The organism is Acidobacteriota bacterium (assembly GCA_009838525.1).
GTDB lineage: Bacteria > Acidobacteriota > Vicinamibacteria > Vicinamibacterales > UBA8438 > VXRJ01.
In genome coordinates, this window is record VXRJ01000032.1 from 1 (window position 1) to 56,178 (window position 56,178).

Below are 56,178 nucleotides of genomic sequence, written 5' to 3' on the forward strand. Positions count from 1 at the left end.
CCCCCCCCCCCCCGCGGGCGCCCCGCCGCCTGGTCCGGGGGCCGGGCTGTTGTCATAGAGGTTGAGGATCTTGTCGTAGAGGGGACCCTGGAACGAACGGCGCACCGCCAGCAGCGCGGATCCGCGGTGGTTGAAGAGCGGGGTCTCGTACACGCCGTTGAAGCTGAGCAATCCCGCCCCGACGCTTCCCGCCGCACGGTCGGTCCGGCCACTCTTGCCGGCGATCTGCATCACGCTCGAGAGCGCGCCGCCGTGCCGGGCTTCGAAGCCGCCCTTGCTCAGTTCCACCGTGTCGACCGCATCCATGTTGAAGGCGCTGAAGTAGCCGAACAGATGGTCCACGTGGTAGACCCGGAAACCGTCGTACTCGACGCGGTTCTGGTCCGGCGTGCCGCCGCGGACATACAGGCCGGACGACGCCTCGTTGCTGCCGGAAACGCCAGGCAGGAGCTGAAAGGCCCGGAAGAGATCGCGTTCGCCCAGGCTGGGCAGCACCGAGACCTGCTCCGGGGCCAGTTCGATCCGGCTGACATCGTCGGTGGCGTCGAGCATGGGGACCTCGGCAATGACCGTCACGTCGGATGCGAACTCCGGCGTCAGCGTGAAGTCGATGCTGGTGGTGAGCGGTCCCGTCACCTGCAGCGCGGCGTCGTCGGTGCGGAACCCGGACAGTTCCGCGAACAGGATGAACCGGCCCGACGCTCGCGTGAACGCGAGGACGTACGCTCCGTCACCGTCGGTGACGGCCCGGAACGGCGTGCCGAAGACCCGCACGGTGACGCCGGGCAGACGGGATCCGTCCGGCGTCTGCACGGTACCGGTGATCTGAACGTCGTGGGTCTCGGCGCCGCGCGTGTTCTGGGCGAGCGCTTCACCGCCCGCGCACACCGCGCACAGTACGAACAGAGTGACTACGAATCGGCGCATGGATCGGGTTCCTCCCGGCGCCGCCGGCCGTTGCGGCTCCGTTTCCCTTGGGGCCGGCCGGCGGGTTCAGCAGCAGGCGCTGGCAGGCAACCGCTTTGCTGATTGCGCTATGGAACAACAGACCCGGAACGGGTCGACTTTCTTCCGGGAAACCGCCAGATGGCGCCGAGCGGGGGATTCACGCGCGGGACCTTGCCGAGACCGCGGAGGCTACTTCAGGCGGGGAAGCAGAACTGCAACATCCCCGTGCAGGGTCGCGAATCCGGAATCGAGAGTGGCTACCCGCCCGCCGCGCCGACGGGCGAGCTCGGCAAGCCAGGCGTCCGTAACCTGCCGGTAGCCCTGCAGGTGCCGGTGCGGAACATCGAGATAGTCCAGCCGCTCGTTCCACCATTCGTGACGAGGATGCTCGGACACGGCTCGCAACGCTTCCCAGGCGGCGGCCGCAGTACCTTCCGTGGAGAAGCGCATGTGCGCGCGCAACAGCGTGCCCTGCGTGACGCTACAGGTGGCGAAACGGTCGTTCTTCAGTCCGGCGAGCCACTGATGCGCCCGCTCGTGATGGATGTGCGACCTCAACAGGAGGGCGACCAGCACATTGCCGTCCGCCAACCACGTCATGTCAAGTCGTCCTCGTCCTCGATCCGTTGGACCGTTTCAGCGGTAATCACTTCCCGGCCACCGCAGACCAGCAGGCCGTTGCGTCTTTCCATGCCATGGCGAGGCTCTCCAGAACTGGATGGCCCTCCCGGGAGCGAACGGCGCAGAAGCCGGTTGACGGCGGCGCTGATGCTGCAGTCCTCGGCCTTGGAGAGCGAAACAGCCACGGCGTAAAGGTCAGGTTCCAGGTTGATCGTGAGCCGCATGGGTCTATTCTGGTGCTGTGGTGCAGTGGTGTCAACGGAGTCTGCACTCGGCGCCCGGACCTTATGATTGGGTGTGCAAGCGAACGCAATATGGCCGACTTGACGATCTCGACGGCGGACATCACGACGCTCGCGGTCGATGCGATCGTGAACGCGGCGAACACGTCGCTTCTGGGCGGCGGAGGCGTCGACGGCGCGATTCATCGGGCGGCGGGACCGGGCCTGCTGGAAGAATGCCTGACGCTGGGCGGCTGCGAGACCGGGAACGCGAAGATCACGGGCGGCTACAACCTGCCGGCGCGGCACGTGATCCACGCCGTCGGGCCGCACTGGCAAGGCGGCGGGCGCGGCGAGCCGGAGCTGTTGGCCGGGTGCTACCGGCGCGCCATCGAACTGGCCCACGCGCACGGGCTGAAGTCAATCGCCTTCCCCGCCATCAGTTGCGGCATCTATGGCTACCCCGTCGCACTGGCCGCGCCGGTGGCCGTGGGGGCGGTTGTCCAGGCGCTGGAAGAAGCCCCCGGCGTCGAACAAGTCCTGTTCGTATGCTTCGGGGACGATGTGAAGCAGGCCTGCACGACCGCGCTCGCGGCGCACGGCGACAGCGCGTGATGGCCCGCTCGCGGATCGACGCGCGCGGCGTCCTGCTCGATCTCGACGGGACGGTCTACGAATCCGGCGCCGGGCCGTTCGTCGCGGCGCTGGAGTACGCGACCGGCCGAGACGCGATAATCGTCGGCAAGCCGAGCGCCGCCTTCTTCGACGGAGCGGCGGCATCCATGCGCCTGCCGGTCACCGACGTCGCAGTCGCCGGCGACGACATCAACAGCGACGTGCGGGGAGCGATGGCTGCCGGGGCGCGCGGGGTTCTGGTCCGCACCGGCAAGTTCCGGGCCGCCGACCTCGACGGGCCGGGCAGATCCCCGGATGCCGTGGTCGACTCGCTCGCGGACCTGTCGGTGCTGCTCGGAGCTACCTAGTTGTTTATATTAAAACATTATAGATAAATATTAATATAGAACCCAGAGTTGCGGCAATGTATTGATCTATAGCCGCTAATGTTAATTACGTCTAGGGCCAGTGCTGGACGTTGATCTCGGGCATAGGAAAGTCGTCAACGTTCGCAGTCGCCAGTGAGGCGCCTACGCCAACCGCCGCGGCGGCAATCAGGCAGTCCGCCTGATGCAACGTGATTCCGCGTCGTCCAAAAGACCGGCGCCACGCTCCCGCTCGTACGCCTTCTGCTACTCCGAGTGGGGCAAGTCGCAGGCCCCTGAACAGGCGGCGAGTGACCGCCTCCTCGCCCGGCCGCAAACCGCGCCAAATCTCCTCGATCGAGATCACGCAGACCCAAGGCTCCGTGCCCGTTCGTCTCAGGGCCGCGAGTCGAGCGGCGGCGGATCGGCCACGAAGCGCATCGATAAGCACGGTCGAATCAAGGAGCACGCGCGCCACGGTCAACCTGCGCGCCGCGGATCTGCGTAACGCTGCTGGCGAACCCACGCCGCGGGATCGTCATCCCACTCATGTCCGGTGTCGGGCAAGGCGCCGAGAGCGGCTTCGATGTCGTCCCAGCGCCGTTCGTCTTCAAGGCCGCGCTGGATGAGCTCGGTAATGAAAGCGCTACGACGCCGCGGACCGGCACGCCGGTCGATCTCCCGCACCAGATCGTGTTCCAGGACTATGTGTAGACGCATGGGCCTAAAACACTATTCTATGCACATATGCTCTCGCGCCGCACCCGACGATCCCGTCCTCGACCGCCATCGCGTTCTACGCAGGGCTCGCCAAGGCCAGCGCCCCAGGATCAGGACGCAGACGCCGACACGCGCCGCAAGGGCTGGCGGGCGCCGTAGGTGAGCGACCGCCACGCCCACTCCGCCGGGCCGAACCGGAACCGCTCCAGCCAGAGCGGAGACCAGACCAACTGCACCACCGAGACGGCCACGACGACGCCAAACTGCGCCAGGCGCCCGACCGACCCGAAGAGGCCGAAGCCGTGGCCGTAGAAGATGGTGGTGCAGATGACCGTCTGCAGCAGGTAGTTGCTTAGCGCCATCTGCCCCACCGCGGCGAACGGGCGGGTGGCGCCGCGCAGCGCCGCCGTCCGGGACGCCAGCATGACGAGGCCGATATAACCGAGGCTGACCCCGATGCTCGGCCAGTAGTTGAACAGCTCCCCCTGGAAGAACGACCAGGGCGCCCACCCGTACCGGAAGTCGAGCACCACCCCGTACGATTCCACCGGGATGGCGAGGAGGATCGCCACCGCGATGAGCGCGCCGTAGAAGCGCCCCGAACGCTGCGCGCTGAAGACGCCGAGCTTGAAGAGGGCCATCCCGATCAGCATCAGGCCGCCGGCCCGCCAGCCGCCCCACAGCAGGATGACGAAAGTCTCGAACGCGAGGGCCTGCGTCGACCGGGCGGGAACCTGCTCGATCCAGCCACCCCGGTACGCGGCCAGCTCGGCGTCGATGAACGGCTGGGTTGGCTGCCATTGCTCGTCGACGAAAGCTCTCAGCGCCTCCTCTGGCCAGTACGGCAGCGATACTCCGCCGAGGAAGTACACGGCCGACCCCACGGTAACGACCGCCGTACCCAACACGAGCAGCAGCCGCGGCGACTGCCGGCGGAGCGGATAGACGAGCATGCCGCACACCGCATAGAGGAACAGGATGTCGCCGGCCCACAGCAGGTGGGCGTGCGCCAGGCCGATGAGGAGCAGCCATCCCATGCGGCGGTAGTGGACGCGCGTGGCGTTCCCGCTCTGTTCCGCACGCCCCGCCATCAGGACGATGCCGGCCCCGAACAGCATCGAGAAGATGGTCATGAACTTCTGATCGGCGAGCAGCCGGCTGCCGAGCCAGACGGCGAAGTTCGCGCCGTTGAGGTCACCGTAGGCGATCGGGTTGAAGTAGGCCGCGGCCGGCATCGCGAACAACTGGATGTTCATGACGAGGATGCCGAGCAGGGCGAAGCCCCGCAGCACGTCGATCGAGTCGATGCGGGCCTTCTGGACGACAGGGCTGGCGACGGTGCTCTCGGTCGGCGTGTTCATGTCCATACCGCGAACCCCTCCCGCCCAGGCGACAATGGACGGCCAGCCATCATATCGCCACCGGACGTTGTAGGCTTGCCGAAACATGCGGGTCGGAATCCCCACCGAGATCAAGGACGACGAGCACCGCGTCGCCATCACTCCGGCCGGGGTCGCCGCCTTCGTCGCCCGCGGGCACGAGGTGCTGATTGAAGCGGGGGCCGGCGTCGGCAGCGCCATCCCGGACCGCGCCTACCGGGAGGCCGGCGCCCGACTGGCCGGCGGCCCCGACGATGTCTGGGAACAGGCCGACCTGATTCTGAAGGTCAAGGAACCGCTCGATCCGGAGTTCGACCGGATGCGGCCGGGCCAGATTCTCTTCACCTACCTGCATCTGGCGGCGTCGAGCGCGCTGACCGCCAGGTTGCTCGACCGGCGCATCGTGGGCATCGGCTACGAGACGGTGCAACTCGACGACGGCACGCTGCCCCTCCTGGTTCCGATGTCGGAGGTGGCGGGCCGCCTGTCGATCCAGGCCGGCGCGGCGTCGCTGGAGCGCCACGCGGGCGGCAAAGGCCTCCTGCTCCCGGGCGTCTCCGGCGTCCGGCGGGGGCGGGTCACCATTCTCGGGGCTGGCGTGGTCGGCATGAACGCCTGCGTCGTCGCGGCCGGCTTCGGCGCCGAGGTGACGATCATCGACATCAACCCGCTGCGTCTCGGCTACGTCCGCGACGTCCTGCAGGGCCACGTCAACACCCTGATGTCGAACGCCGCCAACATCGAGGGCGCGGTGGCGTCGGCGGACCTCGTGCTCTGTTCCGTGCTCATTCCGGGGGCGCGGACACCGCGGCTCGTAACCCGAGCGCACCTGAAGCAGATGGAGCCGGGCTCGGCTCTGGTCGACGTCGCGGTCGATCAGGGTGGCTGCGCGGAGACCAGCCGGCCGACGACGCACACCAACCCGCGCTACGTCGACGAGGGCGTCGTCCACTACTGCGTCTCCAACATGCCGGGGGCCGTCCCGCACACCTCCACCTACGCGCTGACGAACGCCACGATGACCTACGCGCTCGAAATCGCCGACCGAGGGTGGCGCGCGGCGGCCGAGCGCGACCCGGCCCTCGCGAGGGGCGTCAACCTCGTGGACGGGCAGGTGACGCACGCGGCGGTCGCCGCCGCGCACGACCTGGACGCGGCGCCGCTGAAGGGCCAGCGCGCCCGTCCGGCGCTCTAGCTCCTGGTCGTGCCGAGCGCTTCCAGGTCTACTGCGAGGAAAACGCGAAGGTCCTCAACTCAAGGGTCGTGTAGCCCGATTCGCCCTCGACGACGTGGATGGCCCGATCCACCGGGACATCGGTGAACGTCTGCGTGACGCCGGTTGCGGGCCAGAAGATGTCGAGCTGTTCGATGCGCGACGCCCCGCCCAGCCCGAGGGTCTGACGCAGCGGATTGCCCCCGAAGCTGCCGCCGCTGTTGACGTGGCGGTAGATGGAGCGCCGCCCGCCTCCGTCCCCGTCGACGACGACCGCCCGGATGCGGGCGCCGATCGCCGACCGGTTGGACCGGACGCCCTCGAGTTGCACGGTGAGCCAGTGGTTGTCGAAGCCCGGGTTCTCGTACAGGGCGTTGCCGAACGCATCGCCCGGGAAGGCCCCGCCCATCTGCTCGAAGACGTCCTGATCGCCGTCGTTGTCGAAATCGGCGAAGGCCACGCCGTGGCCCTTCTGGAGGTGGCCGAAACCTCCCGAGTACGTCACGTTGGAGAAGCCGCGCCCTTCCCGGTTCCGGTACATCAGGTTCGGCATGACGCTGTGGTACGGCGGATAGCCAGTGCCCAGGTAGAAGTCCGGATAGCCGTCGTTATCGAGGTCGCCGAAGTTGGAGCCCATGGCCGCGGTAGGCTCCGTGAGGCCGTAGGCGGCGGACACCTCCTCGAAGCGCTCGCCGTCGACACCCCGATAGAGGCGTGACATTTCCGTGCCGGCGGGCCGGCCGAGCGCGCTGGCCGCGAGATGCTCGATGCCCGCGGTGTAGGCCGAGACGTACAGGTCGAGCCGCCCGTCGTTGTCGAAATCCCAGAACCACGCCGGGAAGCTCCCCTGCGGGCCGGCGACGCCGAGCCGCTGCGCCTCGTCTATGAAGGACCCGCGGCCGGTGTTTCGATAGAGCCGGTTGGCGCCCCCGAAGTTGGATACGTACAGATCCTGCAGGCCGTCGCCGTTGTAGTCGCCCCAGACCGCCGCCTTGGCGTACCGGTAGTTGCTGACGGCGGCGTCCCCCGCCACGTCGGTGAACGTGCCGTCGCCGTCGTTGCGGAAGAGCTGGCTCGGGGCGACCAGGGCCGGAGTCGATTCGTTGCCGACGTAGAGGTCGAGATCGCCGTCGTTGTCGTAATCGCCCCAGGCCGCCGTATGGCTCGGGTAATGCACTTCGCCGAGTCCGGCATCGAACGTCACGTCGGTGAACGTGCCGTCCCCGTTGTTCCGCACCAGCGAGTTCGGATGCCGGCCGTCGGCCCGCAGCCACGCTCCGCGCAAGACGAGCAGATCCACGTCGCCGTCGTTGTCGTAGTCGGCCTGAACCATGTTGATGCCGCCGTACAGCCCGAGCAGGCCCGCTTCGGCGGTGCGCTCCATGAAGGCGCCGTTCTGGTCGTTTCGGAAGAAGCGAATCTGCCCGCGCGTGCCCCACGTCGAGACGACGATGTCCAGATAGCCGTCGTTGTCGAAGTCGTCGGCAATCGCCCCGCCGCACATGTCGAACGTGGCGAGGCCGAGGGCGGGCGCGACATTGGCGAAACGGGGAATCGTCTCCGCCGACTGGAACGTCTCGGGCGGCAGCCGATACGCCTCGGGAACCTCGTCGGGGTAGCCGTCCACCGTCATGTAGGCGATGTTGAGCAGCCAGAGCGCCGACAAATACTGCTGCGCCGCCCCGCCCCCGGCGGGGGGCGGTGTTCCCACGCTCCAGTTGCGGGCGCCCGCCCCGGCCGACAGGCCGCCCGACGCCTGGTCGGCCGTGTTCCGGAGCACCTCGGTGAAGGCGGCTATCGCCTGGCGCGACGGCGTCTGATCCGCGTGTATTCCGGGCCCGCGAAGCGGCAGGATGCACGCCTCCGCGTTCGGATGGAGGGCGCAGTTTCGCGTCTCCGCCAGCCGCAGGTAGGCCACCCCGAGGCTGTAGTTGTTCAACGTAATCCCCGGGCGGTTCTCGTCGGTGGTCGGAATCAGTTCAAGGGCGTCGGTAAGAAGACGGATCGCCTCGGCTTCGTTTCCGACGCGGAGTTCCTCTCCGGACAACTGGACCATCACGCGCCAGCGGTTGGGTCCGGTGTCCGTTGCGGGAAGCGCGTTCAGCTCCTCGCGCAACTGCCGGGCGCGCCAGTCGCCGATGTAGGGGTGCGTGTCGGGGGTCTCGTCCGCGATCTCTTCGAGCAGGGCCAGCATCCGCTGATGGCCATCGGAGAGAACCGGCTGGCCCGCTTCGGATGCCGGCTGGAACGTGGCCCCGAGCGGCCCTGCCGCGGCGAGCGCAACCGCCAACCCCACCGACAGGATGGAGGCGCGTGGAAGGTTGACGAACCCCACACGTGGCATTCTATGGGCCACTTCCCGTGACCGGCGCGCCACGGCCGCCGCGCCGCACTACTGCAGCCGGATCGTGACCTCGTCCTCCTCCTCGCCATCCCGGAGGATCGACACGGTTACTTCGTCGCCCGCCTGGTAGCGGTCGAGGACGGCGCGCAGCTCGCCCAGGGTGCGGATCGGTTCGCCTTCGACCGCCTGAATCACGTCACCGAGGGCGACGATGCGATTGCGCGAGACTTCGATCGGCAGCAGCCCCGCGTCCGCCGCGCCCGATCCGGACTCGATTGCCGCAATCAGCACCCCTTCGATGCCGAGCCGGCGGGTCAACCCCTGATCGACGGCCCGGATGCCGAGCCGGGGCGGGCTGTAGGTCCCGGTCTCGATCAACTCCGGCACCACGCGGCGCACGGTGCTGACGGGGACGGCGAAACCGACGCCGGCCGACGCGCCCGACGGACTGGAGATCTGCGTGTTGACGCCGATCACCCGGCCGGCGCTGTCGAGCAACGGCCCGCCCGAGTTGCCCACGTTGATCGCCGCGTCGGTCTGGATGACGTCCTCGATCGGCGTGCCGTCAAGCCCGTTGATCCGCCGGCCAAGCGCCGAAACAACCCCGGTGCTGAGGGTCGCGTTGTAGCCGAAGGGGTTGCCGATGGCATAGACGCTTTGGCCGACGAGCAGCGCGTCGCTGTTGCCCGGCGTGACCGGATGGAGCGCCTCCGGCGGAGCGTCGATGCGCAGCACGGCCAGGTCGTGCGACGCGGAACCTCCGACCCACTCGGCGTCGTAGGTGGACTGATCGTCGAGCACCACCTCGACCGAGCTCGCATCCGCCAGCACGTGGAAGTTGGTGATGATGTGTCCTTCGTCGTCCCAGACTAAGCCGGTGCCGGTCCCCTGCGGCACCTCCATCACGGTCCCCCGGAACCAGTCGGCGCGGCGGGCGAGCGTGTTGATGTAGACGACCGACGCGCGCGTCCGGTCGAACAGGTCGATCGTCGCCCGCTCTTCCGGCCGCAGCGGCGTCGGCGGCGGCTGGTCCAGGTCGGCCGCCCTCGCGGGCGTCGCACCCTGCACGGCGGCCGCGCCGAGAGCCGCCACGCCCCCGGCCGCGCCGTCCGTCGCCGGTCCGCCTGCCGTACACCCCAGCGCCGTGAGCAACGCGACCCCGACCGCAATCGCCACGATCCACCAGCCGCTCCGCCCGGCGCCGCAGCACATCCCTCGCATATCGCTATGATATTCGACGGATCGGGGCGCGAAATGGTTCTTCGTGTCCCCGCACCAACGACCACGGCACGGAGCCAGAACCATGCAGGAGACGAAGAAGACGCTCGCCATCGCCGGGGTGGCCATCCTCCTCGGCGTCGTCGCGTTCGCCAGCGCGCCGCGGCGCGCGGTGCCGGATCTCTTTTTCGACGTCGGTGAACCGTTCTTTCCGGAGTTCACGGATCCCGAAGCGGCCGCCACCCTCGACGTCGTCGAGTTCGACGAGGACACGGCGTCGGCGACCCCGTTCCAGGTGACCAACGAGGACGGCCTCTGGACGATCCCGTCGCATCACGGCTATCCCGCCGACGGTGCGGAGCGGCTGTCGAACATCGCGGCGGACATCATCAGCCTCACCAAGGAGGACTTCCGCTCCGACAACGTCGCCGACCATGAAGCGCTCGGCGTCATCGACCCGACCGACCTGACCGCCACCAGCCTGGTGGGCCGCGGCACCCGCGTCACCGTGAAGGACGCAACCGGCGAAACGCTCGCCGATCTCGTCGTCGGCCGCCCCGTCGAGGGCCGGCCGGGACTCCGCTTCGTCCGCTCGCCCGACCAGAAGCGCGTCTACTCGGCGCGGTTCGAGGCAGACATCTCCACCCGGTTCGAGGACTGGATCGAGCAAAACCTGTTGGAAGTCGAACGCGATCAGGTAGTTCACATGGTCCTGAACGAGTACCAGGTGGATGAAGTGACCCGCCGCGCGTCGCCGCCCCGCACCTTCACGGTCGACAAGGTGGACGACACCACCTGGACCGGCGACTCCGTGCCGGCCGGCCAGGAAGTGGACTACGTCCAGATGAACCTGCTGGTGGGCGCCGTCATGAACATGCAGATAGCCGGCGTCCGCCCGAAGCCGGAAGGGATGACCGGCAACCTGCGCGACGCCGCGATGGCGGGCCGCATCAGCCGCGAAGACATCACCGACCTGGTGAACAAGGGCTTCTACCCCACCGCCGACGGCGGCCTGCTGTCCAACGAGGGCGAGCTGCTCGTCCGCACGACCGAGGGCGTGCTCTACACCCTCCGCTTCGGCGAGATCGTCTACGGGAGGGGCGACGCCGTCCTTCTGGGAGACGAAACAAGCGACGACGCCGAGACCGGCCCCGGCGAGAACCGCTACGTCTTCATCGAGGCGGAGTTCGACGAGGCGGGGCTGGGCCCCGAACCGCCCGCCTCCGAGACCGACGCCCACGCCTCGTGGGAGCGCCGCGTCCGCGAGGGCCAGGAGAAGGCCGACCGCCTCGCCACCCGCTTTGCGCGGTGGTACTACGTCGTCGCCGCCGGCAGCTACGACCGCATTCACAAGCCGCGGGAAGAGTTCCTCAAGGACATCGAGCCCGAGGAAGGCGAGGCCGGATGACAACTGAGACAGCCACCCGGCCTTGATCACCGATCCCTGGTTCTACGTCGCGGCGTCCGTCGCGGTGCTCCTTGTCGGGCTGGCCAAGGGAGGCCTGGGCGGCGGCATCGGCGTCGTCGGCGTGCCGCTGATGGCGGTGGTAGTCGGTCCGTTTCAGGCCGCCGCCATCCTGCTCCCCATCCTGATGGTGATGGATGTGCTCGCCCTCCGCGTGTTCTGGAGGGAATGGGACATCGGCAACCTGCGCGCCATCCTCCCAGGCGCCTTCTTCGGCACCGTGCTCGGCTTCCTCACCGCGCGCCAGATCTCGCCCGACGGCCTCCGCATCATGGTGGGCGTCATCGCCCTCATCTACGCCGTGCAGTACTTCTGGCTCCGCCCCGGCCGCGGCGGCACGCCCAAACCGGCGCGTCCCCTGCTCGGCGTCCTATGGGGGACGACGGCCGGGTTCACCAGCTTCTCGATCCATGCCGGCGGCCCGCCGCTCCAGGCCTACCTGATACCGCAGCAGATGCATCGGACCAGGTTCCAGTCCACCAGCATCGTGTTCTTCTTCGTCGTCAACTGGCTGAAGGTCGCTCCCTACTACTGGCTGGGCCAATGGAACACCGAGAACCTCCTGACCTCCGCCATGCTGTTGCCCATCGCCCCCATCGGCGTCACTCTTGGCCGGTACATTCATGAGCGCATCAACGACGCGATCTTCTACGCCATCGTGCACGCCGGCCTGTTCGTCATCGGCGTGAAGCTGCTCTACGACGCGTCGGCAACGACGCTCCCCTGATCACGTTCCTCCAGCGTTCCGCTCCTGGCGCGCCCGCAGGTTCTTCGCTACAGCACCCGCTTCTTCCAACCTCCGCGCCGGAACGCGAGGACGCCCGCCACCGCCATCAGCGTCTGGCAGACCGCGACCGTCACGAACACCCCGTTCGGCCCCAGACCGACCGGGCCGGCGAGCGTCCAGGCGAGCGGAAGTTGTACCACCCAGTAGACGAAGAAGTTGATCCATGTCGGCGTGGTCGTGTCGCCCGCACCGTTGAACGCCAGCACCGTGACGAGGCCGAAACCCCAGAACACGTAGCTGCAGGCGACGATGCGCAGGCAGGCGGCGGCCAGTGCAACGACCTCCGGATCGGTCGCCAGGAGCCCGACGATGGGCCGGGCGAAGACCACGAAGATCACGCCCACGATGCCCAGTAACACCGTGTTCAGGCGGGCGGTGAACCAGACCGCGCTCTCGGCGCGATCCGGTCGGCCGGCGCCCAGGTTCTGCCCCACCAGGGTTGCGGCGGCGTTGCCGACGCCCCAGACCGGCAACAGCACGAAGATGATGATCCGCACCGCCACGGTGTAGCCCGCCAGCACCGTGTCGCCGAATGGGGCCAGGATTCGAATGAGACCGACGAAGCTCGCCGTCCCGACCAGGTACTGCAGGATGCCGATGCCGCTGACACGCATCAGGCGCAGCATGGTCTGCGTCTCGATGCGGGCCCGCCGCCAGTCAATGGTCACGCTGCCGTTGCCGCTCGTGAGCGCCCGAAGCTGGTAGGCGACGCCCAGGCCGCGCCCCACGGTCGTTGCGATCGCCGCCCCTTCGAGCCCGAACGCCGGAATGGGCCCGAAGCCGAAGATCAGGATCGGGTCCAGCACGATGTTGACGAGGTTGGCCAGCCAGAGCGCCCGCATCGCCAGCACCGGATCGCCCGCGCCGCGAAAGATGCCGTTGATCATGAACAGCAGCGTCACCGTGACGCAACCGCCCAGCATGATCGCCGTGAAGGTCCGGCCGCTCGTCGCCAGCTCCGGCGTGGCGCCCAGCAGCACCAGCAGATCGGAGGCCCAGACAACCCCCGCCACGCCGATCACGAACGACGCAGCGCAACCGCCGACGATGGCCTGCACGGCGGCGGACGACGCGCGCTCGGGCGAACCCTCGCCGACGCGCCGAGCCACCATCGCCGTGGCCCCCATGCTGAGGCCGATCGACACCGCGAACACCAGGGCGATGAGCGAATCCGACAGGCCGAGAACGGCCACCGCCTCCGGGCCGAGACGGCCGACGAAGTAGACGTCAACGACCGAGAAGACCGACTGCATCCCCATCTCGAGGACCATCGGCACGGCCAGCAGCAAGACGGCGCGCCCCAGGCTGCCGCTGGTGTAGTCGCGGGGCACGGCGCGGACGGCGTCGCGCAGGTCCGCACGAAGCTGCGCGTTGCGGGCCGCCAGCGTGCGGCGGCCGTTGGAAACCACGTCGACCAAAGACATCAGTGCACCACGAGAAGGCAGAGACGATGAAACAGGACGCCGCATTGGATGCAACGAACCCGCGGAACCGAACGAAGAAGGAAGTAGATCAGCCGCGCCGCACGGAAGGACCGAACCGAACGAACGACGAAACTGTCGTGAAGGAGCGGAGTCTAGCCGCGCATGCGGGGGGAACTATCCGCGCGTGCGGAGTGCGACGAAGATGGTGAGCGTGAACATCGGCAGGCTTCCTTTAGGCAAAGAAACAGTGTACATCATCCGTTTTGGTCTTGCTAGACATACATGCAGTATCCACAATGCATGCACTACTGGCAACGACGCTCTAGGGAAGAAGATCGGAACTGCAGGCGCTCACCGAGATGGCGCCTACGCCCGCCTACGCCAGCCTCAGGCCGGGCACATCGCTGAAGTCCTTCGGGTTCAGCGTCCAGAGCGTGGCTTCGTTCACGAGGGCGGAGGCGGCGATCGCGAGATCGAGATCCCGGCCGCGCGGGCGGGACAAACGAGCGTACAGCCCCGCCGCCTCCGCCGCCGCCTCGGTGTCGAACGGCACGGCCTGCTCGCGCGGAAAGAGAGCTTCCTGCACGCGAAGCTCGCTCACGGTTCGCGGCCCGCGCAACCACTCGTAGAGGACAATCGACGAGAGCCGCAACCGATGGCCCTGGTCTATGAAAGTGTACAGGCGGTCGGCGGCGGCGCCCGGCCCCGCCAGCGCGCCGACGAGCGCGGACGTATCAAGATGGATCGTCATCGGCCAAACGCCGCAGGGACGACTCGCGACGCGACACGCGGATCTCTCGAAGCTCGGATTCGACGCGCTCGCGAGAGCGCGGCGCCGGCTCGCTGCGCCAACGGTCCAGCACCCCGAGCATGCGCAGGCGCTCGGCCTCGCTCAACCGATCGGTGCGCGTGGCGTAGTCGGCGACCGCCTCGCGGACGACGTGGCTCTGCGGCTTCCCAATGCGTTCCGCCGTCCGGCGGATCCGGCGTACCGTCGCGTCGTCCAGGGAATAGGTGACCTTGACCATACTCATGCAATACTACCATACTAGGTTCAATCGTGATTGAATGGCTTGGCGTCGGCCACCTCTTCGAGCTGACGCGCACGGAAGCGATTGCGGGCTTCTTCACCCCACTGGCCGTCTTCGCGGCGTTCCTGCTGGCGCAACTCATCCTGCCGGGAAAGTGGGTCCCCGGCTACGTCGTCAATCCGGTGACTGGAGAGCCCCGCACCTATCGGCTGAACGGGCTCCCGGTGTTTGCGCTGGCGCTGCTCGTGTGGGCGCTCGAGCTCACCGGGATGCCGCGCGACTGGTTCTACCGGTCGTCGATCTACGCCGTGGCCGGCGGGACGGTCTTCACCACGATCTTCGCGATCATCGCCGTGTACAGCCAACCACCGGGCAGGATCAGGAACCCGCTCCTGGCGCTGTGGGATGGACGGATCCAGGAGCTGTCGTTTTTCAACAACCGCTTCGACTTGAAGATGTACTTCTATGTCGTCGGCGGGGCGATGTTGTCGCTCAACGCCCTGTCCGGGGCCGCGTACCACTACGAGCTATTCGGCGAAGACTCCAATCCGGGCGTCTTCCTGTACGCGGCGTTCTTCACGTTCTACATACTCGACTACTTCATCTTCGAGCGCGTCCAGCTCTATACCTACGATCTGATCCACGAGCATCTCGGCTTCAAGGTGTTCTGGGGCTGCCTCATCGTCTACGGATGGATGTTCATCCTCCCGTTGTGGGGGCTGGCCGTCTACCCGGACCCCGGATTCTCGCCGCCATGGACGAACGTCTGGCTGATCGGAACGACCGCGCTGTTCCTGCTCGGGTGGGGCATCTCGCGCGGCGCCAACAACCAGAAATACACCTTCAAGCGCTGGCCCGATCGCAAGTTCCTCGGACTCATCGAGCCCGAGTACATCGAGGCGGGCGACCGCAAGATCCTGTGCAGCGGCCTGTGGGGCGCCGCCCGCCACCTCAACTACCTCGGCGAAGGGTTCCTGGCCCTGGCCATCGCCCTGGTATTCGGCTACTTCACCAACCCCTGGGCCTGGACCTACTTCGTCTTCATCGTCTCGCTGTTCACCTTCCGCCAGCGCTTCGACGACGCGTACTGCGCCGAGAAGTACGGCGCCGACAAATGGGCGGAGTATCAGGCGCGGGTGAAGTACCGGATTATTCCCGGCATCTACTGAGCTGGCGGCAAGTCGATTCAGGCAGACGTCGGAGGCGACACCATCGGCACGACAGGGAAATAGGTTTGGAATCGCCGGGAATCTCTCGTAACGAGAGTCAGGCCATCGGCTTCCGCATGGGCTCCGATGTAGAAGTCCGGGAGGGGCGCCGACCGCGCCCCGCCAGCATCCCGGTACCGGCGGAAGGCCCTGGCTGCACCGAACGCCGCGTTGTACGGCAACGGAAGGCGCTCGATCATCAGTTCGTCCAACTGACGGTCCAGTGTCTCGGCGACATCGAACGCGAGGGACGCCTCCGCATAGATGATCGGGTTGATGCCTATCGGCCCGGCGACCAGCGCCTCGGCAAGAGCGTTCTCGGACCACGCCCGCCACTGCGGGTCGTCCGTGAAGATGTCGAGCAGAACGTTGGTATCGAGCAGGAACACCTAGTCGTCCCCGCGCGTGAGCCGCATGATGTCGTCCGTTCGAACACCGCGGACGGCAACTCCGCGAGCCCGGCGAAGGCGGTCCTCCAACAACGCGCGCTTGCTCAGCACTGGTCGGATGGTGACGCCACCATCGGTTTCCTCGAAGCGCACGTCGGTATGCGGCAGCAAACCGAACTTGAGACGGAAACGCTGCGGGATCGTCACCTGCCCCTTGGTAGTAATCCGCATGGCGTGGGTATTACTTTATCAGGTATTACTCCACGCTCGACGTTGTTCTGCTCGTCCGTGAGCACCTTGGCGCTCAACAGGAAGACATGTACACTCTAACTGTACATTCATGGTCTCTGAGGTGGCGCATGGCAAAGAGTCTCGGTGCAACCGAATTCAGGGCGACCTGTCTCCGCGTCATCAAGCGATTGGAGAAAGACGGGGAGCCGGTCACAATCACTCACCGCGGCCGACCGGTTGCCGTGTTGTCGCCAGCCCCCCCGCCCGGTACTCGTTCGTCGATCATCGGTGCGATGCGGGGATCGGTGCTGGGCTATGACAATCCCTTCGCACCAGCGACCGATCCGTCGGACTGGACGGCGGCCCGGTGATCGTCCTTGATACGCACGTACTTATCTGGGCGGTTGACGGTGACCCCCGGCTCGGACGCACGGCCCGTGCCACCCTCGACGAAGCGGGAGGTACGGACGGCATCGGCGTCTCGGCCATAACGCCCTGGGAAATCGCCCTGCTGGTCGAGAAGGGTCGCTTGCGCCTCGGGTGCGACGCCGGGACCTGGATCGACAGCGCGCTTGACTTGCCCGGCGTCCGTTTGCTGCCGATCGAACCTGCCATTGCGATCGACAGCGTGCGCCTGCCCGGCAGTTTCCACGCCGACCCGGCCGATCGCCTTATTCTCGCGACGGCCCGCTACTCCCGCGCGCCGCTCATCACCGCCGACAGCGCCATGATCGAGTACGCCAAGGGCGGCCACCTTCGCGTCGTTGACGCGTCACTGTGAGCGGTTCTCGGGCACCCCGGCAACGATCAACCCCCCGAGGGGCGTCCCACGCCCGGCCTCGCCTGCGAAAGCTTCGAAGCGCTGGAGCTCCAGCCCGCGGGACTCGATGAACTTCCTGGCCGGCTCACGCGCGGGTGCGGCGGTCGAAATGCCGAAGAGCCAGCTCTCGTTGTAGAACGCCTTCATGGCGTACTTCGCGTAGTTCCCCATCACCACGAAGGGCCTGCGGCCGAATACCAGTTCCCGACTGAGGTAGTCGATCGCGATGCGCGATCCGGGTGCGAGGCTCCACTTCACCGCCAGAACCAGGGTGCCCATCAACAGCCGCAGAACCAGGGGCGGCAGGGCGGGCAGGTGCAGGGCGATCTTCTCGGCCGCCTCGTCGCTGCGCCTCCCCGTGTGATGGAGCATCAGCCGTGTCATGTACGGCTCGTAGGCCGTGCCGGAGATCCCGCGCGGCATGTTCACGAACCGGACGCGCAGGGCGTAGATGAGCGATCCGATGGTCTGGAGGGGAGCGAAGACGACCTCCAGGAGAATGAAGAGCAGCACGCTCACGGCCCGCTACCTGCTACCGCTACTGCAGGATGTCGCTCTCTTCGGCTATGCGGACGATCACGTCTGCATCCTCGGGGAGCAGGATCCGGCGGGCCACCGACTCGTCGGCGGCGCGGCGGACGGCGGCCACGAAGCCCGCGTGGTCGCCGTAGCGCTCTTCCAGTGACAGGCGCGGATCTCCGTTGGCCTCCCGCTCCGCACGGGTCCGGGCGAACGGGAAGAACGATCCGGTCAGCCCGCACAGATCGCGACCGCGGGGGCCGGCCGCATACAGGTTCCAGCCGGTGTTGGTCCCGACCGGCGCCGCGATGTCGACCGTGCGGATCCCGGCGACATCATGCCCGTCGCGGTCGGTCGTCGGCACGAGCACCCGGTACGCGCCGCCACGGAAAGGAGGCAACACCGTCTGCCTGCCGCCCTGTGATCCGAAGGTGGGACCGAATCCGGGCGCATTCAGTCCGTTGACCCGCGTCGGAAACGTGACGCCCGGAATCGCGGGAAACGTCCGCGCCACCTCATCCACGGTTGCCAGCGTCCCGCGCCGGACATCCGGGTAGTTGCTGGGAGGCGGCTCGATGCCGCGGTCGGCCCACGCGTCGAGCGCGACGATCAGCGCGCGACTGGCGGGCGCGCTGCTCCGAAAGCTGTTCGTCACGTATTCGCACGCCCCGCGGTTGGTCGGCATGGCCGCGACACCCGCGGCCCCGCCATGCGGATGGCTCGCCAGCAGGTACAGGCGGACATTGTCGGGAATCGGCACCGGGTTGCCGTGGCCGTCGTGGACGTTCAGCGACGCCTTCATCTGCCAGAACTCGTTGCTCGTATCGACGTGGAAGACGAGCGGGTCCGTCGCCGGGCGCTTCAGGATAGCGTCCCGGATGTTGGTCACCGGATCGGTAGTCACCGCGTAAGTGAGCGGCGGGTACGACTGCGAAGTGAAGTCGGACGTGCGGTCCTGGCGGGAGTAGATGTTCGGATCGGCGAACTCGACGTTGGCGAAGAGACGATGCGTGCCCGGGATGTGGATGCGGACGGCGTCGAACACGCGGCGGTGCGCCTCATCCTCGTTGAAGCCCAGGTAGAGGTAGTCGCGCAGGTACATCCCGGTCGACGAAATGCCGAGGCCATAGACGCGGCGGATGCCGACCGCTTCAGGGCCGGCCGCAATCGGATTCGGCGTCCCGGCGTCGTCCACCGTCTGGTAGCGCAGGAAGGAGGCGACGTCCCGGGTCACGGCGTAGCCGAGGCCCATGACCCACGGGTTGCGGGCCGGGTAGACGAGCTCGTAGATCTTGTCCGGGTCGAAGCCGTCGAAGAGACAGATGTCGGTGGTCGATGCCGCTAGCGACGCGTCGCCCGACGGGCACTTCCCGAAAGCCCAGCCGCCCGCGGGCACCGGCCGGCGTTCGCCGTCGATGGCGTCGCGGACGGTGAGGGCGGAATGCCCCGTGTCGGTGTCCGCCGTCTCGTAGCTCACGAAGCGGTCGTTGCCCTTGAGCGGCAGCGTGTAGATGGTCGTGCCGGGATCCGGGCGCTGCCCCGGGTCCGACGGGTACTCGATGCGGATACGCGAAACGATCGGACTGCCGTCGGCCTGCAGGGCGACCGGCAGGTTCGCGCCGAGGCGCGTCGGCGTGGTCGTGACGTCGCCCGCCCAGCCGGCGTCCACCAGCGTATAGCCGAGGCGGAAGAACAGCCCGTCGCCGGATTCGGGATCGGCCCCGGGCGGCAGCGGCGGGAACGTCTGGAAGCCGAGCTCGATGGCGTTCCCGCGGTTGTTGATGCCGTACAGCACCTTCTGGTTGCCGCGGGCCATGTCGACCGGCTTGATGATGAAGAACGGGGCGCTGAACTCCACCATGCCCCGCTCGTTACGGGGGGCGCGGTCTAGATTGACGATGACCGCGTTGAGCGGATCATCCGGGTCCACTTCCATATGAACTGTTCCGTCGAGCCGCTCGAAGGGCCCTGCGTCGCCGAATTCCCTCCCGCCGGCGTACGGCCTCGTCTGCTCCAACTCGATCCGGACGACGCGCGCATCGGCCGCCGGCGCCGCCAGGGCGGCCAGCAGACCCGCCAGGATCACGACCGCGAATGTGCGCTTCCTCACGGTGTCCCTCCTTTACGACTTCAATGGATGTCGCCACTTGAGCCCGGGAAAACGCGCGTAGTCACCGTCCGTGGTAATCCACTCACAGCCATGTTCGATGGCCATCGCGGCAAGCCAGGCGTCGGGCACCAGATTGCCCTTCGCACCGACGGCGTCGCACAAACGGCGGAAGATCCGCCAATGGTCGCTACCCGGAGAAACCGCAACGCGATTGGGGCGCTCTCTCAGTTCCTCCGCGAATTGCATCGCCTCGGCCAGGCTGCTGGGTGACACGAAGATGCGGGGGTGGGTGACGACACGCACGAAGCCACTGATCACGAGATCGCTCATGCCGAATGCCGCGTCGGAATTGACGGCCGCTTCCAGCCAGTCTCGATAGGCGCGGTGGTCCAGTGCGTCTTCGCGGTGCGCATACACGAGCACGTTCACGTCGGGGAGGATCATTCCGCGCCGTCCATCACGTCGAGCAGGGATGCCGAATCATCCAGATCGACGCCGGGGCGCAATCCGCCACGTCCGGTCGTCGTGAGTTTCACGCGCACGCGTGGCTCGTGCCTGGTCCGGGCCAACCGGGCTCTCAATGACTCCTCGATGATCGCGGTCAGCGTCACTCCGCACCGGGCGGCCTCGCGCTTCGCTTCGAGCAGGAGGCTGTCGGCCAGTCGGATTGTCGTTCGCATGATGACTAAACATACCATTGCTACATCAATATGTCTCTTTCATCGCCCGCTGGCCAATACTCCTGAGCATGCCCCGGAACAGCAGCACGTGGGCCGGGTACAGGGCGTGCCAGTAAATGCGCCCCCACAGGCCAGCCGCGTCGAAAACGGCAGTCTGTCGGATGGTGGTGGTGCCGTCGCTCTTTGAGGTGACCGCGAACTCGAGCCAGGCGTGGCCCGGCAGTTTCATGTCGGCGGCAAGCAGCAGGCGCGCATCGGGCTGGCAGTCGACGACGCGCCAGCAGTCGAGGATGTCGCCAACCGCCAGGTCTTCCGGGTCGCGCCGCCCGCGCTTCATGCCGACGCCGCCAATGAGCCGGTCGACCAGGCCGCGCAGGCGCCAGAGCCAGTTTCCGTAGTACCAGCCGCTGACGCCGCCGATGCGCCGGATGGGCGCGAACGCGGCGGCGGCGGGTACGGGCAGGTCGACGACGCGCGAATCGATGAGCCGGCTGCGGATGCGGGCGCCGCCCCAGCGCAGCGGGGTGGCGGCGGACAGGGCCTCGTCGGACCAGGGCCGGGCGGCGAACGCGGCGTCCTCTTCTTCCAGGGCGCGCCTGATGGCCTGCCGCAGGCCGAGCGGCCGGATGGGAAAGGCGGTGAGCGCGGCGTCGTCGCGCACGACGGTTGGCGTCCGGACTCCGTCGATCAGTTCGCGACCGACCCGGGCATAGACCGGGGTGGTCAACCCGAGCCAGAGACTCGACAGGCGGGGCGTCAGCAAAGGGACCGGGATGAACCAGCGCCGGAGTCCGCGCTGCCGGGCGTACTCCTGCATGATCCCGCCGTACGAGACGGCGTCGGCGCCGCCCACCTCGAATAGACGGCTCTCGCCGTGCGGCAGGTCGAGCGCGGCAACGAGATACGCGATGAGATCGGAGAGCGCGATCGGCTGCGTCGGCGTGCGGACCCAGGAGGGGCAGGTCATGACGGGCAGGCGCTCCACGAGGGCGCGCACGAGCTCGAACGACAGGCTGCCGGCGCCGATGACGATGCCGCTGCGCAACTCGACGACCGGCACACCGGACGCGCGCAGCACCTCGCCGGTTTCGTGGCGGCTCCGGAGATGGCGGGAAAGCCCGGTCTCCGCCCCGAGACCGCCTACGTAGATGATGCGGCGAGCGCCCGCCGACCGCGCCGCCTCCCCGAAGTTGCGCGCCGCCTCCCGGTCACGCGACTCGAAGTCGTGCGAGCGGGGGCCGCCCATCGAGTGGACGAGGTAGTAGGCCGTGTCGACGCCAGCGAGCGGCGCCGCCAGCGAGACGGGATCGAAGCAGTCACCCCGAACGACGGCGGTACGCGGTCCGACCCGGCCGGCCAGCGTGCCGGGCCGCCGAGTCATGCAGCGAACGGCATGGCCGCGGGCCTCGAGCGCCGCGAGCAACCGCCCGCCGATACAGCCGGTTGCGCCCGTCAGCAGGATTGTCGACCGTTGCGCGGTCTCGCTCATTCGCCATACATCTCGGTAATCAGCCTCCGAAGCCGGGCGGCAGCTTCGGCAGACAGCCGATCCGTCGCTTGTCCAAGACGCCGCTTGCTGACAGTGCGAATCTGGTCCACCGCGACCTCCGCGTCCTTCCCGGCGCAGCGCACCTGCAGCCGACCGCGCCACCGCGGATGCAACACGGTTGTCAGCGGACAGACAACGACGGTATCCAGGAACTGGTTCATCTCGTTCCTGCTCACCACGACCACGGGCCGGACCTTGCGCAGCTCCGCGCCGACTGTCGGATTGAGGTCGGCGATGTACACGCCGTAGCGCTGGGGAAACGCTGCACTACTCCAGGCCATCGTCGACAGTCACGTCCAGATCGCTCCAGTCTTCGCGCTCGGCCGCCATCGCGCGGTACGTCTCTTCCCAGGAGAGCCGCTTCGCGGAGGCGCCACGCAGCAAGACACCCTCCTCTCGTTCTTCGACAAGGAGAGAGTCGCTCCAGCCGTATTTCTGCAATAAGGGCTTCGGCAGGCGGATTCCCCGCGAATTGCCGATGGCGATCAGCTTCAGCGCCCGGATCGTCGTCATGTCGTTCATGGCGCGTGCCCCCTCCGCACGTCTGTAATTACAGTAATTACAACGACCGGCGCCGTCAAGGTTGAAGCGATGCGGAGCCGGGCGGTTGCGGACGACCCACGGCTCGGCTACGATGCCTCCATTGTGAGGGGGTTCTGTGTCCTCGCCCGAGCAGCCCGAGATGAAAGCCCCGCTACATTCGAGCGGCGATGCATCCCGGCTGAACGGCGGTGCTACGCGGGGTTTCACCACGGACTGCTAGCCGTCCTGGCGTGCGTGGCGATGACCGGCGCCGCACCCGGCGCCACCGAGGCCGCGTCCGCCTCCCAGACTGCCGAGGAAGCTCATCAGGCCGAAGCCGCCCGGCACCAGGTGCTGGTCCAGCGCTACTGCCTGACCTGCCACACTGAAGCGCGGCGCGATCAGGGCCTGGCGCCTATCGCGCTGGAGGGGCTGGACCTCGCAGATGTTGGCTCCCATGCGGAGACCTGGGAAGCGGTGGTCCGGAAGCTGCGCCTCGGCATGATGCCGCCGGCGGGACGGCCGCGGCCGGACGCGGAAGCGAACGGCCGGTTCGTAACCTGGCTGGAGGCGTCGCTGGATGCGGCGGCGGCCGTTGCGCCCTATCCGGGCCGCCCCGGCGTTCGGCGCCTGACGACGGCGGAGTACGTCAACGCGATCGGGCATCTGCTCGACATGGAAGTGGACGAGCGCTGGCTGCTCTTCCCGGCCGATGACGTCAACCAGCAGGGCTTCAGCACGAGCGCCGACGTGCTGTCGATCTCCCCCGCCCTCTTCGAGCGGTATCTCGCCGCGGCCAACAGGATCAGCCGGCTCGCGGTCGGAGACCCGACCATCGGCCCCGGTTACGTGGCCGCCACCTACAGCACGCCGCGGCTGCTCTACCAGGACGACCGCGCCAGCGAGGACCTGCCGTTCGGCTCGCGCGGCGGAATGGCCATCAAGCACTACTTCCCGCTCGACGGCGACTACGAGGTCAAGATCCGCCTCCGCCGGATGATCTACGACTACATCGTCGGCATGGGGCGATCCCACGTCATCGAGGTGCGCCTCGACGGCGCGTTGATCGAGCGGTTCACGGTCGGCGACGCGGACCGGTTCGGCTACCCGTCCGCCTACAGCTTCTTCGGGACCATCCGGGGCGACCCCGCCTGGGAGGAATACGTCTCGAACGAAGCGGACGCCGGCCTGGCGGTCCGTTTCCCCGCCAAGGCGGGCCGGCGCACGGTGGGGGTTTCGTTCGTCGAGGCCCGCACCGAGCCGACCGGCGTGCTGGAACGGCGGCTGTCCGGCTTCTCGTTGAGCGGCCTCGGCTTCTACCACGGCAACGCGGCGGTCGAGCGGGTGGAGATTGCCGGGCCGTACGACGCGACCGGTCCGGGCGATACGCCGAGCCGCCGGCGCCTGTTCACCTGCCGTCCCGCCAGCGGGGACGTGGCGGACGAAGCGCGTTGCGCCACCGAGATCCTGACCGCGCTGGCGCGGCGCGCCTACCGGCGCCCCGTTACCGACGGCGACCTCGCGACACTGATGAAGTTCTACGAGGCGGGCCATGCGGAGCGCGACTTCGAAACAGGCATACAGAAGGCAGTCGAGCGGATGCTGGTCGCGCCGCAGTTTCTCTTCCGCGTCGAGCGCGACCCGGTCGATATCCGGGCCGGCGCGGCCTACCGCCTGACCGACCTGGAGCTCGCCTCGCGGCTCTCCTTTTTCCTCTGGAGCAGCATTCCGGACGACGAACTGCTCGACCTCGCGGAGGCGGGACGGCTGAGCGACCCGGACGTTCTGGAGCAGCAGGTGCGGCGGATGCTGGCCGACCGGCGCGCGTCGGCCCTGGTGGAGAACTTCGCCAGCCAGTGGCTGCAGTTGCCGCGCATCGAGGGCGTGACGCCCGACGCGGACGTCTTCTACGAGTTCGACGAGAACCTGCGGGCGGACATGGAACGCGAAACGAAGCTGTTCCTCGAGAGCCAGGTGCGTGGCGACCGCGGGCTGCGGGAGCTTCTGACCGCCGATTACACCTTCGTCAACGAGCGGCTCGCCCGCCACTACGGCATCCCGGGCGTCTACGGTGAGCGGTTCCGGCGCGTGGCGGTCGATCCCGAGCGGCGCGGAGGCCTGCTCGGCCACGCGAGCCTGCTGACGTTGACCGCCTATCCGACCCGTACCTCGCCGGTGCTCCGCGGCAAGTGGGTGCTCGACAACATCCTCGGCAGCCCGCCGCCCGAGGCGCCGCCCAACGTGCCGGCGCTGGAGGAAAACCACGGCGGCCGCGAAGTGCTTTCGATGCGCGAACGGATGGAGCAGCACCGCGCCAATCCCGCCTGCGCGTCGTGCCACCGCATCATGGATCCGCCCGGCTTCGTTCTGGAGAATTACGATGCCATCGGGCGCTGGCGCGACGCCGACGAGGCGGGTGCGCCGGTCGAGACGTCGGGCGCGCTGGCCGACGGCACTGTCGTCGGGACTCCGCGGGGGTTCAGGGACGCGCTTCTGGCATACGATGTAAGTTTCGTGCGCACCGTCACGGAGAAATTGCTCGGCTATGCGGTCGGGCGGACGATGGAGCACACCGATCAGCCCGCGATTCGGCAAGTTGTCACGGACGCCGCCGCCGACGATTACCGGTGGTCGTCCATCGTTCTCGGCATCGTCAACAGCACGCCGTTCCAGATGAGGAGTGCGGAGCCATGATGATCACCAGGAAGGCCCTTCCCCGCCGGACCGTCCTCCGGGGGCTTGGCGCGGCCATCGGACTGCCACTGCTCGACGGGATGGTGCCGGCGCTGAGCGCGCTGCGCAAGACGGCGGCGAATCCCGTCATCCGGTTCGGGGCGATCTACGTGCCGAACGGCATGGTGATGCAGAACTGGACGCCGGAAGCCGAGGGCCCGGCGTTCGAGCTGACGCCGACCCTGCAGCCGCTGGCCCCGTTCCGCGATCAGTTGCTCGTGCTCAGCGGGCTCGCCAGCACACCGCCGCCCGGAATCACCGGCGGCAGCCACTCGCGCGCCTCGACGAAGTTCCTGACGGCCGAGCACCCCGGGGCCTGGAACCCGGACGCGGTGTCGATGGACCAGGTCGCGGCGCGCCACCTCGGGCGCGAGACGCCCCTCGCGTCGCTCGAGCTGGGTCTGGAAGGCGCCAACTTCGCCGGATCGTGCGACAGCGGCGGCTTCAGTTGCGCCTTCTCGTACACCATCTCGTGGGCCAGCGGGGAAACGCCGCTACCGATGGAGCACAACCCGCGCGCCGTGTTCGAGCGGCTGTTCGGCGACAGCGACAGTACTGACGCCGCGACGCGGCAGGCCCGGCGGCAGGCGCAGCGGAGCATCCTGGACTCGGTCGGCGAGGACGTCGCCCGCCTGCAGCGCGAGCTGGGCGCGGACGACCGGCGCAAGGTCGGCGCCTACCTCGACGCGGTGCGTGACGTCGAGCGCCGCATCGCCATCGCGGAAACCCAGGGCGACGACGACGTGCCGCTCATCGAACGGCCGATGGGCGTGCCGACGACCCTCGCGGAGCATGCCGGCCTGATGTACGACCTGCAACTGCTCGCCTATCAGACCGACCGGACCCGTGTCACCACCTTCATGAGCGGGCACGAGTTGAGCGGACGCACCTACCGGGAGATCGGCGTGCCCGATGCGCACCACCCGCTGTCGCATCACCGCAACGTGCCGGAGGCACTCGCCAAGCTCACGAAGATCAACACCTACCACACGACGCTGTTCGCGTCGTTCCTCGAGAAGCTACGCGATACGCCGGACGGCGACGGCTCGCTGCTCGACCACGTGATGCTGATGTACGGCGCCGGCATGAGCGACAGCAACCTCCACTCGCCCTACAACCTGCCGGTCCTGCTCATCGGCGGCGGGGCCGGACAGCTCGCCGGCGGGCGCCACCTGGTCTACCCCGACCGGACGCCGCTTGCGAACCTGCACGTCTCGCTGCTCGACAAGCTCGGGGTCGATGTCGACCGCATCGGCGACAGCACCGGTGCGCTCCCGCGCCTGGAGGGACCGGCCGAGCGGCTGTCCGGCGTGTAGCGGCAGTCCGGCCCGGCGCGAGAGAGCGTGAGGAGTAGGGGACCAACCGAGATGGACCGCCGGGTGCCCCGCCGCCACCTCGGAATGCTGTCGGCAGTCGGCTGGCTGCTGGCGGCAAGCGTCGCCCCGGCGACGGCCCAGACACTAGACGAGAGTCTGCTAGATGCGGTGCGGCTGCAGGACGGCGAGGCAGTCGAGCGCCTGCTGGCCGCTTCCGCCGACGTCAACGCGAGGCAGACGGACGGCGCGACCGCCCTGCACTGGGCGGCCTACCTGGACGATCTGGAGACGGCCCGCCGGCTGATCGACGCCGGCGCCGATGCCGCCGCGGCGAACGAGCTCGGCGTGGTCCCGCTCACCCTCGCCTGCGGGAACGCCAACGCAGCCATGGTGGAGCTGCTGCTGGAGGCGGGCGCCGACGCCAGCGCCGCCGTCACGACCGGCGCGACGGCGCTGATGGAGTGCGCGCGCACCGGCAGCGCCGAGGCGGTGGCCGCGCTGCTGTCCCACGGGGCCGACGTTGACGCCGCCGAGTCGGAGGAAGACCAGACGGCGCTGATGTGGGCGGTGGCTCAGCGCCACCCGGATGTCGTCCGCGTGCTCCTCGACCACGGCGCCGACCTCAACCACCGGTCGCGCGTGCGCCGCTTCGTCATCAGCCGGCGCCTCCAGTCCAACCTGAAGTACGGCGAGCTGGGCCGGAGCTATGGCACCGACGCCGAGGAAACCGACGCCGGCGGCTACACCGCGTTCCTCTTCGCGGCGCGCCACGGCGACGTCGAATCGGCGCGCCTGCTACTCGCCGCTGGCGCCCGCGTCAACGACACCGCGCCGGACGGCCGGAGCGCCCTCGTCCTGGCCGCCCACAGCGGCCACCGCGCGCTCGTCGAGTTCCTCCTGGCCGAAGGCGCCAACCCGAACGCCGCGGCGGCGGGTTACACCGCCCTCCACGCCGCCGTGCTGCAGGGCGACCTCGCGATGCTCGAGGCGCTGCTCGAGGCCGGCGCGCGGCCCGACGCCCAGGTAACCGTGGCGACCCGGGTCACGCGCAACGGCCAGGTGCTTATGATTGGCGACCACCTGCTCGGCGCCACGCCGTTCGCACTCGCCGCCAAGTTCGCGGAGGCGGATCTCATGCGCGCCCTCCTCTCCGCGGGCGCCGACGGCGTCCTCCCCCTCCGCAACGGCTGGACCCCGTTGATGCTCGCCTCCGGCGCGAGCTGGCGCTACGGCGTCTGGGATCGCCGCGAGCGCGCCCTCGCGCGCGACTTCGCGTTCCAGGCGGAGCATATCGACGAGGCAGGAACGCTGGACGCGGTGCGGGTGGCCCTGGAGGCGGGCGCCGACGTCAACGCCGTCGACGAAACCGGCAACACGGCCCTCCACCATGTCGCCGACAAGGGCTTCCCGCGCGTGGTCGAGCTGCTTGCCGAACACGGCGCCGGGCTGAACGCCGCCAACTATCGCGGCCAGACGCCGCTCGCCATCGTGATGCGCGGAGGCGGCAACCGTGAGGCGACGCCGGTCACCGAGGCACTGCTGCGTTCACTCGGCGCCGAAGACTCCTTCTCCCCGCGGTGAGAGAGTCTCCTCGTCTTCCAGTTCCGCGGCAACACTCAGGGCGCGATCGAGGTTGACCCGAAACACACCGAGATCGGCAAGCTCCTCGCGGTAGCGCCGACAGCGGGGCGGGCGCCGAGCCGGCCACGCCGAACGGAACTGGCGGCGAACCCGCGCCAAGATTCTGCTTGACACGTTTTTCCCTAGGCCCCTCCGGAACTCCCCAACCGACGGGTAAACACGTCGTTCCAGCGGCCTGACAGCGCCGTAGAGCGACGCGGCCGCGAATCGCGACGGCAGGTTCATCTGGGCCTCGGCGCGACCGCCACAGTCGAAGCTAAACGGTCTAAATACAGTGGTTTACACTGGAGGTATGAACACTTCCACGACGTCCGACAAGGCCCCGATTCCGTCTCCCGACGAGCTCCGCCGGAACCGCGAAGAGCGCAACCGCCTCGAGAACGAGATCGCCGAGCTCTCCGCCCGCATCGACGCCGCCATCTACGAGCTGCTGGTCCGTATCCGCCGCTTCGACGAGCTGGGAGGCTGGTCGGGCGCCACGTCCTACCCCCAGTGGCTGAGCTGGCGGGCCAACCTGGCCCCCGGCACCGCGCGGGAGTACGTGCGGGTGGCGCATGCCCTGGCCGACCTGCCGAAGACCTCCGACGCGCTGCGGCGGGGCCAGATCTCTTACTCGAAGGTGCGCGCCATCACCCGGGTCGCGACGGCGGCGACCGAGGACCGCCTGCTGCATCTCGCCCGCCAGTCGACGGCGGCCGACCTCGAGCGCATCGCCCGGGCGTGGCGGCTGTGCGACCGCCAGCAGGAGGGGCGGGAGGACGCGAAGCGGCGGCGGAACCAGGAGCTCAGCATCTATCCGGATGTCGACGGCATGTTCGTCGTCCGGGCGTTGTTGACGCCGGAGTTGGGCGCGGTGGTGCGACGGGCCATCGAGGCGGCGTCCGAGCAGCTCTACCAGGAAGCGAAGGACGCGGAGCCGAAGAACGTGGAGAAGGAATCGCCGGCCTGCCGGCGGGGGGATGCGCTGGGGCTGATTGCGGAGAGCGCGCTTGCCGCGAAGCTGGACACGGGGACGGCGGGCGACCGCTACCAGGTGGTCGTGCACGTCGACCCGGAGACATTGCGGGACGACGTTTCCGCGGAAACGTCCGGGGCGACCGACGGTCCGAGCGAGAACAACTCGGGCAAAGGGTTGGCGAGTGCCGGGCAGGCTGCCCTGGAGGAAGCGGGCGGGATCCGCGTTTCCGCGGAAACGTCCCGGCGTGTTGCCTGCGATGCCGGCAAGGTGGTGATGCGCCATGACGCCAAGGGCAATGTTCTTGATGTTGGACGCAAGACGCGGACGGTCTCCCCTGCGTTGCGCCGGGCCCAGGAGTCACGGGACCAGCACTGCCGCTTCCCCGGCTGTGAGGCGCGGCGCTGCGACGCTCATCACGTCAAGCACTGGGCGGATGGCGGTACAACGAAGCTGGACAACCTGGTTCTGCTGTGCCGCCGCCACCATCGGGCAGTCCACGAGGAGGGATTCGGCCTGACCCTTGACGCGGAGGGTCAGCCGCGCTTCACGCAGCCGAACGGCCAGCCGCTGGAAATGGCGCCCGCGCCTCCCAGTTGGTCGGGTGCGCCGCTTGCGCCGACGGACGCGAAGCTTGCCGAGGACGGCATCGCGATCGACGCCAATACGTCAATTCCCAACTGGGGCGGCGAACGGCTGGACCTGCCCTATGTGATTGGGGTCGCGTGGCGGCCGGGAGACAATCCGGGCGCGGAGGAAACTGCGGGACCATAAACGGACCCTTGCAGGTAGCCTCGACTGCCTTGTCGCGTGATCGCGCAAGACGCCGTCAGATTAGCGATCCGGTCACTGCGGGCCCTGTCGCCCGGGATTGACCCAGCGCAGGTTTGCGAACCTCGCAAAGTCGTGGTCGAAAGAGACGAGCGTGGCGCCGTGAGAAACGGCTAACGCAGCAAGATGAGCGTCGGATGTCAGATTCCCTCCGGTCCCCGTTTCCAGGAGTAGCTGCTCCAGATGGCGCCAGTGCTCGTCGGTCTCGCGCACCAGTCGAACCGTCGGCTGGCCAAGCCACTTGTTGACCCGCTGACATGCCTGCTCGACAGTCAGTGGTCGTGGAAGTACGGACGGGTGCGTGCTGAGGCGCAGGAACCCGGTGACCACCGACCACGTGAGACCGACCGGCTCATCGCCGTTCAGCGCGGATTCCCACCACGTGCGAGCCTCCGCGTGACGAACAGCCGCTGTGTTGATCGCGTAGAGGACGACGTTGAGATCGACGACTGTCACTTGCGTTGCTCGATCTTGCGAAGGGTCTCTTCATCCTCAAGTTGGGCGGCAATCGTGAGGGCGCGATCGAGGTTCACCCGAGGTACGCCCAGATCGGCGACTTCCTCGCGGTAGCGCCGGCGGCGGCGGGAGAGCCCGGCCCGTGCATCCAGTCCCGCCCGAAGCGTGTCGTTTGCTACACGCGTCAACGACCTGCCTGTCTCGTGTGCCCGCGCCTTGAGTTCCCGCAGGATGTCATCCGAAATGGCAAGTGTCGTTCGCATGAATGCATCATAGCATCACACAGGGAATCATCAGTATGCAGAGAGAATCAACACACTTTGCTTGGATCCTGCTTGCCCGGTGCCCGTGAGGGGAATACGATGAAAGCGTCCGTGTCTGTCACGGGGGACTCCGGAGTGCTCTTCGAGCGCCGGAAGACGTCTGGCAGGCATGGGCTTTTCCTTTGAGGACGGCTCGCCCCAATGAGTTCCCGCTACGAAGCACTGGTCGCCAGTCTCGACGGCAACGACTTCTACCCGCCCGCCATGGAGCTGGCGGGCGGGGGCGCCGAAGCTATCCCGGCCGTCCATGCCGGCATGAGCCACTCCAACTGGCGCATTCGGCGCGGGTGCGCATGGGCGCTCGGCCAACTCGCCGACGCGGAGTCGTTGCGGCGCTTGACCCTCCTGACGCGCGACCCAAAAAAGAAAGTGCGCAAGATGGCCATCCTGTCACTCGGCCTCGCCGCCCGGCAGGGCAACGGCAGCGGGCGAGGGATCGATAGCGTTCCCCAGTTTGCCTACAGCGCGGTGCACGATCCGTCCGTCCGGGTCCGGCGCGTCGCCGTGCTGATGCTCCTGCTCCAGGCGCCGGAACGTCGAGTCGCCCGCATCCTGCGGAAGGTCATGGCGACCGAGCAGGATCCCAAGGTCGTCCGGCTCGCCGAGTGGGCTCTGCAGCAACGCGGGAAGCGCGCGTAACCCCGTTGAGGTCACAGCGCCCGCTGCCACCACCCCAACGCGTCACGTGGGCTAGCGTCACGGGGTTAAGATGCGTACTGCACTAAGGGAGCAAGTCCGGGAGGACGAGATGAAGCACCAAGTGTCAATCGTGGCGTTGGCGGCGTGCGCTGTCCTGATGGGCGCGGCGCCGGTGGTTGCTCAGGACGGATCGGCCGACGCGGCCGAGTGGGAGGTACCGCGGACGCCCGACGGACGCCCCGACCTCCAGGGGGTATGGGCGAACAACGCCGCAACCCCGCTGGAGCGGCCCGAAGCCCTCGCCGACCGCGGCGAGCTGAGCGACGAGGAGGTTGCCTCGCTGACGCAGCACGCGCGAGAGCTGTTCAACGGCGAGACCGATGCGGCGTTCGGAGACAGCGTATTCAACGCGGCCCTGGCGGAAAGCCAGGGGTTCACCTCGTCCGACACCGGTACCGGTAACTACAACCAGTTCTGGCTGGTCGACCGCGACTTCGAGAACCGCACGTCACTCATCGTCGATCCACCGGACGGACGGGTTCCGGCGCTCACCGACGCCGCCCAGGCAAGGACGGAGGAGGCTCGCGCGTATCGGCGCGCGCATCCGGCCGACTCGTACACCGACCGCAACAACTCCGACCGTTGCATCACCTACGGCGTGCCCCGGATCCGGGCCGGCTACAACAGCTACTTCCAGTTCGTGCAGACACCCAATCATCTGGCGGTGCTGAAGGAGTTGATTCATGACGTCCGGATCATCCCCATCCACGGACAGCCGCATCTCGACGACCGGATTCGGCAGTGGATGGGTGACTCGCGCGCGCATTGGGACGGCGACACGCTGGTCGTCGAAACGACGAACTACTCGGAGAAAAGCAACTTCATGGGCTCGGCCGAGAACTTCCACCTGGTGGAGCGTTTCACCCGCGCGAGCCCCGACACCCTCAACTGGGAGCTGACCTTCACCGATCCCACCCACTGGACGCGCCCCTGGACTGCGCTGATCGCCCTGAAGAAGACCGACGACGCGGTGTTTGAGTTCGCCTGCCACGAAGGCAACATCGCGATGGAAGGGATTCTCGGCGGCCACCGGGCCGAGGAACGGGAGGCGGCGAAACAGTAGCCCGCGAGGGCGCGCCTAGTCGATCTTCCGGTAGCGCCGGATCGGCTGGCGGTCGGCGCCAAGCAGCAGGAACGTCCGGCCGGGAATGTCGTACTCCCAGCGAAGGGCGTCGCTCTCGAGGATCAGCATGTCCCCTTCGCGCGTGATCCGATGCTCGCGCATACGGATGGGGATGGAACCGCTGACCGTCAGCTCGGCCGTCTCGGCGGTCGGGCCGCGCCAGTCCTCCTGGCGTTCGTAGCCGTACGTCCAGGTGTCCGGACCCCAGCGGTACTCGCCGTAGCCGGCCGTCGAGTGGTAATCGCCCGGCGCGGAGCGGTGCCGGATCGCCATCACGACCCCGTCGTACACCATCCAGCGGCCCTCCATCTCCGGGGGGCGCACCACGACGTCGCCCACATGCCACTCGGTCAGCTCCCACGTGCCCTCGATAACTGCGCGGACGTCCGCCGGCGGCATCCCGCCCTGGGCGCGAGGCACGACCGCGCCGATCGCTGCCACCGCCACGAGAAAGCCGATCAACGGCAGGGCCGCGAACGGGCGCGCGAGGTAACGGTCACGGTCACTCATGGCATCTGCTCCTTCCCATCGAGGTTCAGCGCGATTCTGGATCGATTCGGCATCAGCGGACCGCCCGTCGCCGTCGCGCCAGCATCGGCGCCGACGCGGCGAGCACGGCGAGCACGAGGAGCACGGCGGACACGGGCCGTGTCATGAAGATGGTCGGGTCGCCGCCCGCGATCGCCATCGCCCGCCGGAACTCCTGTTCCAGCAGTGGCCCGAGCACGACGGCCAGCACCGTCGGCGCGAGCGGCAACCCGTAGCGTCGCATGAAGCACGCGAGCAGGCCGATGGCGTAGACCACCGCGACATCGAACAGGTTGTTGTTGAGTGTGTAGACACCGACCGTCGCGAAGGCAAGCACGGCGGCGAACAGCAGCGGAGTCGGCACGCGGAGAAGCTGTACCCAGACGCGGATGAGGGGCAGATTCAGGACGAGCAGCAGCGTGTTGGAGATGTAGAGGCTGGCAATCAGGCCCCAGACCAGCGTCGTGTCCTGCGTGAAGAGGAGCGGCCCCGGCTGAAGGCCGTACATCTGGAAGGCGGCGAGCATGACGGCGGTGGTGCCGGAGCCGGGTATGCCTAGGGCGAGCAGCGGCACCAGGCTGCCGCCGGCGCTGGCGTTGTTGGCCGCCTCCGGGCCCGCCACCCCCTCGATGGCGCCGTCGCCGAAGACCTCGGGCGTCTTCGACGCGCGGCGCTCGGCATCGTAGGCGAGGAAGCTCGCGACGGTGGCGCCGGCGCCCGGAAGCACGCCGCAGAAGAAGCCGATAAGCGTTCCGCGGATCCAGGCCGGCCAGGAGCGGCGCCATTCCGCCCGGGTCAGACGCACCGGACCGCCGACCGAGCGGCCCGTCCCGGACGCGTCGGCCCCGGCCCGGCGCACGCGGGTCGCCGCGAACCAGAACACCTCCCCCACCGCGAACAGGCCGACGGTGACGACGATGACGTTCACGCCGCCGAGCAAACCCGCCATCCCGAATGTGAAACGCGCCTGGCCGGTCTGCACGTCGATGCCGACGGTGCCGAGCGCCAGTCCGATCAGCGCCGCAGCCAGCCCTCGGGCCAGCGATCCCCGCGACAGGCCGGCGAGCGCCGTGAGCGCGAACACCATCAGGGCGAAGTACTCGGCCGGCCCGAACGTGAGCGCGACCTCCACGAGCAGCGGCGCCGTCGTCATCAGCATCAGGGTGGCGAACGTGCCGGCGATGAACGAGCCGATGGCGGCCGTCGCGAGCGCCGCTCCGCCGCGCCCCTGGCAGGTCATCCGGAAGCCGTCGAGAGTCGTCATCACGCTCGACGCCTCGCCCGGCATCCGGACGAGGATGGAGGTAGTCGAACCGCCGTACATCGCGCCGTAATAGAGGCCGCCGAACAGGATGAACGCGCCCACCGGGTCCATGCCGAACGTGATCGGCAGCAGCATGGATATCGCCAGGGCCGGACCAACGCCGGGCAGGACGCCGACGGCGGTCCCCAGCGTCACGCCGATGACCCCGAGCAGCAGGTTGAACGGCGCGAGGGCGGCGCCGAAGCCGACCGCAAGGTTCCCGCCGAGCTCGGTCAACCCTCCCATGCCGGTGCTAGCCGAAAACGCCGGCCGGCAGCCGGAGACCGAGCAGCAGCCCGAGGACGGCGTAGATCGTCGCCGTGACGACGAGGCCGGCAATCAGGTCGCGGCGCCACGACCGGCTGCCGAGGAGGCGCGCTTCCAGCGGGATGAACAGCGCGGTGGCAAGTAGGTAGCCGACCGGTGCGAGCAGGGCGATATAAGCGAGGAAAGCTACCGCCGCCGGGGCGGCGGCGCGCCAGTCCGCGGAGGCGCCCTCCCCTGCCGGGACGCTCCGATCCGCGGCGGACCGGGCCGTAGCGGCAGCGGCGCCCCGCCGGAGAGCAAGCCAGACGGCGCAGGCCGCAAGCGCAACGCCGATCACCACCGGGAACGCTCGTGGACCGACCGCAGCGTAATCCCCCTCCGGCTCGCCGATCAGGAAGGCCGCCGCCAGGTAGCCGGCGCTTGCGACCAGCAGGATGCCGGCCAGCCGGCGATCGGAGCTCATGGTCTCCTATTGGATCAGTCCGATGGCGCGGAGCGTCGCATCGACGGTGGCGGTTTCCTCGCGCAGGAAGTCCTCGAACGCCGCACCGGGAAGGAAGCTGTCTTCCCAATCGTTGGCGCGCAGGATCTCCCGCCACTGGGGTGACATCCGCATCTGTTCGGCCGCCCGGATCAGCCAGTCGCGCGTCTCCTCGTCGGTGCCGGGCGGCGCCGTCAGGCCGCGCCAGTTCGACACGACGACGTCGAAACCGCTTTCTTGCAGGGTGGGCGTCGCATCGCCTTCGATCCGCTCGGGCGCGGACACCGCCAGCGGGCGCATCCGGCCCGACTCCACGTAGGCCTTCCACTCGCCGAAACCCGAGATGCCGGCCGCAACATGTCCGCCCATCACCGCCGCCGCCGCTTCCCCGCCGCCCGCGTACGCGATGTAATTCACGAGCCGGGGATCCGCCCCGGCCGCCTGGGCGAGGAGTCCGGCCAGGATGTGGTCGATGCCGCCGGCGGACCCGCCGGCCCACGCCATCGCCGCGGGGTCGCGCCGGAAGTCATCCATCAGCTCGCCGAGCGTGCCATAGTCCGAATCGGCCGGCACCGTCACCATCTGGTACTCGTTCAGGAGCCGCGCGATCGGCACCGTCTCACCGACCGAGACGGGGCTGTCGTTCGTGCGGAGGGCGCCGAGCATCACTTGGCCGAAGACCATGAGCGTGCGCGCATCGTCCCGATGCGTCGTGACTAGTTCGGCCAGGCCGATGGCGCCACCTGCCCCGCCGCGGTTGACGACCTCGACCGGCACGCCGAGGATGCCCGCCTCCGTCCAGACCTGCTGGATCTGCCGCGCGGTCTGATCCCAGCCGCCGCCCGGATTGGCCGGCGCGATGATCGTGATTGGCCCATCGGGAAAGCCGGCCGCGGTCGGCGCGAGCGCCTGCCCGGCCCGCGCGACTCCCGGACCGGAGCCGCCCGCGCACGCGGTGACCGCCAGCGCGACAAGCAGGCACGCCGCGGCAACCAGCGGGCGACGGCCACGGGCGCGGATCATCGCCCTGCCTCCTTCATTGCAGCCTTCATTCTAGGCAGAATGGGCTTACTCTCGAGCCATCAATTTCGACGGAGACCGGATGGGATGGCTTACCCATACTCTCATATATGGGTAGTATGGGCACATGAAGACGACCATCGACATACAGGACGCGCTTCTCGTACGGGCCAAGCGCTACGCCAGGCGGAACGGTCATCCACTGCGCGCGGTCGTCGAGGAAGGGCTCCGCTTGGTGCTGTCGGCGCCGGCTGCCCGTTCCCGGTATCGGTTGCCGGACATGAGCGTCGGCGACTTGGACAGCCCCGACCCCCTTGAAGCATTCTCCTGGCAGGACCTGCGCGAGATGATCTACGGCAACCGGGGAACGCCGTGATCGCGGTCGATACCAATCTGCTCGTCTATGCGCACCGCCGGGAATCCCGCGAACACGTTGCGGCTCGCGCCATCATGCGCCGACTCGCGGAGGGTGGCGATCCGTGGGCGGTTCCCTGGCCATGCTGCTACGAGTTCCTCAGCGTGGTCACCAACCGCCGCATCTGGAAGGACAGCGCGACGACGGTGGAGCGCGCGTGGCGTCAGCTCGACGCGTGGATCTCATCACCGTCAAGCCGACTGTTGGGCGAGACGGACGACTTCTTCGACCTGTTGAGCGGTTTCATTCAGCGGCCGCGAGTACACGGACCCGTGGTCCACGATGCTCGGGTCGCTGCACTGTGCGTCGCCCACGGCGCTGAGGCGCTGCTCACGCGTGATCGCGATTTCTCGCTGTTCCCGGAGCTTCGGACACGCGATCCGTTCACGTCCCGGAGGCCATGAACAAGATGCCGGCGGCAGCTAGTTCGAGAATCCAGGGATACAATAGCGACCGACCGGATACCTCGTTGTTCACTCCCAGCCGTCGGATCCTGGCGCTCTCCCTGCTCTTGGCCACCTGGGCCGCCCTCGCCTCGCCCGCAGGCGCGGCGCCGCCGGAAACGACCCCTTCGAGGCCCGGCGTCGCACAGGACGAACAGGCGGGCGCGCTGATCGAGGAGCTGAGCCGGGCGCTCGGGATGACTCCCGCCGAGGTCGAGGCCCTGGAACTGTCACCCGCGGAGATGCAGACCCTGCTCGCCGGCTTCCGGGAAGAGACGGTCGTGGTTGGCTCCCGCGCCGAGGCCCGCAGCGTTACCGAGTCGGCGGTCCCGGTGGACGTCCTGTCCGCCACGGATCTCCTCAGACAGGGTGGGGGCGACCTGAAGCAGCAGCTCCGCACGGTCATCCCATCGTTCAATAGCAACACGCAGCCCATCCAGGGCGCCTCGACGGTGGTCCGTCCCGCCATGCTCCGCAACCTGGCCCCGGACCACGTGCTGGTCCTGATCAATGGCAAGCGCCGGCACCGCTCGTCGGTCCTGGAATGGCACGGCGGCAACGGCGTGGCCTACGGCTCGCAGGGTCCCGACATCTCCGTGATCCCGGCCATTGCGCTCCGCCAGGTCGAGGTGCTACGAGACGGCGCCGCCGCGCAGTACGGCTCCGACGCCATCGCCGGCGTGATGAACTTCCAGCTCAAGGACGCCCGGTCGGGCGGTTCCGTCGAGCTCAACACTGGAATATACGGCGCCGGCGATGGCGAATCGGCACAGTTCGCCGGCAATGTCGGCCTGCCGGTCGGCGGAAGCGGGTTCGCCAACCTGAGCCTGGAGTACGGGAACAGGAGCCCGACCGACCGGGCCGCGTTGCGGAGAGACGCCATTGCCCTCGTCGCGGCCGGCAACACGCACGTCCGCTCCGAGCATCCCCAGGTCTGGGGCGATCCGGACATCGACGACGACCTGAAGCTGTTCGGCAACTTCGGCCATGCGCTTCCGACGGGCGTGCAGTTCTACGCCCACACGAACTTCGCTCGGAAGACGGTGACCCAGGGCTTCTTTTTCCGGAACCCGAACACGCGACTCGGGGTATTCAGCAACGACGCCGGGCGTACGCTGCTGATCGGGGATGTGCTCGCCGCAAACGGCATGGGCTCGGCCAACTGCCCGACCGTGGCGGTGACTAACCACGTGCCTGACCCGGCGGCGCTGCAACGCGTGTTCGACGATCCGAACTGCTTCTCGTTCCAGGAGATGTTCCCTGGCGGATTCACGCCACAGATGGGCGGCACGGCAACCGACGCGTCGCTCGCCGGCGGCGTCCGCGGTTCCACCGCCGGCGGCTTCAACTGGGACCTGAGCGGCTCGGTCGGCCTGCACGGGAGCAACCTCTTCATCAACAACACGGTCAACGGCTCGCTCGGCCCCGCCTCCCCCACCTCGTTCGACGTCGGCACGAACCGGCAGCGGGAACTCAACCTTCATTTCGATACGTCTGTCGCCGTCACGGACCGGATCAACCTCGCCGCCGGGGCGGAGTGGCGGGACGAGCAGTTCCAGACCATCGAGGGGAACCGGGCAGGATGGCTCGTCGGTCCCTACGCCCGGCAGCGCTTCATGGCCGGCGCCAACGGCTTCTTCGGCTACGGTCCACTCCAGGCGGGCACCTGGAGCCGCTACAACGTGGCCGCCTACGGCGACCTCGAGGTCACCGACCCCGAAGGCGCGTGGACGCTGGGCGGGGCGCTCCGTGTCGAAGACTTCGAGGACTTCGGGACTACGGCGAACGGCAAGGTTTCCGGCCGGTTCGGCTTCGTGCGGGGCAGTGTGAGCAGCGGATTCCGCGCGCCGACCCCAGGCCAGCAAAACGGCTTCAACATCTCGAGCTGGTTCGACCCGACCGTGGGCGACCTGGTCAACAACGCCGTCATTCCGTCGATCTCGGCCGCCGCGCAGCTCCGCGGCGGCCTGCCGCTCGGGCCGGAGCAATCGATCAACTACACCGCCGGCGTCGTGTTCGATACCGGCTCGTTCACGCTCACCGCGGATTACTTCCGCATCGACGTAGCCGATCGGATCGGGATTACGAGCAACTTCTACCTGAGCGACGCGGAGGTCGCGGACCTCGTGGCCGGCGGGTTCGACGCGGCGGAGAGCGTCAGGAACTTCCGGTTCTTCACCAACGCGTTCGCCACCAGTTCACAGGGGCTGGACCTCGTCGCAACCTTCACGCCCCTCGCCCTCCGCGGGAACACCATCATTAGCGCCGCCTTCAACCACACGGACACCGGGGTGACCGACAACGCCAAGGGCCTGCTCGACGACCGGCGGCTCGCCGAGTACGCCTACTCCCTGCCCCGCACCCGCGGGAACGTCGGGGTGACGCAACGCATCGGACCCGCCAACCTGCTCGGCCGCGTCAGTTACTACAGCGGCTGGTACGACTACGACAGCGGCCATGGCGAGATCTTCACGCCCTCCGGGGGCTTGCCCCAGGGCTTCTTCGCGGGCAGCCCGATTGTCGACGTGGAACTGAGCTTCCCTATCGGCCAGGGCACGACGCTCGCCATCGGCGGCCAGAATATCTTCGACACGTACTCGCAGGTATCGGCGATCGCGATGTCCGTCGGCGAGCAGTACAGCGAATACACCCCGTGGGGCTACAGCGGCTCCTACTACTACGTACGCGTCGGCTACGACTGGGGCGGGTAAGCCTGGGAGCGAACCCGCGCGCGCCGTCGACACCGAGTTTCCGCGCGACCTTCCCGTGTACCATCCGACCTCCACGGCCCAGTGGTCGCTCGCCATTCACCGTGTCACCGGGACGTCGGTCGAGGTTTGGGTCGGCACGCTCTTCCCGACGCTGAAGCTGCCGGAGCGGGCGCGCATCCGCCTGTTGGACGGGGACCGACACCTGAGGGCGCGTGTGATTCGCCGCGAGGACTGGCGGCGCCCCTTCAGCCGGATGAAGCGGCGCTTCTTCTGCGTCGCGACCTTCAGGAGACTGGCGCCGGGCCACGACTACCGGCTGGAGTTCGAGCGCCGAGTCGAGGCCAACCAGAAGATCGGCCTTGCCCGCCACTGGCAGCGGCTGCGCTCCGGCCGGTTCCGCACGCTGCCGTCTCGCCTGCCGCGCGCCGGTGAGGGCGCGTTCACCCTCGGCCTGGGAAGCTGCTTCTACAACCACCGCGACGGCGGTCAGGCGGCAGCCGCCTACAAGGCGCTCCATGACCGCGGCGACCCCGCCGTCCGGCCCGACCTGACGGTGCTTGCCGGCGATCAGGTCTATCTGGACATCGGGTTCGATTCGCTGTCGCTAGTCCCTGGCGAGATTCGCGAACGCATCGCCGACGACTACGCCCTGCACTGGCAGGCGCTCGGCAGCATCCTCAGCCGGGGCGGCACCTGGATGCTGCCCGACGATCACGAATACTGGAACGACTACCCGTTCGTCGATTCTCCGGTGCCGACCCTGCTGGCGCTGAAGGTACCGGGTGTGCGGCGGATCTGGCGGCGGGCGGCGCGCGACGGCGTTCGCCACATCCAGCGCTCTCCAGTCGTCGAGTCGTTCTCGTTAGGGAACGAGTTGACCGTCTGCCTGGCCGATCTGCGATCGCATCGGTCGGAAAGAGGATTCCTGCCGGACGCGGACTTCGAGAAACTCCTGCGGTGGGCGCGACGCCGTACCTCCCCGGGCGTGCTCGCCATCGCGCAGCCGCTGATCGTCACGGAGAGCAGGGCCGAGCGGAACCTGCGCAGCTTCCCACGGCAGTATGCGCGGCTGCTCGACGCCCTCGGCGCCCCCGGCCACGACGTCGTCGTGCTGAGCGGCGACGTCCACTTCGGCCGCATTGCCAGCGTCGCCCTCGGCAACGCCGGCGCGCGACTGATCGAGATCATCTCGTCGCCGCTGTCGAACCTGACCGGACTGAACGGCATCGCCACGAACGTAGCCAAGGCCGATCCGGCACACTTCCCGCCCGCCGCCGACGCCGAGGCGCTGGGCTGGGCGTCGCGTCCCGTGGACTACTTCACGGAGGGCGGGCGTCGCGGACGGTTCTTCGTGGGAACCCGAAATGGGTGGCCACTATCGGCCTACCCCAAGCGCCGGACGCGCGAGCATTTCATGACGGTGAGCTTCCGCCGCCTTCCGGAAGGAGACGTCGAGCTGACGGCCGAAGCGTGGCTCGTGCGGCGGCGCAGGGGCCCCGCCCACATGCCCGTGCGTGCCTTCGCCGAGCCGTTCCGAGTCACTCTGCGATGAATCCCGAGGCAGGCAACCCACATGCCGCCCGCGACACCTGGCGCCCGGGCGGGTCCCGGTTGCCGCTGTAGAATCGGTTTGAACTTGCAGCGCGTGGTGAAACGCCGCGTAGCACCGAGAGCGGCGAGGCCCCGGGTAGGGTCGCCACGAGCGGATGACCTGTCGTATTCTTGGGCTGGCGGGGTGATGTCGTCCTCCGCGCGGTATTCGGTGCGCAACGGCACCAGAAAGGCAAACGGATTGATGATGTTGAAGCACAGCAACTCGAGTCTCGCGGCCGTTCTCTGTCTGGCTTTGCTGGCAGCGGCGTGCGGCAGCGACGATTCCACTCCGACGGCCCCGACGCCGGCGGTAACGCTGACCGGCACGTGGGCAGGAATGTTCAACGGCGCATTGATCCAGGGTGATGGCCAGGCGGAGCTGACGCAGACGGGCACCAACGTGACCGGCGAGTGGTCGGCGCCGATGCCGCAACCACTCATTCTCCTCGGCGCTCCGGACATCGACTTGTTCGGACCGGCAGAGGGAACGGTTAACGGGACCAGCGCCACGATAACCATGCGCTTCAACGAGGCGTTCGTGAGCTACTTCGGCAGCGCGGACTGCGGGCTCGAGGCGGAGGTCACGTTCAACGAGACGACGCTGGAAGGGAGCTGGATGAACAACGAGCATTGCCAGCCGCCCGCGGTCGATTCCGGGACGCTGAGCTTCACGCGCCAGTAGACGCGGGAACCCCTGACGAGCACCGAGCAGCCGATCAGAACGAGACCGTCGCGGTCATCGAAACGGTCCTCGGGGCGCCGAGCCAGGCGGCGTTCTCGGTGATGGCGGAGAGATAGGCCTTGTCGAGCAGGTTGTTCGCCACGATCGAGAACTCGGTGGACCGGAGCAGATCGCTCAACGCCTCGCCCGAGAAGCTGACGTAGGCATCCAGCAACCAGTACTCGTCCGCGTACCAGTCGGCCAGCAGGCTGACGCGCCGCGACGACGTGTACTTGGCGGTCAACCCCGCGCCGACGGGGCCGCTACGGTCGAGCGAGACGACCCAGAGGCGGGCCGGTACGCCGGTGACGTCGGTCCCCGGCACGATGCCCTGGTTCGTGTCGACGAGCGGATCGCCGGTCCCCAGGTATGCCGAGTCGTTGAACGTGAAGGCCGTGTACAACGACGTCTGACGCGGCATCTGCACCGTCGCGGAAAACTCGACGCCTCTCGTATCGATGCCGCCCGCGTTGAAGTAGGCGCCGCCACCGGGGACGAGGTAGTTGGGACCGGCGGGCGTCTGCGGGCCGAGGTAGAAGATCCGGTTCTCGAAATCGATGTCGTACCAGGTCGCGCCCAGCGCCACCCGCTCCGCTGCATATTGCAGCCCGACATCGATGTTCGAGGCGGTCTCCGGCTCGAGGAGGTCCAGGCTGCGGCCTGGCACCTCGAGCAGCGTGGCGCTAATCGCCTTGAAGTTCTCGGAATAGCCGGCGAAGAGGTCGAGGCCATCGACGGGCGTCTCGTACGTGACCCCGCCGGAGAAGAGCAGGTCCGAATCGGAGTCGACCGCCAGATCCGGATCGACCCCGAACCGATCCTCGCGCGACACGCCGACGAGAAACTGCTTGACGCCCCCGCTCAGCGCGAACGGGCCGGCGTAAATCGTCTCCTCGACGTACCACTTGAAGACACGTTGCGGGAAGTCCCACTCGTACTGGTGCCAGTAGGCGTGCTCGTTCCACTGGAAGCTGAGGATGGGATCCAATATCCGATGCCAGTCCCGGCCGAGGTCGCGCCGCGAGTCCTCGTACCACACACCGGCGCGCAATGTGCTGCCAGCCGCGCCGACGGAAGCGAACCACTCCTCGTCCAGGGTGACGCCGAGGCGGTCCTTTCCGTAGTGACTGTGCCGGTACGACTGCACTGCCGTTGCGCCCGGATGGCACGCGGGGTCTACGGCCGGACCGCCCGAGCCGTAGTAGTTGAAGACGTAGGTTGACATGCAGCCGGGGGTCGGTCCGACGGCGGCGCCCATGCCATTCACGAAACGGATCAGTCCGAGTTCCGCGCCGCCCTGCACCGGCAGGCCGCCCAGCAGCTCCGACTCCGGCCCGCCGCCGTCGTCCGTGACGTCCACGATATAGGGTGGCAACCAGTCGCCCCGGCCCCGGTTGCGGTGGAAATAGGCGCCCAGGTTCACCGACGTGACGTCGCTGAAAGACCAATCCGCCTTGACGTAGGCGAACGTGTTGTTCCGGCGGGTCTGCCAGCCGGGCCGGTAGAACTGATTCAGGTACGGCACGCCCGGCCAGTCGCCGATCAGGCGGTCCCAGCGGGGGTTGGCGCGGAAGTCGGCCTCGCTGTAAAGCCGCTGGTAGGTGTCCTCATGGATGGTGTCGTACGACAGGTAGCTCGTCAGATCGAGGCGTCCGTGCGACGAGACGAGCTTGGCCGCGACGTGCTCCCGCTCGTTCCGCGCGGAACCCTGCACCCAGTCCGTCGACTCCTGGCGGACGGCGGCGATCCAGGCGCGCGTCTCCCCGCCGAACAGCGGTCCGCTGTCGACCCGCATGGACAACCGCTGGCCGGCGTTCTCGCCGATCGTGGCCGACGCCGTGTAGGTCCGCTCCGCCGCCGGGTCGTCCGTCTGGTAGTCGAAGGTGCCACCCAGCGCTTCGACCGACCGGGAGGCGATGTCCGCGGTCCCCTGCGATACCTCGACGCCGCCCAGGTTCATCGGGTCGATGAACCGGTTCGCCTTGGCGCCGCTGAAGTAGTCGGACGTGCCGTTCGGAAAACCGTCGATAGTCGTGCCGATCTGCGCTTCGCTGATGGTCACCTGGAAACCGCGCAGCGCAACGTTGCTCGACCAGTCATCGAACCCGTACGCGTCCCCTTCCTGGATCGATACTCCGGGCAGGTTGTCCACGACCGACGTCACGCTCGTGATGTTCGACTGCTGCAGCATCATTGGCTCGGCGACGATGTTACGGGCGAAGATCCGGGGTTCCTCGGCAACGACGCTCACCGTTTCGAGCCGCCGGGCGACCTGCAGGACGACCGGGACGGTTTGCGTGGCTCCCGCCTCGACGGAGACGGGGAGTTCGACCGTGTCGAAACCCGGCAGGATGGCCGCGACGACATAGTCTCCGGCCGCCAGGTCGGCCACCACGTAGGAGCCGTCGCCGCCGGTCACGCGCTCCTCGCGCACGCCGGGACCGGTCACCGTCACCACGACGCCAGGTAACGGGCTGCCGTTCGCGTCAACGACCGCGCCTTCGATGGCTCCAGCCGGCTGGGCGACGGCCGACGCCGGCCATAACAGCACGACCGCAACAAGGCAGAATCGGGCAAGGCTATTCGAACAGGTCGTCATCGTCTTCGCGCGCTCCCTGATTCGGAGGGGCTGCTGGGCGGCAGAGGCACAGGACTAGATAGCACAATTGCCGAACGCGTTAACACTCAATTCGACGGGGGCGGGCAGCACACTTCGGAGCCGCGCCGGCACGTCTCTCACCCAGCGCACGTTGTAGGATGGCAGTACGTCAAGCTGATGGCCGTTCCGCACACCCTGGTGCTGGTCCCGACCGAGATCGAGCGCCGTCACCTCACCCGGCACCGGGGCTTCGGGGTGGATGCGCCGTGCGAGTTGTGCGGCTTCGGGCCGGTGGCGGCGGCGGCGCGAGCCCGGAACGCCATCGCCGCCCACGAGCCGGAGCGCGTCATCCTCGTCGGCATCGCCGGTACGTTCGATCCCGGCGGGCTCCCGGTCGGCACCGCCGCCGTGTTTCCGTCGGTCCTGATGCACGGAGTCGGCGTCGGCGTGGCCTCGTTCGTGCCGGCCGCGTCCCTCGGGTACCTCCACTGGCCTCGAAGCGAGGGCTCGGAGGCCGACGCGCCGGAAGCCCTCGCTCTCGCACGCCCCGTCCCCCCCGCGGCCGGTGCGCTTCTAACCGTGTGCACCGCCTCGGCCACGGAAGCCGAGGCCCGGGAGCGCCGGACGGTGTTCCCCGGCGTAGTGGCCGAGGATATGGAGGGCTTCGCGGTGGCCCTGGCCTGCCGGCTCGCCGGGGTTCCCCTTGCCATCGTGCGCGGCATCTCGAACGCGGTCGGTGACCGACGGTTCGAGCACTGGCAGATGCCGGAAGCGCTCGATGCCGCCCAACTCGTGGCGGCGGACCTGCTGCGACGGCCCAGTTGGAGCCGCGCGGCGTGACGCCGATTCACCTCGGCATCTCCACCTGCCCGAACGATACGTTCGCCTTCCACGGCATTCTGGAACGGCAGGTGGACCTGCAGGGACTCGACTTCCGCATCGAGCTGCTCGACGTCGAAGAGCTGAACCGGAGGCTGTTCGCGGGCGACTTCGACGTCGCGAAGGCGAGCTTTCATGCCGCTCTCTTCCTGCGCGACACGCTCGGCGTGCTGCCGGTCGGCTCGGCTCTCGGCTTCGGCGTGGGCCCCCTGCTGCTCGCGGCGCGTCCCGGCGCCCATCCCCGCGACCGCGTGCCGCAACCGGGCGGCGCCTCGCGATCCGCCCGCGTGCTCTGCCCGGGCGCCCACACCACCGCCACGTTGCTCTACCAGCTCTTTCACGCCGGTGAGGGCGCGGTGGAGCAGGTGGTGTTTTCGGACATCATGCCCGCGCTCGAGGGCGGTGACGCCGACTTCGGCGTCTGTATCCACGAGGGCCGCTTCACCTGGCGCGCGCACGGCCTCGCGCTCGTCGAGGACCTCGGCGCCGTCTGGGAAGAGGCCACGGCGGCGCCACTCCCCCTCGGCGGCATCCTCGCGCGGCACACCCTCGGGGCCGAGACGATCGACGCCGTGAGCGCCGTCATCCGCGACTCGCTGGCACACGGCCGGGCCCATCGCGCCGAGACCGTTCCGACCATGCGCCGCTATGCCCAGGAACTCACCGACGACGTGATGTTCCAGCACGTCGATCTGTACGTGAACGACTGGACCACCGACCTCGGCGACACGGGACGGGCGGCGCTGGAAACCCTGGACCGCCAGGCCCGGGCGGCGGGCGTCGCCGCATCCGGCGGGCGGCCGCTCCGCGTGTACTGAGACCTCAACCCCTATCGCCATGGACACCGTTGCGGTCGGCGTCATTGTTCTCTACCTGGTCGCCGCCACCGCGGCCGGTAGCCTGATGGCGCGCCGCACGACGACATCCACCGGCTGGGCGGTGGCCGGTGGCGGGATGTCGACGGTGCTGGTGGCGGTGGGCATTGCCGGAACCCGCATCGGCGGGGCCGGGACCTATGGCGTGGCCGGCGACGTCATCAGCGGCGGGGTCTGGAACCTGTGGTGGTACGGCATCAGCACGTTCCTGGCCCTCTCCCTCGTGGGGCTCTTCTTCGCCGTCTACTACCGCCGGCTGCGCCTGCAGACGGTCGGCGAGATCTTCACCCTCCGCTGGGGAAACCGCCGCTGCCAGTGGCTGACGAGCCTCTGCGTGCAAACCGAGTACCTCATCGTCAACCTGATCGAGGCGTACGTCATCGGCGTCATCGTCAGCACGCTGACGCCGCTTTCGATGTTCTCCGGCGTGCTGGTTTCGGCCGCCATCTTCGCCACCTACGTCTCGCTGGGAGGGCTCTGGGGAACCGCGATCACCAACCTCATCCACTGCGCGGTGGTCCTGGTCGGTCTGACGGCGGTCGGCCTGCTGGGCATCGACCAGCTCGGCGGCTGGAGCGGCGTGACGGAGGCTCTCGCCGGGCACCTGACGGCGGCGTCGCGCGACGTGGAGGCCTGGTGGGGATTCACCGGCGCCGGCTGGCTGCCGGTGTTCGCCATGATCTTCTCGGCCGCCATACACACCCCGGCCGCGTCGGTCTACACGAACTACGCGGCGGCGGCCCGCAACGAGCGGCAAATCGCTCCGGCTTTCGTGGCCGCCGGGATCATTGCGGCGCTGATGCCGATCCTGGCCGGGCTCATCGCGATCCTGACGACGGCGCGCTACGGGCTCGACACCGGGCTCACGGGCTACCGCAATCTGACCACGCTGGCCTCGGAAATCAGTCCGGTGGTGGGCGGCGTAGCGCTGGCCGCAGTGCTCGCCGCGGTCATCTCTTCCGGCGGACCGATCCTGCTGTCGAGCGCCACGATGTTCGTCCGCGACTGGCTGCCGTTCACTCGCCGCTACGACTCGGCCCGCCGGCTCCGGGCCTACCAGGCCACCACCGTCGCCTACGCCATCGTGGCCGCCCTGGCCGCGTGGGTCGTCGCCACCCGGACCACCATCTCGATTCTCGACCTCCTGCTGTTCGGCTTCGCAATGGTAGTACCGCCGGCCATTGCCGTCGGCTACCTCATCTACTGGCGACGGACGACCGAGCGTGGCGCGTACTGGGGGATGGCGACGGGCTACGGAGCGGGACTCCTCTGGTTCGCGCTCATCAAGGTGGCCCTAGCGGCCGGCTTCAGCGCGCCGGCGGACGCCTCCGCCCTGTACCGTCTGCTCGTCTACTGCCTGACCGTGGACGGCGAGGGCATCGACCCGTCGTACGTCACGACCTTCATCCCACTGGTCGTAGTTCCGCTCGTATCGCGGCTGACAACCGACACATCCGGCGACCGCGAGCGGTTCTACGCCATGCTCGCAGGCGAGAAACCACCGGCTTCATCGCAGTCGAGGTCTTAGCCCTCGGCAAGGCCGATCCGCGGGCGCACATACGGTCGATCAGCTGGTCGCGCCGGCGCCGTTGGTCGGGCCCTCACGGTTTCGGCCGTACTTCCCCTTCCACTCGTCGATCTGCGTCCTGTCCGACAGAGGGACATTCAGCCGGTACGCCGCGCGCGCAATCGCATGGGCGGCAACCGGAGCCGTCACCAGCAGAAAGACGATCGTCAGGCCGGCGATTGCGGTCTCGGCCGTATTCCGGAAGTAGAAGGCCGCTGCGCCGAACACCAGGCCAACCCCCAACGTGCCTGCCTTCGTGGAGGCGTGCATGCGAATGAGCACGTCCGGCAGCCGCAGGATGCCGAGTCCGGCGACGAAGAGGAAGAAGCCTCCGGCCAGAAGGCACGCGGCGACGATCAGGTCCCACCAGGGGATGTCACCGGCCACCGGGTTCCTCCACCCCTTCGCTGGTGCTCTGACGCGATTGAGTAGCTCGGTCGTGCTGCTCGGCGTACCAGGCGAAGGCGACCGTCGCCAGAAAGGCCACCAGCGCCAGCGCCAAGGCGATGTCGAGAAAGTCCGGCTCGCTGTAAGTGATCGCCAGGAGGCCCGCGATGGCGACCGCCAGCACCGTGATGAGGTCAATCGATACGACGCGATCCGGCAGGCTCGGCCCCTTTACAAGCCGCACAAACGAGAAGATCAGTCCCAGCACGGTCAGGACCGTCGTGACGTCGATCGCCCATCTGACGATCTGCGAGTGCTCCACGAGGTCCGTCACTGCATGGCCTCCCGGACCAGGCGTTCGAAACCCGTCTTGATCCTCCTGCGCGTCTCGTCCGGATCGTCGACGAACATCTCGTGCACGTAGAGCGTCTTCCCGTCAGGGCTTACGTCGAGGCTCAGCGACCCGGGCGTCAATGAGATGAGATTCGCCAGCACCGTGATCTGTATCGGCTCCTCTATGTCCAGCGGCACGGCGATGATGCCCGGGCTAGATCCGTGCGAGGGCGTGATCACGTCCCAGGCGACCTGGAAGCTCGAGACCGTGAGCTCATACAGGAAATAGGCTCCCAGACGGGCCGCCAGCAGCACGCGCTTGAAGTAGGCGGTCTGCCCGAGCATGGGGCTCGACAGGCTCAAGGCCGCGAACGCCAGGAGAAAGCCCCAGAGGAAAGTCCCCAGGTCGAAGGTTCCGAACAACGCGCACCAGCCGCCGGCGAGCAGCAGGTTCATCTGGAAGAGCTTCATTCCGCGCCGTCTCCGTAACCGCGCGCGGTTTCCGCGACACCGCCCCGGTCGAGCACGGCCTCGACGTAGATCGACGGGTCCATCAGCTCGGTGGCGGCGCGTTCCGCCAGCACGTAGAGAGGCCGGGCGTAGAGACCGATTACGAGGGTGATGGTCGCCAGGGTCGCAATGGGAGCCAGCAGCAGCCACCGCCGCCGGGGCGGGAACGAGGGCATCGGCCCGGCCTCGTCCGGGCGAGCCTTCCAGAAGGCGTTGAGCCAGATCTTGGTCATCGAAAAGACCGTCAGCAAACCCACGACCAGCGCCACTCCCGCGAGGATGAATTCATCGCTCTCGACCGAGGCCCGGATTAGCAGCAGTTTCGCCCAGAAGCCGGATAGCGGCGGGAAGCCGGCCAGCGAGAACGCCGGTACGAAGAACAGCGTCGCGAGCAGCGGCCTGTCGCGGTAGAGCCCTCCGAGCGTCTTGAGGTCGGTGGATCCGGCCAGCCGATTCACGGCGCCCGAAACGAAGAAAAGGTTCGCCTTCACGATGATGTGGTGGATGACGTAAAAGATGCCGCCCAGCAACCCGAGCGTTGTGAAGAGCGCGAGGCCCAGGATCATGTAGCCGATCTGGCTGATGATGTGGAACGACAGAATGCGTCTCAACTCGTTCTGCGAGGCGGCTCCAAGGACACCGGTGACCATGGTCAGGCCTGCCACCCAGAGCAGCAGCTCATGCGTGTACCCCACGTCGTCCCGGAAGATCAGCGTGAAGAACCGCATCAGGGCGTAGACGCCCACCTTCGTCAGCAGGCCGGAGAAAACGGCTGAAACCGCGGTCTGCGGCGTGTGATAGCTGGCCGGAAGCCAGAAGAAGAGCGGGAATACCGCCGACTTCAGGCCGAACGCGATGATGAACACCATGGCGACCAGGGTGAGCAACCCCTGGTTCTCGACCTCCTGCACGCGCAGGTGCAGGTCCGCCATGTTGAGCGTGCCCGTCAACCCGTACAGCAGGCCGATGCCGCTGAGCAGCAGTGTGGTCGCGATCAGGCTCAAGGCCGCGTAGCGCACGGCGCCGTCCAGTTGCGCCGGCGTTCCGCCCAGTACCAGCAGGGCCAGCGAGGCGATGAGCATGATCTCGAACCAGACGTAGAGATTGAAGATGTCTCCCGCCAGGAACGCGCCGCACACGCCGGCCAGCAGGGCATGCAGCAAGGGATGCAGAGCATGGGAGAGTCGGCCGGGGCGGACGTCTCCGAAGGCGTAGATGACGGTGGCCAGCCCGATCAGGGCGGTGACCGCGACCATCGCCGCGCTCAGGTGGTCCGCGACCAGGGTGATGCCGTAGGGGGCCGGCCACCCGCCGATCTGGACCGAAACGATACCGTCGCGCCACACCGTCGACAGCAGGCCCGCAGCCGCCCCCGACAGGCCGATGGCGCCGGCCAGGCTCACGGCTCTCTGCATCCTCTCGCTGCCGCGGCCCGCGAAGCCGACTACGGCAGCGGCCAACGGAATCACGATCGGACAGATCAGCAGCCAGTTCAATCTGCCGCCCTCTGCCCCGCATCTGCCCCGGCGTCCGCCGAGGAAGGTTCCGCGGCCCGCATGTGGTCGGTGTCCACGGTTTCCAGCTCCTGATAGGTCCGGAAGGCGAGCACCAGGGCGAACGTGAGCAAACTGAAGGAGATCACGATCGCGGTCAGAATCAACGCCTGGGGCACGGGGTTCGAGATGTCGGTGAGGGGCGCGGATTCTCCCGGCGCAATCAGCGGCGGCCTGGCCCGGGTCATGCCCCCGCTGGCGAAGATCACCAGGTTGGCGGCATGGGAAAGCAGCGCCAGCCCGAAGATGAAGCGCACGAAGTTACGGCTGAGCATCAGGTAGACGGTTGCCGCCATCAGGACGCCGACCAACACCGCGATGACTGGTTCCATCAGTGATACTCCTGCCGCCCGCGAACCCTGCTACTGCTCCTTGATGCCGAGGACGAAGGTCAGGACGACCCCGATGACGACGAGGTACACGCCGACGTCGAAGATCAGCGGCGTGCCGATCGGCAGCCCCGCCAGCTCTCCCCACTGGCCGGTCAGGAACGGGACACCCTCCCGGATGGATCCGACGAAGCCCGAAGCGATTGCCACGGCCAGACCGACGGCGCCGACGGCGCGGGGGTCCGCGCGCAGAATGCTGCGAGCCGCCTGCGGGCCGCAGACGAAAGCGTACAGGCTGAACGCAATGGAGGCGACCAGACCCCCGACGAAACCGCCGCCGGGCTGGTCGTGGCCGCGCAGCAGCAGGAATACCGAGAACACGAGAATCAACGGGACCAGCCGGCGGGCGGTTTCCCGCAGGATCATGGTGTTCATGATGCCGCCGTGCCACGTCTCGGCGCGCGCTACCGCTCCCCGCGGGCTCGGAGGCGGAACGCCCTCCCGTCGCCGGGCGCCCGGCAGCAGGAGGGCGAAGACCGCCGCGCCGGCGATCGCGAGCACCGTAATCTCCCCCAGGGTGTCGATGGCGCGGAAATCGACCAGGATCACGTTGACGATGTTCCTTCCGTGACCGCCAGGCACGGACGTGCGCTCAAAGTACTCCCTGAGATCCGGCTGGGGAGGGGACCCGGTCACGGCCAGCAGGACCAGCGTGACGCTGACCCCGACCGTGACGGCGACGATGCCGTTGCGCAATCGCGCGGGTCTCGAGGGCCAGATCTCGTTGCTGAAGTCCGGAAGCTTGAGCAGGACGATGGCGACGATCACGGTGACGAGCGTCTCCACGATCAACTGCGTCATCGCAACGTCCTCCGCGCCGAAGGTGAGGAAGATCAGCGCCGTGGCGACCCCCACCACGCCCAGGGCGCAGATCCCGAGCAGACGGGACCTGGAGCGGATGATCACGACCGACGCCGCAGCTGCCACGGCGGCGAGCGACCAATCGAGAAACGTCGCTTCCGCCAGCCGCACGGGCCAGGGGAATACGTTCTTGATCCAGAGCGTTGCGGCCAGACTGAGGCCCAGCGTGGCGAACACGATCAGCAGGTAGTGCCGCTGGACGCCGGACTGCAGCCAGCGGGTCTGCCAGGCCGCTACGGCCGCGATGCTGTTCATGGCCGTGTCGTACGCGCGGTCGGCACTGAACGGCATCAGTCTCCTGCAACTAGCGAGCGCTTGCGTGACCGCGCCTCGCTTCCAGAATCCGAGAGCCGCCGCGGCCAGTGTCACCAGGGTCAGCGCAAGGGCCTCGCCCGTGCTGTGCCAGGGAGCCTGGTCGACAGGCAGGGGCTGTCCGGTCACTGTCGTTGCGGCGGGCACGAGCAGGCTCATGAACGGGAACTCCGGCGCCAGCCCCCAGTAGATTCCGACCGCACCGAGCACGACCGGCCCGGACCAGAGCGCCCAGTGGCCTTCCTGCCCCGGCTTGCCGTAGTCGGGGCGGGGTCCGAAGAACGGCCTGATCGCAAGGATCAGCGCGACGGTCGCGATCGGCGCGGCGGCGAAGAACACGGCCGACGACACATAGGCGGCGGCGTTGGGCGCGAAGCCGACGGTGTACAGGAGTTCCTTGCCGATGAATCCGACCGAGGGCGGCACGCCGGCCATCGAAACGGACGCGGCCACCGCGGCGGCGAACGTGACGGGCATGGCCGTCCTCAGACCCCCGAGCTGCGTCAGGTCGCGGGTGCCGGTTGCCTTCTCGATGGTCCCGGCGACCATGAACAGGGCCGCCTTGTACAGGGCGTGCGCGACCAGGAATGCGAGGGCCGCCAGGACTCCGCGCGACGGCTCGCCCGGCCCCGCGACGGGCGGCGATCCAAGGAACATCACGCACACGCCGAGCGCCATGACCGTGGTGTAGGCCAGCACCTGCTTCAAGTCGGACTTGCCCAGCGACACGAACGCCGTATAGACCGCCGTTACCGCTCCCACGGCGGTCAGCGTCTCCATCCAGAGCTCGGTTCCACCCAGGAGAGGAGTCAGGCGGGCCAGCAGGAACACGCCGGCCTTGACCATCGTCGCCGAGTGCAGGTACGCCGAGACCGGCGTCGGGGCCGCCATCGCGTTCGGCAGCCAGAAGTGAAACGGGAATTGCGCCGACTTGGTGAACGCGCCGAGCAGAACCAGGACCACCACCGCCGTGTAGTGCGGGTGGTCTGCAAAGTTCATCTGGCCGGCCAGCATCTCTCGCAGGCTGAAGGTGCCGACCGCCTGGCCCAGGACGACGAAGCCGGCCAGCATCGCCAGGGCGCCCGCGCCGGTTACGAGCAGCCCTTGAAGCGCGGAGCGCCTGGCCGTGGCGTTCTCATGCGAGTAGCCGATGAGCAGGAACGAGGTGATGGTGGTGAGTTCCCAGAAGACGAACAGCGCGATGAGGTTGTCGGCCAGCACCAGGCCGAGCATCGCCAGCATGAAACTGACGAGGAAAAGGGTGAACCGGCCGCGCTGCGGATAGCCCACCATGTACTCGCCGGCGAAGAGGAAAATGAACGCGCCGATCCCCGTGATCAGCAAGGCGAACAGCAGACTCAGGCCATCGACGACGAAGTCGAGATCGATGCCCTGTTGCGGCAGCCACGCCGTCTCCCAGACGAGGACCTCGCCGCCGGAGACGGCTGGAATCATCGTGCAGAACCACACGAACAGCGCGACGGGCAGGGCGACTGCCAGACGCACGTATAGCGGGTTCGTCACACTCGATTCCCGGAACGGCGGTAGCGTTGGTCGAACAATCGCAGGTGAGCTTCTCTTAGCGTTGGTTGTTAGGGCAGGGCGAAGACAAACAGCGTATTGCTGCCAGTCGACGTGGTCAACTCAGGGGTGATCCGGAGGAAGCTGGTTCCCTGCGTGATGCCGCCCGCCGCGATGGCGACGTACTGGCGGCCGTTCACGCTGTAGCTCATCGGGCGGCCGCTGACCGGGCCGTTCAGGATGGTCTGCCACAGAATGTCGCCCGTCTCGGCGTTGAAGGCGCGGAAGCGGCGAACGGTGTCGCCGGAGAAAAGCAGGTTGCCGCCAGTCGCGAGGACGGATCCATAGATGGGCGCGCGCTGCTGGTAGCGCCATAGCGTCTTGCCGGTCGATGCCGAGATCGCCTCCAGCCAGCCGACCGGCGCGGTTTCGGGATCGAGATCGGGATGGTGGCGTACGACGGCGCGGACGTCGTAGCCATCGCTCGGGCCCGCCTCCTCCACGGACATCGACAGGTCCATGCACGCGTTGTTCATCGGCATGTACATCGCGTCGGTAACAGGGCTATAGGCGCCGGACGGCTGATTCTTGCCGCCGAGCAGGTGCGGGCAGGCAAGCACCGGATCGGTGACCGACCAGGGGGTCGTGCTCTCGTCGATGATCGGCCGGCCGGTCCGGACGTCGAGTCCGGTCATGATGTTCTGGTAGACGGTCGGCCGCGCCCAGAGAAACTCGCCGGTTGCCGCGTCGAGGGTCCAGACGAGGCCGGTCTTTCCGGGAATGCCGGTGATCACCTTGCGGCGCTCGCCCGGCGCCAAATCGGGGTTGATCCACGGCACCTCGGCGGGATCCGGCGAGACTTCGGTCTCGACGATCAGCCGCTCGAAGACGTGGTCCAGATCCCAGTTGTCGCGCGGCAGGTGCTGGAAGTACCAGACCAACTCGCCGGTCTGCGGATCGAGAGCAAGCGTCGAGTTCGTATAGAGCAGGTCCGCCTTGCCCGATCCGCGGAGCGGCTCCGGCAGCGGCGACGGCGGCCCGGTTCCCCAGTAGATGAGTCCCAGTTCCGGGTCGTAGCTGCCCTGCAGCCAGGCGGACGTGTGGCGCCGGGCCGAGAGCGCGAGGCCGCCCCAGGTGTCGCCCCCCGGCTGATCCGGGGTCGCCGCCGTGTTCACGCGCCAGCGCTCTTCTCCCGTCTCGGGATCGTGCCCGGTGATGAAACAGCCGCCCGGGCGCGGACTCGACGGGTTGCAGCGCGAGCCGGTGACCAACATGCCGTCGACGATGATCGGGCCGGTCGTCTGCGCCACCTGCTCGCGCCAGTCGGCCCGCTGTGATTCCCAGACGAGCGCGCCGGTCCGCGCGTCCAGCGCCACGAGGTAGGCGTCGTTCGTGGCGACGTAGATCTTGTCGTCGTAGAGGGAGACGTTGCGGTAGCGGGCGCGCGTGCCGGTGGTGTTCCACGGCTCGTCCGGCGTGAACCGGCGGTACTCCCAGAGCAGGTCGCCTGTCGTGGCGTCGACCGCCTCCACGCGATCCTCCACATGCGGGAAGAACATCACGCCGTTGTAGACAATCGGCTCTACTTCCTGGTAGCCCTCGGTCATCGAGCGCGACCAGACCAGTTGCAGGCCGCCGACCGTGTCCGAATCGATCTGATCGAGCGGGCTGTAACCCCAGAGGCCGTAGCCGCCCCGGAAAGTGAGCCAGTTCTCCGGGCGCGGATCGCGCAACATGGCATCCGTCACGGGCACGAAGTCGCGGAGCAGCGGGGGGATGGGCGCCGGCGTGTCGCTGGACGATTGCTGGGCTCGCGGAGCAGCCGCCCCGAAGCCGAGCGCGGCCAGCACAACGGCGGCCCCGCAGGCAGCCAGGGCGGGGCGAGGGTGTCTGTTCCGCATGCCGTCTTCTCCGCCGGCGCCGTCCCGGGGGTCTATCGTGGGGCGGGCTCGTCCGCGCCCTGCTCCACGAGGTAGTGGACGACCGACTCGAACTGCAGCTCCTCCGCCACATCGAGCGCGGTCCGGCCGTTCGGATCGGCGGCATGTACGTCGGCGCCCAGCTCGACGGCCAGCTTGACCGCGGCGAGCGTGCGCGATTCCGGCGTGCCGTCGTCGGTGTAGGGCACCCACGGCCGGACCCGGCCGCCGCCCATGCCGAGCGCCGCCATAAGCGCCGTCGTCCGATCCGTGCGCCATTGCATGGACCCGTCGGCGACGTACTCCACTTCCAGCACGAACCGGGGATCCGCACCGTGCTCCGCCAGCAGTTGCATCAGTTCCGCGCGAGCGAAGCGGGCGGCGAGCCAGAACGGGGTCGCGCCGATGAAGCTGGGCGGAAAGTGCAAGTCGCGCGACGCCCGGCGCGTCGGTGTCCAGGTCTCGAGGCGGACGTCCGGATCGGCGCCCGCTTCCAGCAGCGCCCGCGTCGCCCGCACGTCGTTCCGCATCGCCG

General features: G+C 68.1%; 56 protein-coding genes and 1 pseudogene (1 of these 57 only partly in view). 22 read left to right on the forward strand and 35 right to left on the reverse strand.

The window, feature by feature from the left end; all coding sequences use genetic code 11:
* The 3 genes from F4Y45_13350 to F4Y45_13360 all read right to left on the reverse strand — a co-directional run.
* Positions 1–927 (reverse strand): TonB-dependent receptor plug domain-containing protein (locus tag F4Y45_13350; protein ID MXY25487.1); only part of this gene is annotated, 927 nt, incomplete at its 3' end.
* Positions 928–1,137: 210 nt separating this feature from the next.
* Positions 1,138–1,548 carry a PIN domain-containing protein gene (locus F4Y45_13355; GenBank protein ID MXY25488.1) on the reverse strand — a complete coding sequence of 137 codons (411 nt, stop codon included), beginning with the start codon at positions 1,546–1,548 and terminating at the stop codon, positions 1,138–1,140.
* Positions 1,545–1,793 (reverse strand): hypothetical protein, encoded by a 249-nt coding sequence (locus tag F4Y45_13360; GenBank protein MXY25489.1) that lies wholly within the window; start codon positions 1,791–1,793, stop codon positions 1,545–1,547. The genes F4Y45_13355 and F4Y45_13360 overlap by 4 nt, the downstream gene beginning before the upstream one ends.
* A 90-nt stretch (positions 1,794–1,883) precedes the next feature.
* On the opposite strand from F4Y45_13360, the gene F4Y45_13365 reads away from it, so the two are divergent.
* The gene (locus F4Y45_13365; GenBank protein MXY25490.1) at positions 1,884–2,405 is read left to right on the forward strand and encodes an O-acetyl-ADP-ribose deacetylase; all 522 of its coding nucleotides are present in this window, start codon (positions 1,884–1,886) and stop codon (positions 2,403–2,405) included.
* A complete protein-coding gene (locus F4Y45_13370) occupies positions 2,339–2,773 on the forward strand; it encodes an HAD hydrolase-like protein (protein ID MXY25491.1) in 435 nt (144 codons plus the stop codon). The genes F4Y45_13365 and F4Y45_13370 overlap by 67 nt, the downstream gene beginning before the upstream one ends.
* A 91-nt stretch (positions 2,774–2,864) precedes the next feature.
* On the opposite strand, the gene F4Y45_13375 is transcribed toward F4Y45_13370, so the two are convergent.
* From F4Y45_13375 to F4Y45_13385, 3 genes are all read right to left on the reverse strand, one after another.
* Positions 2,865–3,296: a type II toxin-antitoxin system VapC family toxin gene (locus tag F4Y45_13375; protein ID MXY25492.1), complete on the reverse strand. Its 432-nt coding sequence runs from the start codon at positions 3,294–3,296 to the stop codon at positions 2,865–2,867.
* A complete protein-coding gene (locus F4Y45_13380) occupies positions 3,251–3,490 on the reverse strand; it encodes a hypothetical protein (GenBank protein MXY25493.1) in 240 nt (79 codons plus the stop codon). Before F4Y45_13380 ends, F4Y45_13375 begins: the two co-directional genes overlap by 46 nt.
* 110 nt (positions 3,491–3,600) lie before the next feature.
* Positions 3,601–4,989 carry a DUF418 domain-containing protein gene (locus F4Y45_13385; protein MXY25494.1) on the reverse strand — a complete coding sequence of 463 codons (1,389 nt, stop codon included), beginning with the start codon at positions 4,987–4,989 and terminating at the stop codon, positions 3,601–3,603.
* Between F4Y45_13385 and ald the strand changes: the two genes are divergently transcribed.
* On the forward strand, positions 4,937–6,064 hold the full coding sequence (gene ald, locus F4Y45_13390; GenBank protein ID MXY25495.1) for an alanine dehydrogenase: 1,128 nt from the start codon (positions 4,937–4,939) through the stop codon (positions 6,062–6,064). The two genes, F4Y45_13385 and ald, sit on opposite strands and share 53 nt — an antisense overlap.
* 28 nt (positions 6,065–6,092) lie before the next feature.
* Here ald and F4Y45_13395 read toward each other — a convergent pair whose 3' ends face one another.
* Both F4Y45_13395 and F4Y45_13400 read right to left on the reverse strand, forming a co-directional pair.
* On the reverse strand, positions 6,093–8,426 hold the full coding sequence (locus F4Y45_13395) for a CRTAC1 family protein (protein ID MXY25496.1): 2,334 nt from the start codon (positions 8,424–8,426) through the stop codon (positions 6,093–6,095).
* 48 nt (positions 8,427–8,474) lie between these two features.
* The gene (locus tag F4Y45_13400) at positions 8,475–9,647 is read right to left on the reverse strand and encodes a PDZ domain-containing protein (GenBank protein ID MXY25497.1); all 1,173 of its coding nucleotides are present in this window, start codon (positions 9,645–9,647) and stop codon (positions 8,475–8,477) included.
* Positions 9,648–9,729: 82 nt separating this feature from the next.
* Here F4Y45_13400 and F4Y45_13405 point away from each other — a divergent pair, with 82 nt between their 5' ends.
* Both F4Y45_13405 and F4Y45_13410 read left to right on the forward strand, forming a co-directional pair.
* Positions 9,730–11,052 carry a DUF4340 domain-containing protein gene (locus tag F4Y45_13405; protein ID MXY25498.1) on the forward strand — a complete coding sequence of 441 codons (1,323 nt, stop codon included), beginning with the start codon at positions 9,730–9,732 and terminating at the stop codon, positions 11,050–11,052.
* Positions 11,053–11,074: 22 nt separating this feature from the next.
* Positions 11,075–11,836: a sulfite exporter TauE/SafE family protein gene (locus F4Y45_13410; GenBank protein MXY25499.1), complete on the forward strand. Its 762-nt coding sequence runs from the start codon at positions 11,075–11,077 to the stop codon at positions 11,834–11,836.
* 47 nt (positions 11,837–11,883) lie between these two features.
* On the opposite strand, the gene F4Y45_13415 is transcribed toward F4Y45_13410, so the two are convergent.
* From F4Y45_13415 to F4Y45_13425, 3 genes are all read right to left on the reverse strand, one after another.
* Positions 11,884–13,320, reverse strand: a complete 1,437-nt coding sequence (locus tag F4Y45_13415; GenBank protein MXY25500.1) for an MATE family efflux transporter — start codon at positions 13,318–13,320, stop codon at positions 11,884–11,886.
* Positions 13,321–13,696: 376 nt separating this feature from the next.
* Complete coding sequence (locus F4Y45_13420) at positions 13,697–14,071, reverse strand: type II toxin-antitoxin system VapC family toxin (GenBank protein ID MXY25501.1); 375 nt, start codon at positions 14,069–14,071, stop codon at positions 13,697–13,699.
* Positions 14,055–14,354, reverse strand: a complete 300-nt coding sequence (locus F4Y45_13425; protein ID MXY25502.1) for a ribbon-helix-helix protein, CopG family — start codon at positions 14,352–14,354, stop codon at positions 14,055–14,057. Before F4Y45_13425 ends, F4Y45_13420 begins: the two co-directional genes overlap by 17 nt.
* Positions 14,355–14,365: 11 nt before the next feature.
* Between F4Y45_13425 and F4Y45_13430 the strand changes: the two genes are divergently transcribed.
* Positions 14,366–15,520, forward strand: coding sequence for a DUF1295 domain-containing protein (locus F4Y45_13430; GenBank protein MXY25503.1), 1,155 nt, complete (start codon positions 14,366–14,368; stop codon positions 15,518–15,520).
* 17 nt (positions 15,521–15,537) lie between these two features.
* Here the strand turns inward: F4Y45_13430 and F4Y45_13435 are convergent, their stop codons facing one another.
* Both F4Y45_13435 and F4Y45_13440 read right to left on the reverse strand, forming a co-directional pair.
* Positions 15,538–15,948, reverse strand: coding sequence for a type II toxin-antitoxin system VapC family toxin (locus F4Y45_13435; protein ID MXY25504.1), 411 nt, complete (start codon positions 15,946–15,948; stop codon positions 15,538–15,540).
* Positions 15,949–16,179, reverse strand: a complete 231-nt coding sequence (locus F4Y45_13440) for an AbrB/MazE/SpoVT family DNA-binding domain-containing protein (protein MXY25505.1) — start codon at positions 16,177–16,179, stop codon at positions 15,949–15,951.
* 128 nt (positions 16,180–16,307) lie between these two features.
* Here F4Y45_13440 and F4Y45_13445 point away from each other — a divergent pair, with 128 nt between their 5' ends.
* Both F4Y45_13445 and F4Y45_13450 read left to right on the forward strand, forming a co-directional pair.
* Positions 16,308–16,550, forward strand: coding sequence for a type II toxin-antitoxin system Phd/YefM family antitoxin (locus tag F4Y45_13445; protein ID MXY25506.1), 243 nt, complete (start codon positions 16,308–16,310; stop codon positions 16,548–16,550).
* A complete protein-coding gene (locus tag F4Y45_13450; GenBank protein MXY25507.1) occupies positions 16,547–16,960 on the forward strand; it encodes a type II toxin-antitoxin system VapC family toxin in 414 nt (137 codons plus the stop codon). Before F4Y45_13445 ends, F4Y45_13450 begins: the two co-directional genes overlap by 4 nt.
* Here the strand turns inward: F4Y45_13450 and F4Y45_13455 are convergent.
* Genes F4Y45_13455 through F4Y45_13485 form a run of 7 tightly spaced genes read right to left on the reverse strand, consistent with a single transcriptional unit; the run spans position 16,952 to position 22,379 of the window.
* Complete coding sequence (locus F4Y45_13455) at positions 16,952–17,518, reverse strand: hypothetical protein (GenBank protein MXY25508.1); 567 nt, start codon at positions 17,516–17,518, stop codon at positions 16,952–16,954. The two genes, F4Y45_13450 and F4Y45_13455, sit on opposite strands and share 9 nt — an antisense overlap.
* A 19-nt stretch (positions 17,519–17,537) precedes the next feature.
* Positions 17,538–19,628 carry a hypothetical protein gene (locus tag F4Y45_13460; GenBank protein ID MXY25509.1) on the reverse strand — a complete coding sequence of 697 codons (2,091 nt, stop codon included), beginning with the start codon at positions 19,626–19,628 and terminating at the stop codon, positions 17,538–17,540.
* Positions 19,629–19,640: 12 nt separating this feature from the next.
* On the reverse strand, positions 19,641–20,072 hold the full coding sequence (locus tag F4Y45_13465) for a type II toxin-antitoxin system VapC family toxin (protein ID MXY25510.1): 432 nt from the start codon (positions 20,070–20,072) through the stop codon (positions 19,641–19,643).
* Complete coding sequence (locus F4Y45_13470) at positions 20,069–20,308, reverse strand: DUF2191 domain-containing protein (GenBank protein MXY25511.1); 240 nt, start codon at positions 20,306–20,308, stop codon at positions 20,069–20,071. The genes F4Y45_13465 and F4Y45_13470 overlap by 4 nt, the downstream gene beginning before the upstream one ends.
* Before the next feature lie 25 nt (positions 20,309–20,333).
* Positions 20,334–21,797: an SDR family oxidoreductase gene (locus tag F4Y45_13475; protein MXY25512.1), complete on the reverse strand. Its 1,464-nt coding sequence runs from the start codon at positions 21,795–21,797 to the stop codon at positions 20,334–20,336.
* Positions 21,794–22,138: a type II toxin-antitoxin system PemK/MazF family toxin gene (locus F4Y45_13480; protein MXY25513.1), complete on the reverse strand. Its 345-nt coding sequence runs from the start codon at positions 22,136–22,138 to the stop codon at positions 21,794–21,796. Before F4Y45_13480 ends, F4Y45_13475 begins: the two co-directional genes overlap by 4 nt.
* Positions 22,125–22,379 carry an AbrB/MazE/SpoVT family DNA-binding domain-containing protein gene (locus F4Y45_13485; protein MXY25514.1) on the reverse strand — a complete coding sequence of 85 codons (255 nt, stop codon included), beginning with the start codon at positions 22,377–22,379 and terminating at the stop codon, positions 22,125–22,127. Before F4Y45_13485 ends, F4Y45_13480 begins: the two co-directional genes overlap by 14 nt.
* Positions 22,380–22,448: 69 nt before the next feature.
* Between F4Y45_13485 and F4Y45_13490 the strand changes: the two genes are divergently transcribed.
* The 4 genes from F4Y45_13490 (at position 22,449) to F4Y45_13505 (ending at position 29,798) form a co-directional block, all read left to right on the forward strand.
* On the forward strand, positions 22,449–25,073 hold the full coding sequence (locus F4Y45_13490; GenBank protein MXY25515.1) for a DUF1592 domain-containing protein: 2,625 nt from the start codon (positions 22,449–22,451) through the stop codon (positions 25,071–25,073).
* Positions 25,070–26,428, forward strand: a complete 1,359-nt coding sequence (locus F4Y45_13495) for a DUF1552 domain-containing protein (protein MXY25516.1) — start codon at positions 25,070–25,072, stop codon at positions 26,426–26,428. The genes F4Y45_13490 and F4Y45_13495 overlap by 4 nt, the downstream gene beginning before the upstream one ends.
* A 51-nt stretch (positions 26,429–26,479) precedes the next feature.
* Positions 26,480–28,009, forward strand: a complete 1,530-nt coding sequence (locus F4Y45_13500; protein ID MXY25517.1) for a hypothetical protein — start codon at positions 26,480–26,482, stop codon at positions 28,007–28,009.
* Between the two features lie 352 nt (positions 28,010–28,361).
* Positions 28,362–29,798 carry a DUF222 domain-containing protein gene (locus tag F4Y45_13505; GenBank protein ID MXY25518.1) on the forward strand — a complete coding sequence of 479 codons (1,437 nt, stop codon included), beginning with the start codon at positions 28,362–28,364 and terminating at the stop codon, positions 29,796–29,798.
* A 72-nt stretch (positions 29,799–29,870) separates the two neighbouring features.
* On the opposite strand, the gene F4Y45_13510 is transcribed toward F4Y45_13505, so the two are convergent.
* Both F4Y45_13510 and F4Y45_13515 read right to left on the reverse strand, forming a co-directional pair.
* Positions 29,871–30,311 (reverse strand): type II toxin-antitoxin system VapC family toxin, encoded by a 441-nt coding sequence (locus tag F4Y45_13510; protein MXY25519.1) that lies wholly within the window; start codon positions 30,309–30,311, stop codon positions 29,871–29,873.
* Positions 30,308–30,409, reverse strand: a pseudogene (locus F4Y45_13515) (antitoxin). The gene F4Y45_13510 and the pseudogene F4Y45_13515 overlap by 4 nt, the downstream one beginning before the upstream one ends.
* Before the next feature lie 366 nt (positions 30,410–30,775).
* Between F4Y45_13515 and F4Y45_13520 the strand changes: the two are divergent.
* Together F4Y45_13520 and F4Y45_13525 are read left to right on the forward strand one after the other, a co-directional pair.
* Complete coding sequence (locus tag F4Y45_13520) at positions 30,776–31,273, forward strand: HEAT repeat domain-containing protein (GenBank protein ID MXY25520.1); 498 nt, start codon at positions 30,776–30,778, stop codon at positions 31,271–31,273.
* A gap of 109 nt (positions 31,274–31,382) precedes the next feature.
* A complete protein-coding gene (locus F4Y45_13525; GenBank protein ID MXY25521.1) occupies positions 31,383–32,396 on the forward strand; it encodes a hypothetical protein in 1,014 nt (337 codons plus the stop codon).
* Between the two features lie 15 nt (positions 32,397–32,411).
* Here F4Y45_13525 and F4Y45_13530 read toward each other — a convergent pair whose 3' ends face one another.
* Genes F4Y45_13530 through F4Y45_13545 form a run of 4 tightly spaced genes read right to left on the reverse strand, consistent with a single transcriptional unit; the run spans position 32,412 to position 36,058 of the window.
* Entirely contained in the window at positions 32,412–32,966 is a 555-nt protein-coding gene (locus F4Y45_13530; protein MXY25522.1) for a hypothetical protein, read from the reverse strand.
* A gap of 52 nt (positions 32,967–33,018) precedes the next feature.
* Positions 33,019–34,533, reverse strand: a complete 1,515-nt coding sequence (locus F4Y45_13535) for a tripartite tricarboxylate transporter permease (GenBank protein ID MXY25523.1) — start codon at positions 34,531–34,533, stop codon at positions 33,019–33,021.
* Between the two features lie 7 nt (positions 34,534–34,540).
* On the reverse strand, positions 34,541–35,017 hold the full coding sequence (locus F4Y45_13540) for a tripartite tricarboxylate transporter TctB family protein (GenBank protein MXY25524.1): 477 nt from the start codon (positions 35,015–35,017) through the stop codon (positions 34,541–34,543).
* A 6-nt stretch (positions 35,018–35,023) separates the two neighbouring features.
* Positions 35,024–36,058 carry a tripartite tricarboxylate transporter substrate binding protein gene (locus F4Y45_13545; protein ID MXY25525.1) on the reverse strand — a complete coding sequence of 345 codons (1,035 nt, stop codon included), beginning with the start codon at positions 36,056–36,058 and terminating at the stop codon, positions 35,024–35,026.
* A gap of 124 nt (positions 36,059–36,182) precedes the next feature.
* Here F4Y45_13545 and F4Y45_13550 point away from each other — a divergent pair, with 124 nt between their 5' ends.
* From F4Y45_13550 to F4Y45_13570, 5 genes are all read left to right on the forward strand, one after another.
* On the forward strand, positions 36,183–36,431 hold the full coding sequence (locus F4Y45_13550) for a DUF2191 domain-containing protein (protein ID MXY25526.1): 249 nt from the start codon (positions 36,183–36,185) through the stop codon (positions 36,429–36,431).
* On the forward strand, positions 36,428–36,874 hold the full coding sequence (locus tag F4Y45_13555; GenBank protein ID MXY25527.1) for a PIN domain-containing protein: 447 nt from the start codon (positions 36,428–36,430) through the stop codon (positions 36,872–36,874). The genes F4Y45_13550 and F4Y45_13555 overlap by 4 nt, the downstream gene beginning before the upstream one ends.
* A gap of 65 nt (positions 36,875–36,939) precedes the next feature.
* On the forward strand, positions 36,940–39,624 hold the full coding sequence (locus F4Y45_13560; protein MXY25528.1) for a TonB-dependent receptor: 2,685 nt from the start codon (positions 36,940–36,942) through the stop codon (positions 39,622–39,624).
* 55 nt (positions 39,625–39,679) lie between these two features.
* Positions 39,680–41,176 carry a hypothetical protein gene (locus tag F4Y45_13565; GenBank protein ID MXY25529.1) on the forward strand — a complete coding sequence of 499 codons (1,497 nt, stop codon included), beginning with the start codon at positions 39,680–39,682 and terminating at the stop codon, positions 41,174–41,176.
* 243 nt (positions 41,177–41,419) lie between these two features.
* Entirely contained in the window at positions 41,420–41,899 is a 480-nt protein-coding gene (locus tag F4Y45_13570) for a hypothetical protein (protein MXY25530.1), read from the forward strand.
* Between the two features lie 34 nt (positions 41,900–41,933).
* On the opposite strand, the gene F4Y45_13575 is transcribed toward F4Y45_13570, so the two are convergent.
* Positions 41,934–44,537, reverse strand: coding sequence for a TonB-dependent receptor (locus F4Y45_13575; protein MXY25531.1), 2,604 nt, complete (start codon positions 44,535–44,537; stop codon positions 41,934–41,936).
* A gap of 177 nt (positions 44,538–44,714) precedes the next feature.
* On the opposite strand from F4Y45_13575, the gene mqnB reads away from it, so the two are divergent.
* Genes mqnB through F4Y45_13590 form a run of 3 tightly spaced genes read left to right on the forward strand, consistent with a single transcriptional unit; the run spans position 44,715 to position 47,819 of the window.
* Positions 44,715–45,377 (forward strand): futalosine hydrolase, encoded by a 663-nt coding sequence (gene mqnB, locus F4Y45_13580; GenBank protein MXY25532.1) that lies wholly within the window; start codon positions 44,715–44,717, stop codon positions 45,375–45,377.
* The gene (locus tag F4Y45_13585; protein MXY25533.1) at positions 45,359–46,234 is read left to right on the forward strand and encodes a 1,4-dihydroxy-6-naphthoate synthase; all 876 of its coding nucleotides are present in this window, start codon (positions 45,359–45,361) and stop codon (positions 46,232–46,234) included. Before mqnB ends, F4Y45_13585 begins: the two co-directional genes overlap by 19 nt.
* Positions 46,235–46,253: 19 nt before the next feature.
* Complete coding sequence (locus tag F4Y45_13590; protein ID MXY25534.1) at positions 46,254–47,819, forward strand: hypothetical protein; 1,566 nt, start codon at positions 46,254–46,256, stop codon at positions 47,817–47,819.
* Between the two features lie 39 nt (positions 47,820–47,858).
* Here the strand turns inward: F4Y45_13590 and F4Y45_13595 are convergent, their stop codons facing one another.
* The 8 genes from F4Y45_13595 to F4Y45_13630 all read right to left on the reverse strand — a co-directional run.
* On the reverse strand, positions 47,859–48,233 hold the full coding sequence (locus F4Y45_13595) for a monovalent cation/H(+) antiporter subunit G (protein MXY25535.1): 375 nt from the start codon (positions 48,231–48,233) through the stop codon (positions 47,859–47,861).
* A 1-nt stretch (position 48,234) separates the two neighbouring features.
* A complete protein-coding gene (locus F4Y45_13600; GenBank protein ID MXY25536.1) occupies positions 48,235–48,567 on the reverse strand; it encodes a pH regulation protein F in 333 nt (110 codons plus the stop codon).
* A gap of 8 nt (positions 48,568–48,575) precedes the next feature.
* The gene (locus tag F4Y45_13605) at positions 48,576–49,049 is read right to left on the reverse strand and encodes a sodium:proton antiporter (GenBank protein ID MXY25537.1); all 474 of its coding nucleotides are present in this window, start codon (positions 49,047–49,049) and stop codon (positions 48,576–48,578) included.
* Positions 49,046–50,584 (reverse strand): Na+/H+ antiporter subunit D, encoded by a 1,539-nt coding sequence (locus F4Y45_13610; protein MXY25538.1) that lies wholly within the window; start codon positions 50,582–50,584, stop codon positions 49,046–49,048. Before F4Y45_13610 ends, F4Y45_13605 begins: the two co-directional genes overlap by 4 nt.
* On the reverse strand, positions 50,581–50,973 hold the full coding sequence (locus tag F4Y45_13615; protein ID MXY25539.1) for a Na+/H+ antiporter subunit C: 393 nt from the start codon (positions 50,971–50,973) through the stop codon (positions 50,581–50,583). Before F4Y45_13615 ends, F4Y45_13610 begins: the two co-directional genes overlap by 4 nt.
* A gap of 30 nt (positions 50,974–51,003) precedes the next feature.
* Positions 51,004–53,727 carry a Na+/H+ antiporter subunit B gene (locus F4Y45_13620; GenBank protein MXY25540.1) on the reverse strand — a complete coding sequence of 908 codons (2,724 nt, stop codon included), beginning with the start codon at positions 53,725–53,727 and terminating at the stop codon, positions 51,004–51,006.
* A gap of 68 nt (positions 53,728–53,795) precedes the next feature.
* The gene (locus F4Y45_13625; GenBank protein MXY25541.1) at positions 53,796–55,922 is read right to left on the reverse strand and encodes a PQQ-binding-like beta-propeller repeat protein; all 2,127 of its coding nucleotides are present in this window, start codon (positions 55,920–55,922) and stop codon (positions 53,796–53,798) included.
* Positions 55,658–56,178 carry the final stretch of an ankyrin repeat domain-containing protein gene (locus F4Y45_13630; protein ID MXY25542.1) on the reverse strand. Its footprint extends 865 nt past the window's final position, so the window shows 521 of its 1,386 coding nt (coding positions 866–1,386); the start codon falls outside the window, past its right edge; it ends in the stop codon at positions 55,658–55,660. Before F4Y45_13630 ends, F4Y45_13625 begins: the two co-directional genes overlap by 265 nt.

What these genes read in the sequence shown, in the direction of transcription:
- F4Y45_13525 (MXY25521.1), top strand. Translation starts at nt 31,383, where the DNA reads ATGAAGCACCAAGTGTCAATCGTGGCGTTGGCGGCGTGCGCTGTCCTG.
- F4Y45_13570 (MXY25530.1), top strand. Translation starts at nt 41,420, where the DNA reads ATGATGTTGAAGCACAGCAACTCGAGTCTCGCGGCCGTTCTCTGTCTG.
- F4Y45_13395 (MXY25496.1), bottom strand. Translation starts at nt 8,426, where the DNA reads ATGCCACGTGTGGGGTTCGTCAACCTTCCACGCGCCTCCATCCTGTCG.
- F4Y45_13495 (MXY25516.1), top strand. Translation starts at nt 25,070, where the DNA reads ATGATGATCACCAGGAAGGCCCTTCCCCGCCGGACCGTCCTCCGGGGG.
- F4Y45_13530 (MXY25522.1), bottom strand. Translation starts at nt 32,966, where the DNA reads ATGAGTGACCGTGACCGTTACCTCGCGCGCCCGTTCGCGGCCCTGCCG.
- F4Y45_13385 (MXY25494.1), bottom strand. Translation starts at nt 4,989, where the DNA reads ATGGCGACGCGGTGCTCGTCGTCCTTGATCTCGGTGGGGATTCCGACC.
- F4Y45_13475 (MXY25512.1), bottom strand. Translation starts at nt 21,797, where the DNA reads ATGAGCGAGACCGCGCAACGGTCGACAATCCTGCTGACGGGCGCAACC.
- F4Y45_13400 (MXY25497.1), bottom strand. Translation starts at nt 9,647, where the DNA reads ATGCGAGGGATGTGCTGCGGCGCCGGGCGGAGCGGCTGGTGGATCGTG.
- mqnB (MXY25532.1), top strand. Translation starts at nt 44,715, where the DNA reads ATGGCCGTTCCGCACACCCTGGTGCTGGTCCCGACCGAGATCGAGCGC.
- F4Y45_13425 (MXY25502.1), bottom strand. Translation starts at nt 14,354, where the DNA reads ATGAGTATGGTCAAGGTCACCTATTCCCTGGACGACGCGACGGTACGC.
- ald (MXY25495.1), top strand. Translation starts at nt 4,937, where the DNA reads ATGCGGGTCGGAATCCCCACCGAGATCAAGGACGACGAGCACCGCGTC.
- F4Y45_13605 (MXY25537.1), bottom strand. Translation starts at nt 49,049, where the DNA reads ATGAAGCTCTTCCAGATGAACCTGCTGCTCGCCGGCGGCTGGTGCGCG.
- F4Y45_13405 (MXY25498.1), top strand. Translation starts at nt 9,730, where the DNA reads ATGCAGGAGACGAAGAAGACGCTCGCCATCGCCGGGGTGGCCATCCTC.
- F4Y45_13590 (MXY25534.1), top strand. Translation starts at nt 46,254, where the DNA reads ATGGACACCGTTGCGGTCGGCGTCATTGTTCTCTACCTGGTCGCCGCC.
- F4Y45_13520 (MXY25520.1), top strand. Translation starts at nt 30,776, where the DNA reads ATGAGTTCCCGCTACGAAGCACTGGTCGCCAGTCTCGACGGCAACGAC.
- F4Y45_13540 (MXY25524.1), bottom strand. Translation starts at nt 35,017, where the DNA reads ATGAGCTCCGATCGCCGGCTGGCCGGCATCCTGCTGGTCGCAAGCGCC.
- F4Y45_13550 (MXY25526.1), top strand. Translation starts at nt 36,183, where the DNA reads ATGAAGACGACCATCGACATACAGGACGCGCTTCTCGTACGGGCCAAG.
- F4Y45_13535 (MXY25523.1), bottom strand. Translation starts at nt 34,533, where the DNA reads ATGGGAGGGTTGACCGAGCTCGGCGGGAACCTTGCGGTCGGCTTCGGC.
- F4Y45_13445 (MXY25506.1), top strand. Translation starts at nt 16,308, where the DNA reads ATGGCAAAGAGTCTCGGTGCAACCGAATTCAGGGCGACCTGTCTCCGC.
- F4Y45_13485 (MXY25514.1), bottom strand. Translation starts at nt 22,379, where the DNA reads ATGAACGACATGACGACGATCCGGGCGCTGAAGCTGATCGCCATCGGC.
- F4Y45_13365 (MXY25490.1), top strand. Translation starts at nt 1,884, where the DNA reads ATGGCCGACTTGACGATCTCGACGGCGGACATCACGACGCTCGCGGTC.
- F4Y45_13575 (MXY25531.1), bottom strand. Translation starts at nt 44,537, where the DNA reads ATGACGACCTGTTCGAATAGCCTTGCCCGATTCTGCCTTGTTGCGGTC.
- F4Y45_13500 (MXY25517.1), top strand. Translation starts at nt 26,480, where the DNA reads ATGGACCGCCGGGTGCCCCGCCGCCACCTCGGAATGCTGTCGGCAGTC.
- F4Y45_13505 (MXY25518.1), top strand. Translation starts at nt 28,362, where the DNA reads ATGAACACTTCCACGACGTCCGACAAGGCCCCGATTCCGTCTCCCGAC.
- F4Y45_13545 (MXY25525.1), bottom strand. Translation starts at nt 36,058, where the DNA reads ATGATCCGCGCCCGTGGCCGTCGCCCGCTGGTTGCCGCGGCGTGCCTG.
- F4Y45_13465 (MXY25510.1), bottom strand. Translation starts at nt 20,072, where the DNA reads ATGATCCTCCCCGACGTGAACGTGCTCGTGTATGCGCACCGCGAAGAC.
- F4Y45_13490 (MXY25515.1), top strand. Translation starts at nt 22,449, where the DNA reads ATGCGGAGCCGGGCGGTTGCGGACGACCCACGGCTCGGCTACGATGCC.
- F4Y45_13470 (MXY25511.1), bottom strand. Translation starts at nt 20,308, where the DNA reads ATGCGAACGACAATCCGACTGGCCGACAGCCTCCTGCTCGAAGCGAAG.
- F4Y45_13380 (MXY25493.1), bottom strand. Translation starts at nt 3,490, where the DNA reads ATGCGTCTACACATAGTCCTGGAACACGATCTGGTGCGGGAGATCGAC.
- F4Y45_13615 (MXY25539.1), bottom strand. Translation starts at nt 50,973, where the DNA reads ATGGAACCAGTCATCGCGGTGTTGGTCGGCGTCCTGATGGCGGCAACC.
- F4Y45_13440 (MXY25505.1), bottom strand. Translation starts at nt 16,179, where the DNA reads ATGCGGATTACTACCAAGGGGCAGGTGACGATCCCGCAGCGTTTCCGT.
- F4Y45_13415 (MXY25500.1), bottom strand. Translation starts at nt 13,320, where the DNA reads ATGTCTTTGGTCGACGTGGTTTCCAACGGCCGCCGCACGCTGGCGGCC.
- F4Y45_13360 (MXY25489.1), bottom strand. Translation starts at nt 1,793, where the DNA reads ATGCGGCTCACGATCAACCTGGAACCTGACCTTTACGCCGTGGCTGTT.
- F4Y45_13625 (MXY25541.1), bottom strand. Translation starts at nt 55,922, where the DNA reads ATGGCGCACGGATCGGACGACGGCGCTTATGGCGGCGCTCGGCATGGG.
- F4Y45_13420 (MXY25501.1), bottom strand. Translation starts at nt 14,071, where the DNA reads ATGACGATCCATCTTGATACGTCCGCGCTCGTCGGCGCGCTGGCGGGG.
- F4Y45_13355 (MXY25488.1), bottom strand. Translation starts at nt 1,548, where the DNA reads ATGACGTGGTTGGCGGACGGCAATGTGCTGGTCGCCCTCCTGTTGAGG.
- F4Y45_13370 (MXY25491.1), top strand. Translation starts at nt 2,339, where the DNA reads ATGCTTCGGGGACGATGTGAAGCAGGCCTGCACGACCGCGCTCGCGGC.
- F4Y45_13480 (MXY25513.1), bottom strand. Translation starts at nt 22,138, where the DNA reads ATGGCCTGGAGTAGTGCAGCGTTTCCCCAGCGCTACGGCGTGTACATC.